The sequence below is a fragment of the Prevotella sp. P4-98 genome (assembly GCF_002251405.1).
Lineage (GTDB): Bacteria > Bacteroidota > Bacteroidia > Bacteroidales > Bacteroidaceae > Prevotella.
Genome location: NZ_NPJC01000007.1, coordinates 1 through 57,671, shown reverse-complemented (window position 1 = coordinate 57,671; position 57,671 = coordinate 1). Strand labels below are relative to the sequence as shown.

Genomic DNA, 57,671 nt, shown 5'->3' with positions numbered 1-57,671 from the left:
AGTAGCCGCTTGGATCAATGTGCCAAAGGTATGTCGGGAGGTATGGAAGGAGATTGTCTTCGTGATACCTACCTTCTTGGCTATTCGTTTGAGAGCTGCATCCACATTGGCATGGGCAGGAAGGTGGAAAACCTTGTCATCCTTCTTGGGTGGCATCCATGCTTCTGCGGTTGAGCAGATTGGGACGGCATTGAGTTCCTTGGTCTTCTTCTGGACGATTACAAGTGTGTTCGTTACCTCGTTCCTCATGATGTTTGACCATCGCAAAGCCCTTATGTCGCTGATGCGTAGTCCTGTAAGGCAAGCGAAGCCAAATGCCAACTGGGTTTCCCTGACTCCGTTAGTCTCTTCGGATGCCATGAAGAGTTTGAGTTCATCGGGTGTAAGGTACAGCTTGTGACCAGACTTTGGCTTGGAGATTGTGTCTTCCTTCTCCAACTGATAGAAGGGGTTTGCCTTCAACTTGCCAGTCTTGACTGCCTTGTTGAATACTGCGACAATGCGTTGCTGCATGTTCCGCAAACTGGCATTACTCAACGGCTTTGCCTTGACTCTCACATACTTCTGAGGTACATAGTCATTCTTCAGCCAAAGAAAGAATGCCTTGAACCATGTCTTATCGAACTTCATCAGAGTGATGTGCGGTCTGCGTTTGGCTTTCAGAAACTCCTTCATGCGTTCTTGAAGGTATTGAGTCTGCTCGACAGTCCTCTTGGAATATTCGGGATTGCCGTCCATCCACTCCATGTAAGTCTGGATCCAGTCAATGACTTCGGGTGAGTCATCGTTGGGAATGTCGGGTACAACCATCAAGTGACCTTTCTCGGGAATGGTCTCGGGATGAAGGACGCGCTCGGCACGAATCTCCTGCGCACGTTTCAAGGTAGCCTCGTTGCGTTCCTTTGTCTCTTGGTTAATCTCAGGGATTAGGTAGAGGGAAAGGAACTCAAACTTGCGCTTGCCATTCTCATAGATGTCAAGATACAGGCTCTTGTTGTCGTTTTCAAGGTCTTTTTGTCGAAGTGTGATGGTCATATCAATGATTGTTATAATTGGTTATACCACTGGGGTGAAACACCACCCTGGTTTATCAAAGGGGGTGATTTCAAGTCACCTCCCTTAACTCTTTGAAGGGGGGGTACTTTCAAAGTACATCCTTTACTTGAACATTCCATCAATGAGGTTGATGGCTTCCTCCTTCTTCTTATCTACGATTTTCGCATAGATTTCAGTGGTCTGAATGTTGGTGTGACCCATCAACTTGCTTGTGGTGAACAGGTCTGCGCCAAGTGTCAGCATCATTGTGCCGAAGGTGTGACGTGAACAGTGGAAACTGATGTGCTTCTCTACACCTGCTGCCTCTGCCCATTTGCGAAGGGCTCTGCCTATGACGGTCTGAGTAGTTGGTATATCAAAGAAGGGAGTTGTTATTCCCTTTGGTTTTGGTAACCAACGCTTTGCCTCTTCAGAGAGTGGGATGATGACAGGCTTCTCCGTCTTCTGCATTTCCATGTCAATATACTCGCCCTTGCCGTCAGGAGTCTTGAAAATGTGAATCGGTGCAAGTTTGTACATATCACTGAGTCGCAATCCAGTGAAACAAGCAAAGATGAAGGCTTGCTTGACCTCTGGGCGGTAACTGTCGGTTGCCATGAGGGCTTTAAGTTCCTCAATGGTAAGGTATTCCTTCTTGCCATCCTTTGGCTGAATGCGCTCCTTGGCATCCAGTTCCTTCATTGGATTGTTTCGGATAATACCTTGACGGACAGCATTGTTGAGAGTAGTCGAGAACATGCCGAGGTAACGGCTTGCCGTGTTCTGGCTGATAGGTCTTGGCTCAATGTACTTGCAGTGTGAGTTTGGGAAGGTGCGAAGGAACTTCACATACCCACGGCAGAAATCAGCATTGACCTCTTCAAGGGTGATGAAGGTCTGATTGGACTCTTCAAGATATTTCTCCACGGTGTGAAGCATTTCAACACGACAATGGAGGGTTGACTTCTTGGTGCTGACTCCACCTTCACAATACTTCTTGATCCATCCTGTCAAGAGTTGTGAACCCTGCTTGACGGTTTCCCAGTCTTGCATTCCGTGACCATGGAGAGCCTTGATGCGCTCTGCCTTGATACGTTCTGCGAGTGCCATCGTTTCCTTGTTCTGCTCCTTGCAGAGTGGATTGACCTCAGGAATGATATAGAGTTTCAGATACTCATACTTTCTGACTCCCTTCCAGTAGATGTCAAGATAGATACTCTTGTTGCCATCTGCGAGAGGTTTGAGACGAATCTTAATCGGCTCCTTCAGTTTGACTTGTTTCTTTGGTCTTGCCATGCTTGTTTATATTTTATTTTGGTAATTTACTCCCGAAAGAAGGGAAAATGAATTTTGCAGAGGGTCTGCGAGGGTTGGGCTTTTCGGATGCTGATATATCGTTTCTGCATCGTGATTATGCCTTTGAAAGCATGTGCAAAGATATGAAAATCAAGCCATATATGAGAAACAAATCAGAAACAAAAATCATTTTATTATATCTTTTTAAGAGTCGGTTGAGCAAGAATCGGAAAAATCAAAAAATCGCTTATTCGCTTGATACTAAGCACTTTATTTGTCACTTCCTTTCTTATCCTTTCCAACCAATTTTGGAGGACTAAGATATTCTTGACATCCTGCTCCTCGTTGTTCATGGCGATGTAAACCGAGATCGCACCGACCACAGCAACAACGCCAGCGATGGCATAACAGAGCTTCACGACGAAAGGCACGTACTTCGCAATCTCCTCCGTGACGGTTGCCAGAGCATCAGTGCCGGCAGTGTAATCACCAGCGGCGTTCTGGGCATAGGTGGCAATGGTGCCACAGAGGAGCATCAAGGCAAGCGTCTTCATTCGCTTGGCTCCAAACAGATTTTTCGCAATTGTTTTGATTTTCTTCATTTGCTTTCTTTTGATTTACTTAATTTGTTACTACACACAATTATCTCTCCTGCAGGTTGAGATGTCTTTGTTATCCTTAATCTTTTGTACCTATACTATGTTATATCCGAAGAAGGCAGGGAACAGGATGGTGGCACCTATCATGAAAAGGCATGCGCCGATAAGCATCATGATGGACTTGGTTACATCTCCTTCGCCTGTATTCATCTTTATATATATCTGTAGTGCGCCAATGATGGCAACTATGGCTGATATGGCATAAAGGAGATAAACCACGTAGAGCATCATGGTCACTGTGAAATCGTGGGCATTGCTAAGAGCATCAGCTCCCCAGCTGTAATCAACACCACCACATTTGGCAGATGCCGACATGGGCAAGAGGAGCATGATGCCTGCAATGGCAAACAATTGATTGTATTTACATCTTATCCCTGGCATTCTTCTTCTCTATTTTTCGTTTGTTATGCTTCTCGTTGAGATTCTGCATAAACTCATCAGCAAAGAAACTGCACTGAGCCTTGGGGTCGATATGCTCCAAGTGCGCATCATTCTCTTCATTGAGTTCCTGGCTTGTTACGGGCTGCTCCGTCTGGGACGGTTGTGGAGTTTCCTCAGCAACAGGAGGATTGACTACTACTGATTTGCCTGTTGGGTTCAAAACCCTAAGTCCATCCTCCGTAACCTGTTCTGTATAGGTGGGGACGCTTAAATCAGGGTCATCGCCGTGCTCTTCCACCGCAACAGGCTGCTCCTCGTTGGTCATGTCACTGACATCATAGGTCTCTTCTTCTGTACTTTTTTCACCTTTCTTTCCGTGGAGGTCTAAAGTGATCTGCACTGCGAAGTACACCACATAAGCAAAGGTTAGGACGAGTGCAAATATTACAAATCCTGACATTGTTCAATTTGATTTTTATGTTATCCAATATAATTATTATCATACTCGGAAGATAGACGCTTATCCTGTGTTATCCCGAAAATCAGTGCAAAGGAACATATAATTCAACGAACAAAGAAAAATTGCAGGGTTAAGCGTATCATACTTAACACACATTACAAAATAAGTATGATTTTCTTTGAATAATCATACTATAAGGAGCGGCTTTAATAAAAAAAGAGGCTCCGTTGAAGGAACCTCTCGAATAGTAGCATTGACAGTGGGGGAATATATGTTATACTGATTTCATAATACCGTTTATAACATCGTTGACATCCTTATAATTGGAATATCTGTGTGATTCATCAACGGTTTGACAACTATAGGCGTTTGTTATCCTTTGGGTGGCTTTAACACCTGCATCATCGTTGTCAAGGAAACAATGAATACATGTATAATCTGCAAGAAAAGGAGGCAGTAATTTTACGTTGCTGACAGAGTTGAGAACGATGTAGTCGCAGTCTTCTTCAACACATAAGTCAATATCCAACTGCCATTTCTTGACGCTGGCATAAGTCAACATGTCGAAAAGACCTTCAAAGACACAACAATGTGGGCATTGAGTGCCAAGTGGACGGACTATGGATATTGATTTTTTACCAATGCTCCTCTTGCTGTACTTGTTACGTGCTTCCATACCGCCTTCTATGTTCTCAAATGCAATGGCATAATAATGCTTATCATAGATGCTATAGTGAACTTCTTTACAGAACTCCTTTGCTACATCAAAGTCAACACGGCGTTGCAGGATATAATCTCGAAGATAAGGATGCGATAACTCAGCAATTAAATCGATTACAGTATGTGCATCCTTGTCTTCATCCCGACTCATTCTTTGGCCTTGCTTCCAGATCTCCTTTTCTTCTTGCTCTTTCATTCTTGCCAAAAAATCAGCTGCAAAATCAAGGTTGTGCTGTCGAATTTCGTTCTCCAGGAATGAAAGAACTTCATGGCTATTCCAGGTTGGGTTCATCTTCTGCACAAGGTTAATGATATTACCTCCTTGACCTTCGCCATAGTCATACCATAAGTTTTTGACAGGATTGACATTGAAAGAAGGAGATTGCTCTGACCTAAACGGGGACAGATACCAATAGTTTCCTTTGAAGACATGAGACCTATGGTAGCCTTGTGTTTCAAGGAACTGGATGATGCTTACAGATTTGATTTCGTCTATTGTCATTACTCTATGTATTTACGGGCAATCGTAGTTTATTATATATATACCCTTTAAACTTAAACTCATAAACTTATTTTTGAGGTCGAGGAATGGGGTGGTAGTGATAGCCGTCTTTACTCTTGGTTATCAGCTTACGCTCGTAGAATATCTTTAGCATTTCTTTTATTGCGTTATCCCCACGCTTGTAGCCTTCTTCCGCATAGGATGCACCAAGAGCCTTCACTAACTCAAGATACTTCTGTGGTGGCTCGTTGCCAAATACTTTCTGCAATACTCTTGTGTGAACATCGTCAGAAAGGGATGTGAGAGGTTTGTCTTTTGGCTTCACAACTGTAACATGATACCCCACATCAAGTACAGGTAGAGAATTGTCATCGATGTAAAACGCCCAGGAGGAGAACTCCTTGTCACGCATATGCATAGGCTTCACCTCACTGATATTGGCATCTTGCTTGTCTTTGCTAATAATCAGTACTGTCTCAGCCTTGTTCTCCAACTCTGTTCCTATATGGCCACGAGTGTTATTGTCATTCTTGTTCAGATGCAATACACAGTGTATATGCAGATTGTATTTGCTCGTCCATGCCATTAGCATTGTCATCACATCGGTGGATTCCTTAGCGTTGTTGATGTCATACATGAGGTCACGAAGACCATCTATAATGACAAGACCAACACCTTCAAAAGTTCTGAGAGCATAGTCAATGAGAGCAATACGTAGTGAGGGGGTGAACTCCCTGAGCCCATAGAATCTTATGCGTTTATCTTCCTTGTTCAAACTAAGACCTGCCAAGCGATAAATACGCTCAATCACATTATGACAGTGGAACTTACTTTGCTCGGTGTCAAAATATAGGATCATACGCTTCCCCTCTGGCAGACTTGCACGGTAGTTAAGTACAGTTGTATTAGTGACGGCAGCTGCTACCATTGCGGTGATATTGAAAGTCTTTTTGCTTTTTGCCTTTCCTGTTGATGCACTGAAATTGCCAAAGGTGGCAATGGTGCAATCTCCAACCCAGAGTATCTGAGGAGGGACGGGTGGCTTCTCAGAGGCTTTTATTTCTCCTTGCCTGAGATAACTGTCAAGTTCATTGTCGTTGAAACTGCTTTTACATAGCATTCCAACTTCAAGTGAACCTGTTTCTGGTTCATCTTTGTCCCCTTTACTGTTTCTTCCTCTTGCCATTATTTTGTCTGTTTTGTTGCTTACACTTTGATGGGTCTATAACAACCTCGGATTTTTCCAGAAGGGCAGTCAGCTGGACATCAGAATAAATCCTGGTCATGTTCTTCTTTCGGCCTTTCATCTAATTAGTCTTTTGCTGGTTCTTTCCTTTCAAACGAACAGTGGTTAGAGCGCATCCATCTCACTATCTCTTTCCGGTCAAAATAGATTGTCTTGCCCTTGGGCTTATAATGCGGAATCTCCATGTTCATCGTGAGCTTATATATCTGCGACTGTGAAACGCCAAGATATTCTGCGAGTTCAGTGGTTGTGAGCATTTCCTTAGTGATATACAAACTGTTTTCAATCTTTTTCAAACGCTCTTCAAGCACTTCAGGCTCGACAGCTTTGAGCTCACGGACTGTGATTTCTAACAACTCCACGCGTTTTGCGAGAATCTCTATGTCAATTTTCTTGTTTGCCATAATTACATGTATTAAATATTAGACAATGAGGGAGCTACCCCCGAAACGGAATCGATTCGGCGGCAAAGTTACCCTTTATATGTCGGCGGCAACTGACTATCCTCCTGACAGTTCTTTTTGTCAGGAGGATTGAAAGGGGAATTTGCTTTCAGTTGCTTACTTTAGTTTATTTCATTGCATTTCTTTCAGTTGATTTACAAGATTTGAATAAGCTTCATTTGGAAACGGTTGTGTTGATGCCCTAAGTTCTGTCAGGCGTGAACTAATTGCACCACGAGATGATGGCTTCATGGTTTTCTGAGGTGAAAGCAACTTGTTGTCTGCTATGAGTGATACCCAATTATGGGGAATCATCTTTTGCATTGAGAGAGCAAACATGAATTGAAGTACATGACGCATGTTCTGGACAACAAGGGGACGCTTCAACTTGCATCTGAAAAACAAATCCACAGTTCTTTCATCAACTGTATCAACAAAGAAATTCGACTCATTGGCGAATTGCGTGATGAGTCGAATCTGATTTTCATTGAAAGTTGCTAAGGAATGTGGAGTTTCTACCACATATTCAATGTGGTTGAATGAATGAACCATTTCTAAGAAATCTTTCTTTCCAAACTCTGGCAACTTGAAGAATTTTTCTACCAAATCCTTTCTTGTTGTAAGCAGCTCATAAATGCTGAAAAGATTCCTGAAATGGTTGCGGATTGATTCTTCTTCCTGAGAGAAAACGGGAAGATGATAACTGATAAAGTCGTTAACATAGCGGTCATACAACTTGCTGTCATTAACGATTCCCGACTGGTACTGCTCGTATGCAGCACGAAAGAGTGTCCAAAGTTCTTCTTTGGAAGGCTCATTCTCTTGTTCTGGGCAATGATTAGAACACTGCAAACACAAAGAGAGAGAGCACAGAGGAGTTTTTCTTCTGACTCATATTACTTTTTGTTATTGAAAAAATATATAATAAAAGTCCGCATGAAAGGGCGGACGAATACATGTTATCTCTGCTTGTAAACGATATATATAGTGTCATATTAGTGCAAAATTACAATATTACGGTGCAGTCTATTTGCACAGCTTGATAAATATTATATGTTACAATCATTTTGGGATATAAAATGAAAAATCTACATCAGAAAGTCCAATGTAGATTTCAATTGTAAGATGATATGGAAGATTATTTTCTTCTATTCGGTCGTTGGCGCAAGAGTTGATTTATCTCATCAGGAGTCATAGGAGTCTCGGTCTTGCATCCAGATTCCAGCCATTTAATAAGGTCGTCTTTGAAGAAAGTGTATTTCTTGCCTTTCTTGTTGACAGGAATCTGGCCATTTTGGATGTACAGGTACATGGTGGATTTCTTGATTTTGAGAAAATCACATGCCTCCTTCACATCCATAGGTATATGTTGTGAGGTTGATGGTTTATTGGTCTGCCGGATCTCTTCACGCAAGACATCAATAGATTGTTCAAGCAAATCACATTTCCTGAGAATATTGGCCATTGCTCTTGGAATGTCATTAAAAGTTATCTCTTCGTACTCCATATAGTATTCTTCCATTAGTTATGATAGTGAAATTTGTAATCGTTGTTGTCGGGCACATCAATGCCAATAACACACTTACCTCTTTGTCTAAGTGTTCTTCTCATGCTTTCAATCTCAACGTCCTGAAGTTCTTGGGGGAAGCATTGCTTGATAAAAGTCGCTCTCTTTTGCCCACTCCAACCAAGTCTCTCACCGATGTTCCATGCATAGTGTCTAATATCGAGAGTGTTGAGTTTACCATTTGTATAAACAGGAATAATACAAGAATCTGGTACCTCATATAGTTTGATATTCTGGTTTAGTATTTCCAAGTTATCGTCAGTCATGTAGGGTGAGAAAACTGCATAAGTGTATTCTGAGACAGCATCAAAGATAGCACTTTTCCTGCTTTGCTGTTTAGCAATATAACGTTCACGCATTATCGTGACCTTATCTGTTTCATGAGAGTTGATCCCAGGATTGATGCTATTGTTGATGACAATATCCCTAATGGCCTGAGATTTGAAGATACTGAAAACTGTGCATACACAGATAACACATATACAATAATAGAATATCATCGGCAAAGAAAAGAATACCTTCTCTGTCTGAGAGGTATGGCTCAGGTTTGTAATCGCTCCAAGAATTGTTGGAGCGATTACAACCAAAGCAGCGGTTACGAGGTTTGAAATGAGAAGAATCAAAAAGTTCTCTTTTAGCTTTTTTATCATTGCAACTGTACTTTTTTCGAGTTTTATGAATGCAAAGTTAGAGAGAAATCTTCTATTTACTACTATTTAGCACCAACAAAATGACCGCCTTAAACACTATTTATATTTCTCTGTTTCAGCGTTTTACATAGTGGTTTTGCTTTCACTTTTTTGATTTGTTTATATCTTCTTTTCGGTTAGTTTCTGTTTGATTATTTTCACTTTCTGTTGTTTGTAATCCGTCTTTCACATTCGTTAACGTAATTCTGTTGGCTGCTTCGCGTGTTTTGGGGTCTGCATGTGATGCGTATATCTGTGTTGTGCTCACATTCTTATGATTGAGCAGATGCTGTACTGTATAGATGTCTGTACCCATTTCGAGCTGCAATGAAGCATAAGTATGGCGGAAGCAATGAAAGGTGATGTGCTTGGTGATTCCAGATGCTTTAAGCCATTGCTGCATTACTCCGTAGGTCATAGACCTGCTGAAACCTTCAAATACGTATTCATCAGTAGTTTTGGGCATGATAAGTGCATAAGCATCTTCTCCAATAGGAACCTTTGTTTGTCTCTTTGTTTTCACACATTCAAAATCCAGATAGTGCCCACCATCTGCATAGCTACAAACATTATTCCATTTGAGGTTGAGTATATCACTGATACGCAGTCCGCTCAGACAGGAGAACAGAGCAGCTTTCCGAACAACAGGCTCAGAGCATTCTGTGTTATAAAGTCTCCTGACCTCTTCCAATGAGAGACTTTGCTTTACAGGCGGCGTACAAGGTATGTTATCTAACAGACTTGCAATATCGTCGGTAAAACGTCTTTCACGATAAGCCTTTGTCAAGACTTGCTTGAATATATTCCAATAGGCGGAAGCCGTGTTTCTTGATAAAGGCTTATTGACAATGTTTCTACCTCTTGACGATACTTTGGTATCAAGAAGATATTCCTTATACTTGTTACAGTACACCACATCAAGCATCTCAAAAGTACATTTGCCCTTGCAAAACTTCTCGAATTGTTTATACGCAGCATCACATTTTGCAAAGTTCCTGTTCACCATTTCTTTGAAATAGATCAGAAAATCTTCTTTAAGCCTGTCTTGATTAAAGAAGTCGTACTTCTCGTTAATTACATCAATGAACACTCTACAACGGATGGCTTCTGCCTTTGAGAGGATGATTTCATTGTACTGCTTCTGCTGGGCATTGATTGGATTGGCATAGATATACAAGCCAAGTGAGCGACGACGAATTAACTCCATCGTCTCAGGGTCTCTGTACCCGGGCCAGAAGTCCAGGAACAGGGATTTGGTTCCGTTGCGCCTATCTCGCATTCGGAGTTTGACAGATTTACATACTTGCATATTGTTTTATTATTATTTGTTTTTGATGCAAAATTCCTAAATGATACAATGTTGACCTCAGTAAAGAGAAAGTAAATCGTACTAATCAAGAGTAATTGATAGTAAATCGTCTTTTGATAGACGTTTTTCCATCAATCTGTCGAACTCTTCTTTTCTGAAATATATGCATTTCTTCTTCTTTACTTTAGTGATTTTATAGCGTTTTACATAATAATGAACTATATCTTTTGATAAATGATACTTCTTCATTGCCTCCTCGACAGTGTAATATCGTTCGCGACCATCAAAATCTCCATTTTTCACTTGTTCGATATGCTGTTTAGAATAGTAGGTAGTACCATACTCCACCTTTGCGGGAATTTGATGGCGGTAGATAAAGGAGCGTACAGCTTCTGCTGTCATCTTATATGTTGAACGCATCTCTTCCGGTGTAATCCAGTCTGTAATTTCTGAATAGTTGTTCTTCAAATTATACAGCACATCTATGGCTTTCTTCTCATAGAAGTTGAATCCTTTGAGTGCAATCTTTGGCGTTTTATGCTCCCTGGTCATTACACCTACATGTTTAACTCCCACCTTGAACATCTCTGCAACCTCTTCAGTTGAATAATAGCCATCTGGGGTTGGTGGGCATTTCTTCTCCTGGTGTTGAGCTTGGAAAACAAGTTTTTCGTCTCCGTCTGACTTTTCTGCTACTTTTGCATTTGCCATTCGTTCACGCATGACTTTATCAAAGTCTGTACGGAATATCATCGTAAACTTTCCACGTTTTTCCGTTCTGACATCAAAATGCTTCAAGGTGTAACTTACTTGGTCTTTTGATATGCCATATTTTTCCATAGCCTCTTCATAGGTACTCCAGTCCGGATCAATACTATCATCCTTGCGTTTGATACAGTCAATATGCACCTTGGAGTAGAAAGCTTTCCCGTTACGGTTTACTCTTGGAACTTTGTGACGCATCACAAAAGTGATAACAGCTGTCCTTGTCATATTATACATATCCATGATTTGGTCAGCAGTGTAATAATTATCAATGTCTATCTCTTCAAGGAGATCCGCAAAATGTGCGTCAATAGCTTTCTTGCTAAAGAAGGTGTTGCGTCCTTCGTATATCTTGGGGATGCCCAGACGGTCACAACGCCCCCATATAGCCTTACGACCGATATTGTACTTCTCCATGATTTCCCGGAGAGTATAGTATTCCTGTTCCTCCTTTCTCTGATAACGTCTTTTCCGATAGGGAGTGGCATCATCAAACACACGTTCAATGTCTGAGTATCTCACAAAGGTCTTATTTCTTATCTTTACAGCTTTGATTAAGCCTGTCTGGAAATAACGATACACTGTGGGAAGACTGACATTGAATAGAACGCTCACGTCCTCGGGGGATAAAAATGCCTTATCACGCAGAGAGTTATTTCTCTCAGCGTTTCGAAGAGATTCGGCATTTTCCTTCTCCCTTTTTTTCTTTTCTGCCTCGCGTCTCCGAAATGCGACACGTTCACACCCTCGACAGCAGTACTTGACCGACATTTTGGAAGCAACGAACTCTTTTCCGCATACTCCACATTCTTTAATTATCTCCATTTTTCGTTTGCAATTCTGATGTTTTTTGATGGAAAAGACCCCCGATTTTGTCTCAGTCTTTATCACATATTTTCAGTATTTCTCACGAGTGCCCTACATAGCGGTTGTGACGGATAATGGAGGATTCTCAGTATTTCTCACGAGGTGTCCTACATAGCGTTTTGCTATTCCATTTGTTCGCACGATTGAAACGCAGGAACGAAATTTGAGCCAAAGTTACCTCGAAAAACTGGTATCAACAAATTACAAATGGAAAGTGTTAAAACGAAAAAAGCCACCAAAATGGTGGCTTATAAGCAGTTACAAAAACGTTTTGCAAGTATTGTCAGGCGGTCTATTTACCGATGCAGAAGTGCTGGAAGATATTGCCGAGTACTTCGTTGGGAGTGATTTGGCCTTGTCCGGTGATTTCTGCCAAGTCGGAAAGGACGAGGCGGAGGTCTTCAGCAATGAGGTCACCAGACAGTTGGTTGTTAAGTCCTGCGATGACGCGGCTCAGATTGTTTTGGGCATGGAGTAATGCCTCATAGTGTCGTGCATTGGTGATGATGATATCCGACTCTTTTATTTCGGGAATCTGGGCTGCTTCATAGATGAGGCTTTCCAGCGCTTCTATGTTAATGCCGAACTTGGCGCTAACGGCTATATGCGGGAAGCGTGAGGCATCTTCTGACAAGGTAATGGCTTGTTGGTCGGACTTATTGCAGACGAGAATCAAGGCCTTGTTGTTGATGTGGTTCATCATGTCTTCGAACTCTTCTTGGGAGGGTATGGCGTCGATGAGCCAGAGTACAATACGAGCTTTGTCTATGGTTTGATAGGTGCGCTCGATACCTATCTGTTCAACAGCATCGTTGGTTTGGCGGATGCCAGCAGTATCAATAAAACGAAACTGTACTCCATTGATGGTCATCACGTCTTCAATGGTATCGCGTGTTGTTCCGTGGATATCGGAAACGATAGCACGTTCTTCTTTCAACAGTTTATTGAGTAATGTGGATTTTCCTACATTGGTTTTTCCGACAATGGCCACCGGTATGCCTTGTTTGATAGCCTGTCCCATTTGAAACGATGTTGCCAACTTTTGAATATGACTCTCAATATGTTGGGCGAGTTGCAGTAATTCGGTACGGTCGGCAAATTCCAAGTCTTCGTGGTCAGAGAAATCGAGTTCGAGTTCCAGTAGTGAAGTCAGTCGTAGCAGTTGTTCGCGCAGCTTTGACAATTCATTGGAGATACCTCCCCGCAGTTGGCTCATGGCCAAGTGGTGTGTTGCTTTGTTGTTTGCCGCGATAAGGTCAGCTACAGCTTCTGCTTGTGAGAGGTCGAGTTTTCCGTTAAGGTAGGCTCGTTGTGTATATTCGCCCGGTTGTGCTATGCGGCATCCTTGCGCAACAAGCAGTTCTATGACTTTGTTGATGATATACTGGCTTCCGTGGCATGATATTTCTGCACTTTCCTCTCCTGTGTAAGAGTGAGGTGCTCGGAATACGGAAACGAGGACTTCATCTATGACTTCATCATGGTTGACGATATGTCCATAGACGATAGAGTTAGCCTGCGCCTTTGTAAGGTCATGGGTGAAAATATGGGAAAGAATCTCAAGAGTTTCTGCTCCTGAGATTCTGATTATTCCTAAAGCGCCTCCCGTCTTAGTGGCGAGCGCGCAGATTGTGTCGTTTTGCATTTATATTCTGTCGAGTACTTTTTCGATAAGTGTGTCGATGGAGTTTTTGTATTCAGTATTCATCTTTTGTGCATAGCGGTTGGCGATGACCATGCAGCAGGTCATGGCTTTATGTCCGAGCAACGACGATAGTCCTGCTAATGCACTCGACTCCATCTCGAAGTTACATATTTTTCTGCCATCGTATTCGAAGGCTTCAACTTTTTCGTTTTGTGTGGGATCTGCCAAGGGGATGCGTAGTTGTCTGCCTTGTGGTCCGTAGAATCCTCCACAGGCGATAGTATATCCGCGTACCATGTCATCTTGTGCGATACGGTCGATAAGTTCTTCATCGGCTTGTGCCACGTATGGTGCGCCCAATAGTGGATTCCAGTTCATGTGTTGTTTGAACGCTTCTTCCATTTTAAGGTCACACACATTGTTTCGTCCGCCATAGAAGTTGAGCAGTCCATCGAAACCGATGCTCTTTACCGATGCAACAAATGTGCCTGTAGGTGTGAAGGGTTGGAGACCTCCACAGGTTCCGATGCGTACGAGTGTCAGGGTGCGATGCTCTTCTCTCTCTTCTCGTGTTTTGTAGTCGATATTAGCCAACGAGTCGAGTTCGTTAACCACGATGTCTATGTTATCGCATCCAATACCTGTTGATTGTACTGTGATGCGTTTTCCTTTATAGTTGCCTGTGATGGTATGAAACTCTCTGCTGCTCACTTCACATTCTTTAGTATCGAAGTGGTTAGCCACAGTATTTACTCTTCCGGGGTCACCCACAAGGATGACCTTATCTGCCAGTTGTTCGGGGCGTAGATGTAGATGGAAGCATGATCCATCGTTGTTGATAATCAGTTCTGATTCTGGGAATTTTCTTTTCATAGGTTTTCTCCTTTCTTCTTATTTTTGAGTATTTCTAAGAGTAATGTTTTCTTCGTTTCTGATTATTTTTTCGAGGTTGTGGATCTCTATATGTATTTGATGCTGTTGTTGTTCTGTAGCAATGATTTCGGGCGCCATTTCCCGTTTCTCATCAGCCGTTGCACCACTATAATACTCTCTAACCCGTTCGATGGCTTGCTGGAGTGCAGTCTGTTGAGACCGCAATTTTACCAGTTGCAGGTAGCGTTGTGCATTACCTTTCGCTTTGAAATCAGACAGTTTGTGATAATCCACATCATCGTTGATGACGAAGGTGAATTCTTCATTATCTGTATTTTTCTTTTGTCTTGCCTTGGCTTTTTCAAGTCGTTCGAGCGCTTGGTCTATATCAGGCGACACCCATGTTTCTGTGATGTCGGTAATTCGTGCGAAGTTTGTGATCTGTTCTTTGGAATAGGTTTCTGGGTCGTAGGTCTGTCTGACGTCTGATGGTACGAAAGTATAGATACACACTTTGCCATCTTCCTGTCCTCGGTCTGTGGCAAACCAACCGATACGATCATATTCGTCGATAACCATCATATAGTCGTTTGCTTCAGAATTGAAAGGCATTCCGATATTCTCTGGTGTCAGAAATCTGTCTTCTTCCGTATCGTATGTTGTCACGAAGATATCGTAACCTCCTAAGCTTTCGTCACCTTCTGCTGCGAAGTATAGGGTAACGCCGTCAGGCATCATAAAGGGATAATTGACGTGGAAGAATTGTTTTGCATCGTTGACGCCTTGCAGCAATCTTGGTTTAGTCCATTTATTGCCTTCTTTGTCGCTTTCATAGAGATTGATAATTCCATCTTCGTCTTCTTGTGACAGGATGCATTGGTTACCAATGGCATTAAGATAGACATAGGCATTAGGTTGTTGCTGGGTGTTGAAGAAATGACTGTAGGAGTCGATGTGTCCTTCTTCTGGATTGAGATAATAGTGTTGTAGGAAGTCGTTTTTATCGACCACAATACTATCGATGACCATGATGCGTTGTGTCGCCATGGTCATTCTGTCAAGCCGTTCTTGCCATGCTGCCACCTCAGGAGACACCTGTGTCTTGTGGTGGGGTGTCTGCTTACGTTTCTGTGCTGCTCCAATGATTGTTATCATGAGCATCAGGATGATAGTCAGGCTGCGTAGTTTCATATGTGGCTTTTTCTAATTAATTTCTAAATAATAATGAATAACAAAATTACGAAATTCCTTGATGAAAGGCGAATGTCGTCACGGATATTAATATATTTTAACCGAAATCAGAGTTTTGTCATTCTGCGGTATTCTTCTTCGGTATCAATCTTTTGATTCGGATTCAATACTCTATGAGTTTTTCTTCGGCTTCAAGGGCGTTCCAGATGGAGTAGCGTGCTTCTGGGTTGATGCTTTCCATTTGTTTGTAGAGGTCTGCTATTTCAGCCCGTTTGGTGTCTTTCTCGTATGGGCACAACTTCCGTTGTTTCTGATAGTTGTGTTGTTCTGCATAGGTTTTGATGTCAGCTTCCCGACAGAGACATAGCGGTCTGATCAGGGCGAGTGGCATTTTTTTCATGCGTAGCAAGGCTGGCATAGTAGAGAAATGTCCTTGAAACGATAGGTTCATGAGTGCAGTATGAATAATATCATCCTGATGGTGTCCTAATGCTATTTTGTTACATCCTATTTGTTGTGCGAGATTGAAAATCTGCTTACGTCTGTTCCATGAGCACAGGAAGCAAGCTGGTTTGCGAGGATTGACTGTAGGATCGAATGCTGTTGTCACGACATGGAGTGGAACTCCTACCGATTGTGCGAAGTCTTCCAGATATTTGGTATCGCTCTCGTAGGCAATATTTTCCATTCTCACGTGTATCGCCTCCACTTCGAAGTGTGGACGTTGTATTTTTGCTCGTTTTCCCAACATTTCCAATAGGAACAAAGAATCTTTTCCTCCTGACAGGGCTACGAGAATTTTATCGCCATCTTCGATGAGGTGATATTGTGTCATGGCTTTCTGAAACTGACTTTTCAGTCTGCGTTCCAGCCGCTGTTCATCCGTAGGTATGGGCATTGGCTTTATTTGATGCCGTTTTCGTTGAGTGCTTTTGAATAGCGTGCTGCATTCTTGAGATGTTCAGCATAGGTCTTCGCAAAGTTGTGGGTACCTGAGAAGTCCTCTTTTGCGCACATATAGAGATAGTCATGGTTGACCGCATTAAGTACGGCATCTATACCTTTAATCGATGCTATCTTGATGGGACCAGGGGGCAGACCTTCGTTGATGTAAGTATTGTAGGGACTTTGGAAGCGAGTCAGTTTGTTGTATATTCGTTTCAACTCAAACTGCTTGAGTGCAAATTTCACAGTAGGGTCAGCCTGCAAGGGCATGTGGCTCTTGAGTCGGTTCAGATACATACCTGCTATCATAGGCTTTTCTGCTGTGTTAGCTGTTTCCTCGTCGATGATGCTTGCCAAGGTAGCTACTTGTACTGGCGTGAGGTTTCTGGCTTCAGCCTTAACGGTTCGTTCGCCTTTCCAGAAATGGTCGTGTTCGCGTTGCATACGTTGGAGCAGGGCATCGATACTGATGTCCCAATACACTTCGTAGGTGTCGGGTACAAACATGGCGCTGATGGTGCATGTATCATAGCCGTATTTGTTGCAGGTCTTTTCAGACAGAAGAGCTTGTGCAATAGTGGTAGAGTCAAGCATCAGTTTCTTGGAGAGCTGTGCTGCCAGTCTGTCCATTGTTCTTGCTTCAGGAATGGTCAGTCGCAGGCTGGCTTGCTGTCCGTTTCTCAGTTTGCGGAACAATTTCAGCGCGCCTTCTCCTGGCGTGATAGCATATCGTCCTGTCCGTACATGCTTGCTGTAGCTGGTGTGGCGCAGCAGAGTCTTGAGTCCTGCCATCGCCATAGGCGAAGCCTGAGGTTGTATCTTGGCAAAAACAGAATCTTGCGTATCGTCTTTGTCGATGTATATATAATATGTATCCTTTTGTGCCGATACGGAGGCAAAAAAGAAGTAGGCTACAAGGGCCACGATAATCACCATACCTGCAAAAGCGGGGTAGAGAAATTTCTTATTGTTTTGAATCTTCATCATAATAAGCTGTTTTTTTCAACTGCAAAGGTACAAATAAAAATATAATCGTGAGAAGTAATCCGAATTTATTTTGTAACTTTGCCCAGAAAACCGATAGTAAAGATGAAACTCAAGTTCAGAATCAAATATGCGACATCATGGGGTGAACGTCTCTGTGTAGTTTTAAACTGTTGCAGCAAAGACGGAACTGTGCGGCAGCATCACCTTGAAATGAAGACAGATGATGGTGAATGGTGGTTGTTGGAGACTTCAGTCTTGGAGTCGCGCCAACATCCTCTTTCTCATATCGTATATGCCTATCATGTGGAAGACTCCAAAGGTTGTGTACAACGTCGGGAATGGAATCTTGTAGCCCGTTGCTACCATTTCGATACTGCCAAAGACTATGAGTTCTGCGACCAATGGCGTGACCGTCCGTTGCTTTATCATCTTTATACTGATGCTTGTGCGGTAACGCGGCACGAACCCTTGTGTCAAGAGGTTGAGGCTCGTGTGTTCCCTTTGTATCGTAAGACCTTGATGTTTCGTGTCTCTGCTCCCCAGTTGCGTTTAGGACAGTCGGTAGCACTTTGTGGCAGCCACCCTTCCATGGGAAGCTGGAATCCCAGTCGTTTCCTGCGTATGGAATATGTGGGTCAGCATGAATGGATGTTGACCATCAATGCTGTCGGCATGTTTCTGCCTTTGGAATACAAATATATCGTGGTAGATGATGCCACCAATAGTATCGTTAGTTGGGAAGAAGGAGATAACCGCCAGGTAGAGCAGACGGAGTTGGTGGATGGTCAAGTCTATGTGATGTATGGTGAACAGTTGCGGTTGCCCGAAAAACTATGGCGTGCCGCAGGAGTTGCCATACCTGTTGCCGCCTTGCGTAGCGAACACTCTTATGGCGTGGGTGATTTTGGCGATTTGAAACATTTTATGGATTGGGTGGCACGTACCGGAATGAATGTTGTACAACTGTTGCCAATATTTGATACTACAACCAATCATCATGCTCCAGACGCCTGCCCGTATAAACCGATTAGCGGTTTTGCCCTTCATCCACATTATATAGATCTTGATGCTGCAGGAACGCTCCGTTCAAAAACCGCCATGACGCAGTTTATGCGCCGCCGCCAGGAACTTAATGCGCAAGCCACAGTTGATTACGAAGCCGTGGATTGTGTAAAGACAGACTATCTCCGTCAACTCTTTGCAGAGCAAGGCAAGCGAACGCTTTCTACAGCCTCTTGTCAGGCATTTGTGGCAAGTGCGAGTGAGTGGCTCAAACCCTATGCCGACTATCGTGGTGAACCTTACGATTATGTTTGCTATGTGCAGTATCTGTTGCATAGCCAATTGAAAGCAGCAGCCGATTATGGCCGTGCCAAAGGTGTTGTCTTGAAAGGAGACCTTCCTCTCGGTATGCATCGTGAGAGTGTAGATGTCAGACAATATCCAGAGCTGTTTCGTTTGGACGGACAAATGGGAGTGTCGCCAGACCATTCTACTACGAAGGGGCAGAACTGGCAGTCGCCTACTTATCAATGGGCCACAGACGGAGATTCGCGTCAACATCATATTGAAGAATGGTTGCAGAAGCGCCTCCGTCACCTGACGCAATATTTCGGAGCCATCAAGTTAGACCATATCGTAGGCTATTTCTGCCAATGGGAATTGCCAGATGATGCCGTTGATGCCCGATTAGGACATTATATTCCCTCGTTGCCTCTGACTGTTGATGAGATAGAATATTTTGGACTTCATTTCCGTCACGATCTTTTTACCCGTCCTTTCATCAACGATCATATTATCGGTCAAACGTTTGGTATTCATGCAGACTATGTTCGCGAACATTACTTGAACGCTTTGGCCTATCAACTCTATGAACTCAAGCCAGAGTTTAATACCCAACGTAAAGTTGTGCAGGCATTCTGTGGCAGAAACGATGAGAACAGCCTATGGATTCGTGACGGGCTGTTGCGCTTGATCGCCAATGTGCTTTTTGTCGAGGACCATGATCAGAAAGAAATGTATCATCCTCGGATGCAGGCCGTAGAAGAACCCGTTTTCGATGCCCTTAATGCCGATGAGAAAGAAGCCTATCTGCGACTCTATTACAATTATTTTCGTCAACGCCATTCCTTCTATTGGGGACAATTGGCAACTCGCCGACTTGCTGAACTGTCTGACCATTGTCGGATGTTGGTATGTGGTGATGATCTTGGTCAACAGCCCGAAAGCGTGTCGTCAGTACTCGACACCTTGCGCTTTCTCTCGCTTGAAGTGCAACAGATGCCCAAACAGCATGGGCTGGAGTTTGCCCATCTCGAAGCCAATCCCTATCGTTCGGTAGCCACCATTTCTACTCCCGATATGGCTCCGTTACGACTATGGTGGCAGGACAATCCCGAACGTCGCCAACGCTACTATATCACCATGTTGCAGAAAGAGGGTAGGGCTCCCGAACAGTTGCCAGCCTTCTTGGCAGAAGAGATTATAGCCCGCCACCTTTATTGTCCTTCGATGCTTTGCATCTTGCAACTACAGGATTGGCTTGCTATGGATGGCGAACTCCGTCGTTCGCGTCCGCAGGATGAGCGCATCAATACACCATCAGATCCGTCTCATTGTTGGAACTATCGTATGCACATCACCATCGATCAGTTGCTTCAAGCCGATAGGCTGAATGATAAAATCCTGACCATGGTGAAACGTAGCCATCGTTACAATCCTGAATAATATCGTTATATCCCTGAATAATCAAAGAATATGAAACAGTATAAAACATATATTTTCGACCTTGACGGCACTTTGCTCAACACGTTGAATGATCTTGCCGCCTCTACCAATTATGCACTCCGACAATTCGCTATGCCCGAACACGACATAGATTCCATTCGCCGCTTCGTAGGTAATGGTGTCCGTTTGTTGATGGAGCGTGCCATACCAGATGGAGCCCGCAATCCACAGTTTGAGGAATGTTTTGCCACATTCCGCAAGCATTATATGGAACATTCACTCGACACCACAGTACCTTACGAGGGAATATCCGCTCTTATCCATGCGCTTAGCCAACGAGGCAATAACATGGCTGTGGTGAGCAATAAGTTCTATGCTGCTACCCGTGAGTTGGTGGCTCATTTCTTTCCAGAGATTCCTGTGGCTGTAGGAGAACATGAGGCAGAAGGCATTCGTAAGAAACCAGCTCCTGATACGGTAGAAGAAGCACTCCGCCTGCTGGGTGTCGGCAAAGACGATGCTGTGTATGTAGGTGATAGTGATGTGGATCTTGCAACCGCTCGCAATAGCGGTTTGCCTTGTATTAGTGTGCTGTGGGGATTCCGCGATCGTGATTTCCTCATAGAACATGGTGCTACTACGTTTGTCAATCATCCAATGGAAATAATAGCAGAAGACTAATCCCACATTCCCATGCAAGTAGTTTACGAAGACAACCATATTATTGTCGTTTATAAGGAAAGCGGCGAGATCGTTCAAGGTGACAAAACGGGTGATACTCCATTGTCAGAAACCGTAAAAGCCTATATCAAGGAGAAATACCAGAAGCCAGGAGCCGTATTTCTTGGCGTGGTCCATCGTCTTGACCGTCCTGTTAGCGGATTGGTGGTGTTTGCCCGTACTTCTAAAGCGCTATCACGACTTAACGAAATGTTTCGCAAGGGTGAGGTTCATAAAACCTATTGGGCCTTGGTTCAACCTTCCGGCAATCCTGTGACTTCCAACACTTTTGTTACCGCCACCCATTGGCTGACTCGCAATGAGAAGCAAAACAAATCGTATGCCTACGATCGTGAGGTACCCGGTTCGAAGAAGGCTGTCTTACGCTACCGTACCATCGGTCAGACCGAACGTTATCAGCTGGTAGAAGTGGAGTTGCTGACAGGACGTCATCATCAGATACGCTGCCAGTTGTCCACCTTGGGGATGCCCATTCGTGGAGACTTGAAATATGGTGCAAAGCGTAGTAATCCAGATGGAAGCATCTCGTTGTTGTCTCATCATGTGGAATTTATCCATCCTGTGTCAAAACAGAAAATAGTCCTCGACTCTCCATTACCAGACGATAAAATCTGGCATAATATTGCATTTTTCGACAAATAGCCTTGTAGTTCAGAATATTTCGCTTATTTTTGCACTACATTTTGTAAAGAACCATATATGAAGAAAGCACTTTGGTGGATCATGGGCATTCTATTGAGCCCCATCCTGTTGTTTCTTATCTTGACCGTATTGATTTATCTGCCGCCTGTTCAAAATTGGGTGGTGGACAAGGTTGCGCAGGTTGCTTCGGAAAAGACGGGCCTCACCATTACTATTGACCACGTGAACCTTTCCTTCCCCCTTGATCTCGGAGTTGATGGCATGCAGGTGGTTCAAATAGATTCTGTTACCGGACGTCCAGACACGTTGATGCGTGTTGATCGCACGGTGGTGGATGTGCAACTTTTGCCGTTGATAGACAACCGTGTGGTGATCAGTCAATTGGAAATCAATCGTGCGCAAGTCAATACCTTGGGAATGATAGCCGCAGCCCGTGTGAAGGGCGAGATCGGGCGATTCTCCGTCACCAGTCGTGGTATAGACCTTGATGATGAGACTATGGAACTGAATGGCGCCAGACTGGAAGACGGCCGGTTGGATATCGCTCTTAACGATAGTGTTCCAGAGGACACGACGACCTCTGAAAACCGTTGGAAAATCATGGCAGACAGTATTGTTGTCCACCAAACCTCGGTAGCCTTTCATATGCCCGGAGATACTATGAGTGTGGATGCCCACCTTGGACATCTTTGTGTGCGTCAGGCAGATATCGATCTGGGCACACAAACCTATATGGTGCAATCGGTTGACTGGACGAAGGGAAATCTGCATTACGACCAGAATTTCGAACCTGTTGTCGATGGACTTGATTACAACCATTTGGCCCTCGACCAGATACATATTGGGATAGACAGCATTTACTATCATGATCCAACGTTGCGAATGACCTTCCGCGAGTTGAAAGTCAAGGAAAAATGTGGCCTCGCCATTACAGAGATGAATGGCAGGATGATGATGGCCAATGGCATGTTGCGGTTGCCATCATTCCGTTTGAAGACTCCCGATTCAGATCTTGATGTAGCCCTCGACCTTCCGTTCTCAATCATGGATGTCGGTTCGACGGAGAAACTTCGCTTGCGTCTGAATGCTCAGTTGGGAAAACAAGACCTGATGCGCTTCATGGGCATGATGCCTCAGAGTTTCCAGCGACAATGGCCCAACAGTCCGCTTACTGTAAAAGGAGTGCTTTCGGGTAATATGATGTACATGGATTTTTCCGGTATTGACGTATCGCTTCCGACCGCCTTCCATGCCAAGGCAACAGGTTTTGTAGCCAATCTCAACACTCCCGCTCAGCTACGCTCCAAAATCCGTTTCCAGGCAGAGACGGGAAATATAGGCTTTATTACCGGTTTGTTGCCTAAGGCAATCCAACGCAATTACCGCATCCCCAATGGTATTAGAGCCAACGGCTTGTTAGAGGCAGATGCAGCCCGTTATACAGCCGATGTCACCCTCCGTGAGGGTCGGGGAACTGTCAAGGCGAAAGGTGCGTTGAATGCCAATAATATGTCCTATTCGGCAAATCTGCAGGTGCGCCAACTCAACCTTCACCACTTCATGCCTCATGACTCCATTTATACGTTGTCAGCCGATGTCCAGGTGAAAGGTCATGGTACCGATTTCTTCTCACCACGCACTATGGCGCAGGCAGAGGTGCAGTTGCATAGCCTGGGATATGGTTCTTGGACTCTCGATAAGGCACAGGCCACGCTTGACTTGCGCCATGGCGTAGCCCATGTTGAGGTGGACAGCCGAAACCAGTTGGCTACGGGTATTGTCACGCTCGATGCGTTGATGAATAAAAAACGTCTTCAAGCCACTCTGACAACCGACCTGCAGCGTCTGGACCTTTTCCGTTTGCGCATGGTCGATAATCCTCTTGTGGTAGGACTCTGTGGACATATTGATGCCAGCAGTAATCTGCAAACCACGCATTATGTGAATGGTATTTTCAACGACCTTACCATCCGCGACTCCTCTCGTGTCTATCGTCCTCGCGACATCACCCTTTTTGCCAATCTCAATCCCGATACTACAGAAGCCCGTTTGGAATGTGGCGACCTCAACTTAAAACTTAACGCTTCAGGTAGTTATGAGCACTTGATAGCCTCGCTGACACAGGTTTCCGGTTCGATTATATCGCAGATGGAGCATAAGGTTATCGATCAGTCTGCCATATGCAGTCTGTTGCCTGTTATGCGTCTTCATGTGGAGAGTCAGAGCGACAACCCCATAGCCAATCTGTTGCGTACAGGTCAACATATCGACTACAAGAATTTGCATTTAGATTTGGAGACTTCGCCTCAAAAAGGCATCAACGGCGATGGTTATATCCATTCGTTAGTCTATGATGGTACGCGTCTGGATACCATCAATTTGAAACTCCTACAGTATAAAGACCAGTTGGCATTCCATGGACAGGTTCGCAATAATAAGCGCAACCCGCAGTTTGTATTCAATACCTTGTTTAATGGTGTTGTTCAGGAGCGTGGTGCCTCGGTAGGTCTGCGTTTCTATGACGACAAAAACCAGTTGGGCTTGCGTCTTGGAGCCAAGGCAGAGATGGTGGATAGCGGCATTAGTATCCATCTCTTGCCCGATCGTCCTACTTTGGGATATAAGGAGTTTTCGCTGAATAAAGACAACTATATATTCCTTGGAGCCAACAATAAGGTGAAGGCCGATATCAATCTTGTTGCCGATGATGGCACGGGTGTGAAGGTCTATTCTACAGAGAGTGATCCTGATGCGTTGCAAGACATTACGGTCAGCATGAACCGCTTCAACCTTGCCAGCATCACAGCCGTTCTTCCCTATGTTCCTCGTTTGGGCGGTTTGATGGAAGGCGACTATCATGTGGTGCAACACTCTTCCGGTCGTTTCTCTGTCGTGGGAAGTGTGGCTGTTAGCGACATGGCTTATGAGGGTTGTAAATGGGGCGATATAAGTTCCGAAATCATATATCTGCAGAAAGAAGACGATGCCCATGCCGTTGAGGCGCGTCTGATGAAAGACGACGAGGAGATCGGCGTATTGTCAGGAACCTATTATAATGCCGGTGAAGGTTCGCTCGATGCTGTATTGCAGTTGCAACGTCTGCCACTCGAACTGGTTAATGGTTTCGTACCCAATCAGATTGCCGGTCTTGAGGGTTTCGCAGAAGGGGAACTGACGATAAAGGGTCCTCTCAACAAACCCCAGGTGAATGGAGAGTTGATGCTTGAGAACTCCTATCTTGTCAGCGTGCCCTACGGCATGAAATTGCGCTTCGACGACGACCCTGTGCGTATCGTAGGCTCCAACCTGTTGCTTGAGAATTTTAACGTCTATGCCCATAACGACAATCCGTTGACCATCATGGGAAACGTCAATTTCTCAGACCTTGACCATATCACGGTTGATATGCGTATGAGAGCCGCCAACTATCAGATTATTGATGCCAAGGAGAATAGTAGGAGTGAGGCGTATGGTAAAGCCTTTGTCAATTTCATGGGTCGCATGAATGGCGAACTCTCCAATCTCACGATGCGTGGAAAACTTGACGTACTTGGTTCTACAGATATGCGTTACATTCTGCGTGACTCGCCACTCTCTACCGACAACCAACTTGACGAACTGGTGAAGTTTACAGACTTTAGCGATACAACGCAGACCGTGGTGAATCGCCCAGACCTGGCAGGCTTCAATATGAATCTGACGATGGAAGTATCGAAAGGCGCACACGTGATAGCCTATCTTAATGCCGACCATTCCAACTATGTTGACTTGATGGGTGGCGGCACGTTGCGCATGACCTATAATCCAGCCGACAATCTGCAACTGACGGGTAAATACACCTTGAGTAATGGTGAGATGAAATACTCGTTGCCCGTTATTCCGCTCAAGACTTTTGTTATCCAGGATGGATCGTATATTGAGTTTACGGGCGACATGATGAATCCCACTCTTCATATCACGGCAACAGAAGCAACCAAGGCTACCGTGACGGGAAGTAATGGAGTGGGGAGGAGCGTGGACTTCACTTGTGGTGTTATCATCACCCGTACGCTCAACGATATGGGTCTTGAGTTTACCCTTGATGCGCCTGAAGACATGCAGCTTCATAGTGAGTTGCAGGCCATGAGTGTGGAACGTCGTGGCAAACTTGCCGTTTCCATGCTCACCACGGGTATGTATCTCTCTGAAGGTAATACAAATGCTTTCTCGATGAACTCAGCCCTCAGCTCGTTCCTCAATTCCGAAATCAACCAGATTACGGGTAATGCCTTGCGCACCCTTGATCTCTCCTTCGGTCTTGACAATTCTACAGATGCCGCAGGAAATATGCATACAGACTACTCGTTTAAGTTTGCCAAGCGCTTCTGGAACAACCGCCTCAAAGTGGTAGTGGGCGGCAAGGTGTCGTCGGGTAGTGAGTATCAGAATGGTACAGAGTCAGTATTTGACAATGTGACGTTGGAATATCGGTTGGACGACAGCGCCAATAAATACGTGACCTTCTTCTATGATAATAATGCCTATGACTGGCTTGACGGTTACACCCAGAAGTATGGCGCAGGATTCGTATGGAGGCGCACCTTGCAGACCTTCAGCGATATCATCCGGTTCCGTAGTGGCAATACGCCCCTATATGTTCCACCAACGCCTATGCGTACCGATAGCCTGAAGCGTGATAGCGTGAGGGTGGTGAAGCTTAACAAATAATTCTCGATTATGATGCATTCAACAATCAAACGATACATTTATCTGCTGACAGGTGCTGTGGTGATTAGTGCCTGTAGTATGACCAAGGGTGTGCCTGACGACGACCAGCTCTTCATCGGATTAACGAAAATCAACTATACCGACTATGAAGAGAACGATAATTATTCTGCTACAAGAGAAGAGATAGACGCAGCCCTGGCAACAGCTCCTAATGGCGCGATATTGGGTAGCAGCTATCATCGCCTTCCTTTCTCCTTCGGTCTTTCGGTATGGAATGCTTTTTCTGCCGACAGTTCTGGTCTTGGTCATTGGATGAATAAGACGTTTGGCAAACAGCCTGTCCTCATGTCGTGGGTCAATCCTCAGTTGCGTGCACAGGTTGCCAAAAGTGTGTTGCGCAATCATGGTTATTTCCATGGAAATGTTGACGCAGAAGTGGTTCTGCAAAACAACATGAAAACAGCCAAGATCGGCTATGATGTGTCGTTCGGTCATCTCTTCACCTTAGATAGTGTGCGTTATGTGGGATTTAACCGTGAGGCAGACAGTCTGATCCATGCCACATCAGCCTCTGCTATCGTGCGCAAGGGTGATCCCTTCGTGGTGGCTAATCTCGATGGGGAGCGTAGCCGAATCAGCAATCTGCTCCGCAATAATGGCTACTATTATTACCAGCCCAGCTACGCCTCTTATCTGGCAGATACCTTTGCTGTGGACGGTAAGGTGCAGTTGCGCTTCCAGTTGGCAGAGGAGACACCAGCTCAGGCCCGTCACAAGTGGTATATCGGTCGTGTGAATATCAATATGCGCAAAACGTATAATGAGGCATTTACCGATTCTATGGTTTACCGCTATTTGACCATCCGTTATGCCGGTCGGCGCCCACCGGTTCGTCCGCGTGTCATTGTAGCCGATATGAAAATTCGTCCGCGCCAGCTCTATAGCTATGACGATTACTTGCAGAGTGCCCAGAAAATCAATGCGATGGGATTGTTTTCCTCTACCGAGTTTCAGTTTACGCCGCGTGACAATTCGCCCTCTTGCGATACGCTGGACTTGACACTCAATTGCACCTTCGACAAACCGTGGGATTCGTATATCGAAACCAATTTCAATGGTAGTGCGATAGGTCGCGTGGGACCAGAGGTCAAACTTGGACTGGTGCGTCGCAATGCCTTCCATGGTGGCGAGAAGATAGATCTGTCGGTTCATGGATCCTATGAGTGGGCTACCAACAGCAGTTCCAGCATGAGCAACTACGAGTATGGCTTTGATGCGAGCATAGAGTTTCCACGCCTTATTGCACCATATTTTGGCGGTAATAGCACGCAACGCTATACGCTGCCCGACGGTCGCACGGTGCGCCTTCCTCGCCGGTTCTACGCAACACCCTCTACCGTTGCCAAGGTGTCGAGCAATACCATCCGTCGGCCTGGCTATTACAAGATGCATATTGTGAGTGGTAAGTGGGCATACAACTGGCAGACCTCTGCCACCAGCAAACATGAGTTCTCGCCGCTTACGGTGAAATACCAGTTTATGAATAGCCATACCGCCGAGTTTGACAAGGTGATGGAAGAGAATCCCTATCTCCGTGCCACCATGCAAGACTATTTCGTGCCAGAGATGCGCTATAGCTATACCTATACCAGTCCTTCTACGTTGCGTCATCCTGTGAGATGGACCGCCACGGTGTCTGAGTCGGGCAACTTCACTTCGTTGGCGCTTCTTGCCTTTGGTAAGAAATGGAACGAGAGAGAGAAGAAACTTTTCAAGAACCCTTATTCGCAGTTTGTCAAGATCGAAACGGATTTTACCAAAATCTGGACGCTTGATGCTTCTTCGCAGTTGTTGGGACATGTCAACGCGGGTGTGCTCTATTGTTTCGGAAATACCGACTGGGCGCCCAATACCGAACTGTTTTATGTGGGTGGTGCCAATAGCATCCGTGCCTTTTCTGTGCGTGGTATAGGTCCTGGCAGCTTCCCTGGCATCGAGGATAAAGCCATGTCCTATCTGATGCAGAATGGTGATATCAAATTGGTGTGCAATCTTGAGTATCGCCGTAATCTTTTCGGTAGCCTCTATGGTGCTGTATTCCTTGACGCTGGTAATGTTTGGAATGTCCGCGACAACTATGGCACTTCAGTTCCTTATGCCACCACCAAGTTCAAGATTCAGAATGTGCTTCGTGAGATGGCTGTCGGCACGGGTCTTGGTTTGCGCTACGACCTCGACTTTATTGTGTTGCGTCTCGACTGGGGTATCGGTATTCATGTGCCTTACGATACGGGCAAGGGTGGCATCTACAATGTTGATGGTTTCAAAAAGAACCAGACCCTCCATTTTGCTATCGGATATCCATTCTGATTTCTCTCTAAGAGGTATTGTTCGGGGCATCTGGCTTAATTTTCATATCATACTATTGCTTCCCTGTGTGTTCGGGTCGTCAACGGGATTTGTTCGGGTTTTGCTGTTTCATGATGTGATATTTTCTCGCTCTCCACATTCCCACATCGTGGTATTCTCCTGTTCTGTTCCTTGTTTCTCCCAACTTTGTCCCATCATTGTCCGCTAAATATTGGGACTTAGTGTGGAGTCACTTGTGACTTACTGAGGAGTTGGCCATGTCTGTGTGCGGACGGAATGTTTTGTGCGATGAGTGATTCTCTCTTGAACCACGGTGCAAAGATACAACATCCCCCCAAACCAATCATACGTTTCTATACGTTTCTTGCGATTCGAGGACATTTTTATTATGAAATGTTTGCATGCCCATGAATAACCTTGTTTCACAAGGCGGAAACCTGTTTATACGGCTTTGACACCAAGGAGATGGAAATCCGCAGATTACACATTCTCTCCAAAATCCTAATGAGCGATTGGGCGTAATAGGCGTTTGAAAGTCGTAGTAGATGGTTTCAGTTATAGTTGAAAAAACACCATTTTTTGCAGTCTGACTGGGTTATAAAATGTGTCCAGTACATCCCAAAATCCATTTCAATGGTATCCAGAACGCATGAATGAGTGCGTTTTCTGTGTTTTGCATGGAAGGTGGAAATCATCGGAACAAGGGGGGGCGAACTCGATTTTTGAGGATTTCATGAATAAAATAGCCCAAAAATGGGGTTTTTACCAGGATTTTGCGGCTTTGGAATGCTGATTTTGCTGGTAGCGCTGGGATATTCCTGCATTCTCTTATTACGTAAATTATTGATAATATGGATCTTAGATGGATTCTTGATTGCGTAAATCTTCCAATTCCAGTTCTTCCAATTAATTTTTCGAGGGTGCTTTTTTCTCTTATTATATATATAACTATTTAATTATTAATAAGTTATAAGACTCTAAAATGAGGGTTTGCGTTTTCATACCCTTTATTGGAATTTGGAAGAACTGGAATATTGGAAGATTTGCCTTTTCTGATATGTCCAATTTCTGGTCCATAACTTCTTCCTCTCCAAAGCCATTCATGGTGTATGCAAAGGGTGGGATAAAACAAAAAGAAGCCCCTTCCTGCGTATGATAGAAGGGTCTTCTTAGTATGGAGTAAATGCTTGTTGCGCTATTTTTGGTCGAGAGCTTCGTAGCGTGAATGTTTGCTGATGTATTCCGGTACGATTTCCTTCATCTTCCTTACGGTGTTCATGTCGTCGTAAGCAGCGGAAATCTGGTATAGTTCGGTAATGCTCTGCTGTGCCTCTTCGTATTCGTAGCTACGAACCTCGGCAATACGTATTTTTTCGTGGAACGAAGGCTTGGTGTTTTCTTTCTCGTTGAGCACTTCCTCATAGAGTTTCTCGCCTTCGCGGAGTCCCGTGTATTTGATTTCTACGTTTTTGGCTCCGCTCAACTGTATCATGCGCTTTGCCAAGTCGGCAATAAGTACAGGTTCTCCCATGTCGAACACGAATATCTCGCCACCCTTACCATGTGTTCCAGCTTCGAGCACCAGTTTGCAAGCCTCTGGTATAAGCATGAAATAGCGGATGATCTTTGGGTGTGTGACGGTCAATGGACCGCCAGCCTCCAGTTGTTTACGGAATAGCGGAATGACAGATCCGTTGGAACCGAGCACGTTTCCGAAGCGTGTGGTGACAAACTGCGTGATGCCTTTGATTTTACCGTCTTTGATGGCCTTGTCAAGGCTTTGCACATAGATTTCGCAGATACGCTTCGAACAACCCATTACGTTTGTGGGATTGACCGCTTTGTCGGTAGAGATCATCACAAACTTCTTGATATTGTATTTCACGCTGAGGTCTGCAATGATTTTGGTGCCCCATACGTTGTTTTGAATGCTTTCGCTGGGGTTGTCTTCCATCATCGGCACGTGTTTGTAGGCAGCAGCATGGAAAACGTAATCAGGCTGGAACGTGCTGAAAATCTCCTCCATGCGTTTCTCTTTGCAGATAGAGGTCACTACGGTATGTGCCACGATGTCAGGATATTCGTTGCTCATCATCAGTCTGATGTCGTGTTGTGGAGTCTCAGCCTGGTCGATGAGCATCATTTCTGCGGGCTTGTAGATGGCAATCTGGCGAACCATTTCCGATCCGATAGAACCGGCAGATCCTGTGATGAGCACTTTCTTGCCTCTCAACAGGGCCCCGACGCTATTCATGTCAACCTGTATCTCATCGCGTGGCAGGAGGTCTTCAACGCTAACTTCCTTCAGTTTGATGTCGGCAAGACTGCTGTCAGTCAGTTTTCCGTTTTCAACCTGCATCTCATGGGCGCTGATTGTCATATAGATTTTGACACCGGTGGAAATCAGCGTGTTCTGCATCTCACGGTCGTTTTGGAAGTCTTTAGTGCGAGTAGGGGAGATGAGTACACCTTTGATGCCGTATTTCTTGATGATATGTGCAATATTGTCTTGGGTGTTATATATTTTTTTGCCCATCAGTCGGACATGGTGAAGTCGGTTCTCGTTGCTCTTTTCATGGGCAATGAATCCCATCAACACAAACTTGGCAGGTTGCTGGGTACGAATGTACTTGGCAAGTCCCACCGCTCCTTCCATTGTACCATAGATGAGTACGCGTACAGCCTTCTTATCCGCCAATATTACGTCGTATAGCATCTTTACCAGCACGCGAATGGTCCACATGGCTAATGTGGCAATGAGGAACATGGTGCATGTCTCGGTCAATGTGAGTATGCCTATTTTGTCAACATGCAGATACTCCATGGTGAAATGGGCTATCAGCGACAATGCCAAGCCGACGGCATTACTCATCGCCACATGCCATAAATCGACAAATGATGAGTAGCGAAGAATTCCAGAATAGGTGTGAAATATTCTGAAGCCTACGCAAGTGAGAAGTACGTAGAGCAAGAGGGTATATAGCAGTTCAAACCGATGGTCTATGAATGCTCCTGTCTTGTTGAAAATCCAATAGGTAAAGAGACCGGAGAAGAAAATAGTAGCAGTATCAATCAAGAACATGCACCAGTAGGGTAGTGCTTCTTTTTTGAAGTACCAATTCAGGATAGAGTTGAGTAGATTCATAGCTTTTCTTAAAATCTATATTATTTTTAACCGCAAAGATACGTAAAAAATCTAAACTTTCTATAGTTTTTCGTTGTTTTTTTACTAAGAGGGTCGATTTTTTGAAAATATATCAAGGGGGGGGGTAAAGGCAATTTAATGTCCTTTTGTGAAGATTAGCATTTTGGGCAACTTCTGCCATTTCCCGTTTTTGGGAATTTTCAGCGTACTGCCACTTGTTTGTTTCAGCAGATAGGTGGAGTCGTTTTGCAAGGTGAGGGTAGCGGTGAGATCTTCGCTGCCAAAATCGTTGACCATCGTCATGACAATCTCTCGGCTTCCTTTTTTCTTGACCGATGTGATCGGCCAGCAGAAAGAATTGTGTTTCTTTCCGAGATAGCCAGGAAGTTCACCATAGATCTCTTGTCCGGGGATGATGACATTCTGGTTTTGAAAATCGATTCGCAGATAAACGTCGTATTCCTCATTGGTGAGATATCCACTGAAAGTGCCCTGTGACTGTTGGGCACCGACTGTTGCGAAAATGGCTGTAAATATTATTATGAATAGTTTTCTTTTCATCTACGTATTAATTTGCCGCAAAGATAGTAAATCTATATCAATAAATGTGTTTTTTGGTGAAAAATAATTGCCTAAACTCGCATGATTTTAATATTTTTAAGTAACTTTGTGGCCGTTATACATGTATATATGGGAAAAGAATTGATTAAGCCAGATTATGTCTTTGAATCGAGCTGGGAAGTTTGTAATAAAGTAGGAGGTATATATACCGTGCTTTCCAGCCGAGCTAAAACACTTCAAGATGCCATGTGCGACCGGATTATCTTCATCGGTCCAGATGTGTGGCATGATAACGAGAGTCCTTATTTTCAAGAGGAAAAGTCGCTATTGGCAGAATGGCAATGGCAGGCGAAAGAAGAGGGGCTGAAAGTAAAGGTAGGCCGTTGGGCTGTTCCTGGAAAACCTATTGCTATTTTGGTGGATTTCCAACCTTTTTTTGAGAAGAAAAATGAAATCTATGGCTGGTTATGGGAACACTATCAGGTGGATTCGCTTCATGCCTATGGCGATTATGATGAAGCATCTATGTTCTCTTATGCCGCAGCACTCGTGGTAGAAAGCATCTACCGTTGGCTGGGCAAGGAAGTTGAGGGAAAACATGTGATTTACCATGCCAACGAATGGATGTGTGGACTCGGAGCATTATATATAAATAATGTGTTGCCGCAGATCGGTACCGTTTTCACCACTCACGCCACCAGTATCGGTCGTTCAATCGCAGGCAACCAGAAGCCACTCTATGACTATCTCTTTGCCTATAATGGCGATCAGATGGCAGAAGAGCTTAATATGCAGAGCAAGCACTCCATTGAGAAGCAAACCGCTCATTATGTAGATTGTTTTACTACGGTAAGTGATATTACCGCCAATGAATGTCGTGAACTCCTTGACAAGCCCGTTGATGTGGTATTGCCAAATGGTTTCGACAACAGTTTCGTGCCTAAAGCCGCCACATTCACCAAAAAGCGCAAGGCAGCTCGCAAGCGCCTTCTTGATGTGGCTAATGCCTTATTGGGCGAATCGCTCGACGACGATACACTTATCGTTTCAACATCAGGACGTTACGAATTCCGTAATAAGGGTATTGACGTGTTTGTGGAGGCCATGAATCGTCTGCTTCGCGACAGAGAACTGAAGAAAAAGGTCTTGGCATTTATTGAAGTGCCGGGATGGGTAGGCGAGCCACGTAAGGATTTGCAGGAACGTATGGCGAAGAACGAAAAATATGAAACACCATTGGATGTTCCACAGCTGACCCATTGGCTGCATAATATGAGTCACGATAACGTGTTGGGCATGATGAAATACTACGATATGCACAACCGTAAGGACGATAAGGTGAAGGTCATCTTCCTGCCCTGCTATCTCGATGGACGTGACGGAATAGTCAATATGTCATATTATGATGTGGTATTGGGTAATGACCTGTGCATTTATCCATCGTATTACGAACCGTGGGGATATACTCCGCTGGAGGCCGTTGCCTTCAAAGTGCCTTGTATCACAACAGATCTGGCAGGCTTCGGACTTTGGGCAAACGGCGTGTTCGGTCATGCAGGTGAGATAGAGGATGGAGTGAAGGTCATTCATCGCACAGATTATAATTATTCTGAAGTAGCAGATGCCATCAAGGATACGGTGGCGAAATATTCGGCTATGCCGAAAAATGATGTTGAAAGTTGCCGACGCAAAGCCGATGCACTTTCGAAAAAAGCACTTTGGAGCGAGTTTATCGAATACTATTATGAGGCTTACGACATCGCTTTGCGTAAGGCTCAGAACCGTATGAACAAATAATAAATAGAGTATCAACGTATATATATAGAAAAGTATGAAAATCAAAGCAGATTACGCAAATGCTCCTCAGTGGAAGGAATTGACTGTAAAATCGACCCTTCCTGAGCAGTTGAAATGTTTGAATGAGATTGCCCACAACATGTGGTGGGTGTGGAACTATGAGGCACGCGACTTGTTCCGTGACCTTGACCCTGAGCTTTATCATGATGCCAAGCACAATCCCGTAATGCTTCTTGAGCGTCTGAGCTTTACCCGTAAAGAGGAAATCCTCAAGGACAAGGCTCTGATGAAGCGCATCCAGAGTGTTTATGCACTCTTCCGTGAATATATGGATGTTAAGCCCGACAAAACCCGTCCTTCTGTAGCTTATTTCTGCATGGAGTATGGTATCCATTCTGCCCTGAAAATCTACTCAGGCGGTCTCGGTATGTTGGCTGGTGACTATGTGAAAGAGGCTTCTGACTCTAATGTTGATATGTGTGCCGTGGGTTTCCTCTATCGTTTCGGCTATTTCACACAGAGTCTTTCTATGGACGGACAGCAGATTGCCAACTATGAGTCTCAGAACTTCGGTTCACTCCCCATCGAGCGCGAACTCGACGAGAACGGCAATCCTCTCGTAATAGATGTTCCTTACACCAACTATCAGGTTCATGCTTATGTTTGGCGTGTGAATGTGGGTCGTGTAAAGCTCTATCTGCTCGACACAGACAACGAACTGAACTCAGAATTCGACAGACCAATCACTCACTCACTCTATGGTGGCGACTGGGAAAACCGCCTGAAGCAGGAAATTCTGCTCGGTATCGGTGGTATGCTGCTGCTGAAGAAACTCGGCATTAAGAAGGATGTTTACCATTGCAACGAAGGCCATGCAGCACTTTGCAACCTGCAGCGCCTCTGTGACTATATCGATGGTGGAATGACCTTCAACGAAGCACTCGAACTCGTTCGCGCTTCTTCACTCTATACCGTTCACACTCCAGTACCTGCTGGTCACGACTACTTCGACGAAGGACTCTTCGGTAAGTATATGGGAGGCTATCCTGCAAAACTCGGTATCTCTTGGGATGAGTTCATCGGTATGGGACGTATCAACCCAGAAGACCATAACGAGCGCTTCTGCATGTCAACCTTCGCTTGCAACACTTGTCAGGAAGTAAACGGTGTATCTAAACTTCACGGATGGGTTAGCCAGCAGATGTTTGCTCCTATCTGGAACGGATACTATCCAGAGGAAAACCACGTGGGATATGTTACCAACGGTGTACACTTCCCAACATGGTGTGCTACAGAATGGCGTAAGGTTTATGGCAAGTATTTCAACGAGAACCACATGTACGATCAGTCGAACCAGAGCATCTGGGAGGCTATCTATAATGTGCCCGATGAAGAAATCTGGGAAACTCGTATGGCGCTGAAAAACAAATTGGTGTCATATATCCGCGAACAGTTCCGTGACACATGGTTGCGCAATCAGGGTGATCCCTCACGCGTGCTCAACCTGCTTGAGCGCATCAATCCTAATGCGTTGATTATCGGTTTCTGCCGTCGCTTCGCTACCTATAAGCGCGCTCACCTGTTGTTTACCGACCTCGACCGTCTGGCCAAGATCGTCAACGACCCAGAGCATCCCGTACAGTTCCTCTTCGCCGGTAAGGCTCACCCCGCAGATGGCGCAGGACAGGGACTCATCAAGAAGATTTATGAGATTAGCCAGCGTCCTGAGTTCCTCGGTAAGATCATCTTCCTTGAGGACTACGACTTCCTCTTGGCTCGTCGCCTTGTCAGCGGTGTTGATATTTGGATGAATACTCCAACTCGTCCGCTTGAGGCTTCTGGTACATCTGGTGAAAAGGCTGAGATGAATGGCGTTGTCAACCTCTCTGTACTTGATGGATGGTGGCTTGAAGGCTATCGTGAAGGTGCAGGATGGGCACTTACCGAAAAGCGTACCTATCAGAACCAGGGTCATCAGGACCAGCTCGATGCGGCTACAATCTACTCGCTACTCGAAAACGAGATTATTCCTCTTTACTATAAGAAGAACAAGAAGGGCTTCAGCGAGGGATGGATCAAGGTTATCAAGAACTCTATCGCTCAGATCGCTCCTCACTATACCATGAAGCGTCAGCTCGACGACTACTATGACAAGTTCTACACCAAAGAGGCTAAACGCTTCAAGGAAATCAGCAAGGACAACTGCCGTCTGGCTAAGGAAATTGCACAGTGGAAGGAAGTTGTTGCTGAGCGTTGGGATGCCATCAACGTCGTTTCTGCATCATGGGACTTCCCTGCAAGTGGTGCTGAAACCGGTGGTAAGTACAAGCTGACTTACGTCATCAACGAGCAAGGTCTTGAAGATGCAGTAGGATTGGAGAAGGTGAATCTCTATGTTAACAAGGAAGGACAGGAGCGTATCTTCAATGTAGAGCCTCTGAAGATGGTTGGTCATGAGGGTAACAACTATACCTTCGAAGTTGAGCTGACTCCTCAGCAGGCCGGTACCTATAAATCAGCTGTCCGCATGTATCCGAAGAACAAGAACCTGCCTCACCGTCAGGACTTCTGCTACGTGAAATGGCTTGAACTGCCCAACAACCAGTAATCTGTTGGACATTCAGAAGAGATAAGGAGAGTGGCTTGTCTTCCTCGTGTGGAAGAACAGCCACTCTCTTTCTTTTCTATACAACCGCCTTGATGATAAACCCCCAATCCGTCTGATGACCGATTGGGGGTTAAAGGTGGATGTTGCGATTGTTATTTCAGGTAATCAGCAACAAAGTTTCTGAGTTGTTCATCGCGGAGATCGCGACGCAGGATTTTGCCTTCTTGATCTACAATAACGGTACAAGGGATGCTTTTTACATTAAATAATGTAGCAGCAGACGATTCCCAGCCTTTCAGGTCGCTAACCTGTGTCCAACTCGTTCCCCATTGCTTGATGGCATTTGTCCAAGCGTCTTTGTTGTTGTCAAGAGAAACACCGAGAATGCCCAGACCCTTATCCTTGTAACTCTCGTAGAGGGAAATCACGGAAGGCATTTCTCTACGGCATGGGCCACACCAAGATGCCCAGAAATCTATAACGGTCAATTTGTGCTTCTTTATCTCTGCCAAAGCGCTCACAGGATTACCCTCTGCATCAGGAAGCGTGAAGTCGGGCATGACGGATCCTTCCGCTGTATTGGCTTGCTTGGCCAATTCCTGTTCCATTTGCTGGATGGCGGTACGCTGACGCAATTCCTTCGGCATCTGACTGATGAGATGCTTGGTCGTTGTGGCAGAGAATATATCCTTGGAAAAGTTGAGGATGAGAAAATAGCCGAATTCGTTGTCGATATTGCGTTCGGCGGCAACTTCTACCTTGTTGCTGAACTGTTTGTTGAGTTCTTCTATTTCCTTCATACCCTTTTCTCGTTCTGCCGGACTGACGGGATGGGCATAGATGCGTTCTGCAATAAGATTGATGGCTTTGCCTACAACCATCAACGAGTCGTTGAGACGTTGCCACTCGTTGTTGCAAGGCGTACCGCCAACCCTTGATGCGGAAGGTTCTGCGGAAAGCCGGATGTCGATATTGCCATTCTCCCTGAAGAATGTGGCGTTGATCTGGTGGGCTTTCGCACTATAAAGCATGCAGAAACATGTAGAATCTGCACTTCCCGAAAGACTGAACTTTCCGTTTTTTACTACTAAGGTGTCGCAGGGAATGCCGGTTACCATGTCGGTCGTGAGAAAGAGTGTGTCTCCGTCTTGCATGTTTTCGGCAGAACCTTTGATATGGTACGTGTTTGAATGACAAGCAGCAAGCGTAATGCCTGCTGCTGTCACTATAAATAATGTCTTGATGTTCATCTGAAGGATGGATGTTATACAAGGTATTGACTTGAGATACTCTCGTTGTTGAGCACGCGGCGGATGGTTTCTGCAAACATATCTGCCACAGAGAGCTGCTTCACCTTAGCACAGCGTTGTGTGTAGGGGATAGAGTCTGTGAAGACAATTTCCTCAAGGGCCGATTCTTGTACGCGTTCGCTTGCAGGGCCACTCATCACACAATGGGATGCACATGCGCGAACAGTCTTAGCACCTGCTTCTTTCATGATGTCGGCAGCCTTGGTGATGGTTCCAGCTGTATCGACCATGTCGTCGATAATCACCACATTCTTGTCTTTGACGTCACCGATAATCTGCATGGTGGCTACAACGTTGGCGCGAGCGCGGGTCTTGTTGCAGAGAACCAGCGGGCAACCCAGATATTTAGCATAGGTGTTGGCGCGCTTAGAACCGCCGACATCAGGTGATGCAATAACGAGGTCGTCTAGATTGAGACTCTGAAGATAGGGGAGGATGACGCCGGAAGCATAGAGGTGGTCAACGGGAACATCAAAGAAACCTTGTATCTGGTCGGCATGCAAGTCCATGGTGATGACACGATCAACACCGGCTACGGAAAGCAAGTCGGCTACCAGTTTGGCACCAATGCTGACACGGGGCTTGTCTTTGCGATCCTGACGTGCCCATCCGAAATAGGGGATAACGGCATTGATGGTGCGTGCAGAGGCGCGCTTGGCAGCATCGATCATCAGCAACAGCTCCATCAGGTTGTCACTATTGGGGAATGTGCTCTGTACGAGGAAGATATCGCGACCGCGAATAGACTCCTCGAAAGAGACAGCAAACTCGCCGTCGGAGAACTTTGTGATTTGCAGTTCACCGAGCGGACATCCTAAACTAAGGCAGATTTTCTCTGCCAGATACTTTGTGGCAGTGCCTGAAAATACCATGTAAGAGTTCGATTCTCTCATTTTGTAGTAAATATTGTTGTTAGTTGTTTCTTTTTCTATCCAATGGCCTTTCTGAGCTTTTCGAAGTGGGCAATAAGTTCTTTGTAGTCTAATCCCTGATGGATGTTGAAGCGGTTCCACAGGTCACCACAAATGACAACTCCGCCAAAGCCGAGTTCTTTGGCCATGCGAATATTGTCTATGTTCATGCCTCCTAATGCATACACGTGCCGGTCGATAAGTCCCAACTTAGAAGCCTGTTCCAGTTCGTTGGGAGTAAATGAGGCTTTCTCATTACCCGTCTGACTGTCGAAGATGTGTTTGAGAAACACGTAGTCTGCGTTGCGTTTAGTCACTTTGAGCTCGTCGAGCTTCTGACAGGTGCGACTCAGGCGTCCACGATAGCCTTGCGGGGCTGGTTGTCCTGCCTCGTCAATATGGATGCCTCTCAGATTGTATTCCTCCTTGAGGTAGAAGTGGTCATGTACTACAATCTTTGAACAGTAGTCTTCAGGCAGTAGAGTCAGCAGGCGCTCAGCATACATTGGCGAAGAACCAGGCTTGCATAAATGCAGGCAGTCGAGTCCCTCGTCGAAAAGTGTTGCCAATATTTTGTCTTCTTCCACGAAATACGTGGGCTTGGTCATTACTATGAGTTTCATTGCAATAATCTAGAATCAAATGCAAAAGTAATCATTTTATATGGAATAATGCAATTTAATGACAATAAAAAGCTAACTTTGCAGTCGAAATCAAGATTTATATCAAAAAAATGGAAAATAGTACACCTATATATATTATAGAGGAGGCGAAATTGCGACGTAATCTCGCTTTGATAAAAGACGTGGCTGAACGAACCGGTTCGGAGTTTATTCTTGCCTTCAAGGCATTCGCATTATGGAAAACATTTCCTATTTTTCGGGAGTATATTCAATCTACTACCGCTAGTTCGCTGTCTGAGGCTATGCTCGCTTATCATGAGTTTGGAAAGAAAGCCCATACCTTTTCGCCAGCTTATACAGATGGAGAGTTTGATGATATTGTAGCTTGCTCATCGCATATCACGTTTAATTCGTTGTCGCAATACGAGCGCTTTCACCATCGTGCATCATCATGTTCGATAGGATTGCGTGTCAATCCTGAATATTCGGAAGTGGGTACCATGCTCTATAATCCCTGCGCTCCAGGTACACGCTTTGGTATTACGGCAGATAAGTTGCCGAAAGAACTGCCGTCGGATATTGACGGATTCCATTGCCATTGCCATTGTGAGAGTGGGGCAGATGTGTTTGAACGGACACTACGGCATATAGAAGAAAAATTCTCTCCTTGGTTCTCGCAGATAAAATGGATCAATTTCGGAGGAGGCCATTTGGTGACTCGCAAAGGTTACGATATAGAGTTGTTGGAACGTATAATGAAAGGTTTCCACCAGCGTTATCCCCATCTGAAGGTGATATTTGAACCAGGAAGCGCCTTTGCCTGGCAGACTGGACCGCTTGTGGCCCATGTTGTGGATATTGTGAATGATCGAGGAATCAAGACTGCCATCCTTGATGTCAGCTTCACATGCCACATGCCCGATTGTCTTGAAATGCCATATCATCCAGAGGTGCGTGGGGCAGAATTGGTCGATTTGGAGGAGGCAACGAAAGAAAATACCTATAGATTGGGTGGTAATAGTTGCCTGTCTGGAGATTTTATGGGGTCTTGGCGCTTTAAAAATCCATTGGTGATCGGTCAGGAGATTATTTTTGAGGATATGATTCATTATACAACGGTCAAGACAAACATGTTTAATGGTATTTCTCACCCGTCCATTGGAATGCTCCATATGGACGGGAAATTGGAAATATTGCGCCATTTTGGCTATGAAGACTATCGAAATCGCATGGATTGATACTTTTTTTAGAAAAAAATGCGAGAAAATTTTGGTAATTCAGAAAAATAGCGTACCTTTGCATCCGCAATCGAGAGAGATGCTCCTTGAGAGAGGAAATAAGCGGAAATAGCTCAGTTGGTAGAGCACAACCTTGCCAAGGTTGGGGTCGCGGGTCCGAGTCCCGTTTTCCGCTCATTTATTGAACAGAAAAGAGCGTTAGGATAGGTCTTAGCGATTTAAAGCCCAGGTGGCGGAATTGGTAGACGCGCACGTTTCAGGTGCGTGTGCCGCGAGGCGTGCAGGTTCGAGTCCTGTTCTGGGCACTCTTTTTTATTCACTAAATATTTTATGTTGGAGAGGTGGCGGAATTGGTAGACGCGCTACTTTGAGGGGGTAGTGTCAATTGCGACGTGGGAGTTCGAGTCTCCTCCTCTTCACCATAAAGATTTTTATTTTTTTTGTTGCGGAAATAGCTCAGTTGGTAGAGCACAACCTTGCCAAGGTTGGGGTCGCGGGTCCGAGTCCCGTTTTCCGCTCTTTTTTTATTTATCCTAAGGAAAACCGAAATCTATTTTTTTATTTTAAAAAGATAAATATTTACCGATGAATTTATATATACGCTATTTTGATAAAGAGGTTCTTGTTGATAACGTTGATGATGCTATTCAGTTTCTTGCAGATATCGACGAGATTGGAATGAATCCTATTCTTGAGAAAGACATTCGCAACTACTATAACAGCGATATGTATTATCCTAAGCGTTATAAAGTTCGCCCACGAATCTATTTTATCATCATCAAGACTGAAGCCAAGACGATGCTTGACTTTAAGGAGAAGCGTGCGTTGCATCCTGTGCAAGAGGTTCATGAGAAAAAAAATGTATCGGCATTGGCAAGACTGAACGAAGAAAAGTTTGGCTGGTATGAAGGCTCGCTTGATTTTAAGCGTGTGCAAATAGTTCCTGGTACGGGTAAATTCCAATACCGAGATACCCATTTTGTAGCACAATGTAAGGCGGTATCAGGAATGGATTGTTATAATCGTATTATTGAGCACTTGCGTGAACGGGTTGACGAAAGAAGTCAGTTCCCATCTGCAAAAGGAAAGAATTTCCATTTCCAGTTCTTGGGACTGTGTAAATAACATGTTGCCAAACATGGCGGTTTGAATTTTATCATTATAGAGATATTATGAACAAAGTGATGCTGATAGGAAATGTTGGTGCCGACCCAGAGGTTAGATATGTTGACCAAGGTGTGGCAGTTGCACGGGTACGGCTTGCAACAACCGAACGTGGATATACCTTACAGAACGGTACGCAGGTTCCTGATCATACCGATTGGCACAACGTAATTCTGTGGAGACGTTTGGCAGAAATTGTGGAACAATATGTGCATAAAGGTGATAAACTGTATGTAGAAGGACGCATTCGCTATTCTTCGTATGATGATCGTCAGGGTCAGCGTCGTTTCAAAACAGAGATATGGGCTGATAACATAGAGTTGCTTTCTCCTAAGATGCAAAACAATCCTGCAACAGAAACTTCTCAGTATGCATCAAGTTCTTCTTCTGTTTCAGAGAACCCGACCATGGTAAATTCCAATGATAATACTCAAAGTTCTGTCAATGGGCAGAATGCATCAATGACTTCTGTGGATAATAATGATGCAGAAGCTCTTCCTTTCTAAGCGACAATGGATATCCAACATATTTTATCGGAAGTGCAGTTGATGACTCCAGATTATGGGGCCGTTGTTGCATTGGTTTTGGCATTTGCCTTACTCTTTGTCTCTGGTTTCGCTTCTGGAAGCGAGATTGCTTTTTTCTCTTTGACACCAAATGACGAGAATGAATTGGAAGAGGAAAAGTCGGTATCAGACGGCAAGATCATAGCGCTTCGTAACGATTCTGAACGTACGTTGGCAACCATTCTGATTACCAACAATTTGGTGAATGTAACCATTATCATGCTGCTGAACTATTTCTTTGCACGTGTAGTTGATTTTGGTAATGCGGTATGGTTGCAGTTCTTGTGTATTACGGTTTTTTTGACATTTTTGTTGTTGCTCTTTGGAGAAATTATTCCGAAGATTTACACCCGTCAACAACCACTTCGCTTTTGTCGTCGTGTGGTGTCTGGCATTATGTTTTGCCGTAAACTGTTCTATCCTTTTGCAACCATTCTCATCAAGTCTGGTGTGTTGGCAGGAAAGGTGGTACAGAAGGATAATCATGTGTTGAGCGTTGATGACTTGGAACAGGCTCTTGAACTGACAGATAAGAATGATATCAAGGAAGAACAGCATATGCTTGAAGGTATCGTTCGGTTTGGTGATGAGACAGCTAAAGAGATTATGACGAGTCGTCAGGATGTTGTAGATTTGGATTTTCGTTCTTCATTTAGTGAGGTGCTGAAATGTATAGTTGATAATAACTATTCTCGCATACCTGTCTATCAAGATAATAGTGATAACATACGAGGCATTCTCTATATCAAGGATTTGTTGCCACATCTGGGTAAACCTGCCACATTCCGTTGGCAATCTCTTATCCGTCCTCCATATTTCGTTCCAGAGACTAAGAAAATAGACGATTTGCTGCGTGAGTTCCAGTCGAATCGCGTTCATATCGCCATTGTTGTTGATGAATTTGGTGGTACGAGCGGTATTGTCACATTGGAAGATGTATTGGAGGAAATTGTGGGTGAGATTAATGACGAATACGATGAGGATGAACATAATTATGTGCGTATCAACAGCAATACCTTTGTCTTTGAAGGAAAGACGCTGTTGAGTGACTTTTACCGTATTCTCAAGATTGATGATGATTTCTTCGTTGATGTTGAGGGAGATGCAGATACTGTTGCAGGTTTGCTGCTTGAAATCAAAGGAGATTTCCCACAGTTACATGAGCGGATAGACTATCGTCATTTTACCTTTGAGATATTGGAACTTGAAGAGCGCCGTATTTCAAAAGTAAAGGTTGTGGTTCATCAGTCAACAGTAGAACCGTCTGTGGACAAGCAATAACGGTAATGCAACAAGGATGGTCACCATCCTATAGATGACCATCCTGCTGCATTATACCATTCCATTTGTTTGATAAGTTCGTTATAGTTTTTCTGTGTGCTGTTGTAACGGTTCAATGGTACGAACATACTCATTCCGCCGAAGTTGTCATCTGTTACGGTGAAGTCATCGAAGTCAACCAATCCGTTGGTATCCCATTTGCTGCTTTTCTTTTTGTAAACAACGGCGGCATCATAGGTTTGTCTCCATTTCAGGTAAGCTTCGTTGCCCGTGTTTTGGCGCAGGAAATCCATCATGTCGTACATGATGCGCTCTGCCCGGTAAACATAGTTGACGTTGTTGTAATAATACACCAGTCCATCCATATTGAAGGTCTTACCGTTGAGTTCGTTGCTGATGATATCGTGTGTGGCGCTGGCAAGATCTGATAATTTTGCGGTATTTACCGTTGATATGGGAACCCTGTTTCCTGTTCCTCCAGCTTCATTGTAGCGATCGCATATTTGTTGATACATAGTGGCGTCTGTCTTGTTGAACATCGCCGGTATTATGTTGGCATATGGGGCTCCTGCTCCTGGTATTTCTGCTGGTGATGCGATGATGTAATCTGTAGTGTTACGGAGCTCGTAAGCCACTTCTACGTTCTGGAAAGCACAACAGTCTGCGAAGATGAATTTGAAGGTGTGTGGCAAGGCTTCAAGCGCGTCACGCATTTCTGTTATCTCCATCCATTTCGATTCTTCTTTGTTGAGGTCTTTACCTGAATCTTGTCCAAAGGCTTTTTTGATACTTGGCGTTGAGGCTTGGGGTGTTGTTGTGTTGTGAAACAGCCATCCGTCTGCATGTCCCCATAGAACGAGGCTATACGAATCGTTGGGGTATTCTTTCATGCACCATCCCAATATTTGTTTCATTTCTTCTGAATCAGAACTGTAGAAATCGTTGTTGAATTGATAAACGGTATCAACAGGTTGTTTGGCGTTGCCGGTCAGTCTGATGATAAAAGGTTTCTCCTGTGGGTTCTGTCTGTCAACAAACACGAGAAGTCTGTCTTTGCTTCCCAGCTTTTTTGCCCCGATGATCATATCGTTGATATTGACTTGTGCGATGGATGAGAGATTATTCTCTGCAGCCATATAAACGATGACCGTTCGTCCCTGTCCATTTGATTCTGATGAGTTATCATGTGAGCATGCTGTGAACGCTAATACAGCAAGAATTGTCGTTAATAGATATTTCATAAGTTTAAATTTGTGCTATTTCGAATGCAAAGATAAGTATATTTGTGAATAAATTAGTAACTTTGCATCTAAAATTTTGAAAGATAATGGGAAAAACGTTTATATCTACACTTATATTCCTTGTTGTCACCACTTTAGACGTCATGGCACAAGACCCTTTTTTGCAATGTGAGGACACCTGTAGTCATATTCATGGAATAGATTTGAGTCATTATCAGGGTAATGTCTTTTGGGAGACTATTGGCGACAATACCAAGATGGCTTATGTCTATCTCAAGGCGACGGAAGGGGGAACCCGTATCGATGAGATGTTTGAGCGCAATATAGAAATGGCCCAGCGTTATGGATTGAAAGTGGGTAGCTATCATTTCTATCGCCCAAAGGTGGAGCAAAAGTTGCAGTTGCAGAATTTCCGTTCTCAATGTCTGCCTGACCAGCAGGATCTTATCCCTATGATTGATGTGGAGACCACAAGTGGGTTGCCGACCGATGAGTTTTGCGACTCTCTGTTCCGGTTTCTCGACTTGGTGGAAGAAGAATATGGGCAGAAGCCTTTGGTTTATACTTACCGCAACTTCTACAATAAGCATCTTTTAGGAAAACTCGACGGGTATAAACTCATGATAGCCATGTACACCGATGAAGAACCTGTTTTAGCTGACGAGCGAGACATTCATTTATGGCAATATACCGGTAAGGGGCGTATCGTGGGTATTAGCGGTTATGTTGATAAAAGCAGATTTATGGGACATCATAAGTTGCGTGAGATACGCTTTCATCATCGGAAATAGTCTTTTTGTAGAAAAACCAAGTAATAAAGAAATAAGAATCAGATATGCCAATTATCAAATGTCCTGAGTGTGGCCGTCAGGTTAGCAGTTTGGCCGCCACTTGTCCCAGTTGTGGGGTAGCTATTGCTGGTAATATTGTAAAGTGTCCCCATTGTGGAGAAATAGTATTAGCGAATCAGAATGTATGTCCGAACTGTCATACGAATATTGCGCTCAAAAGTCAGCAAGATCCTATTGCTGCAAAGAATCCTTCGGGCAGTCATCGGGTTTCGGTCGGGCAACCTTCCGTACAATCAACAGTAGGCAAGCAAGGAAATCAGACTGGAGCTCCTGCATCAGATAATGCCGCAGAAGAGCAGCCCAATCATTCTAAATCCTGGAAGTTGTTTTTGGCCTCTTTCCTTATTGCCCTTTCAATAATCTTTGTTGGTTGGTATTTTTATAATAAGACGCAACAGGATAACGAGACAGCCGCTTATGAAAATGCCATGGAGAGTAATGAACTGGCTGTGCTTCAGAATTATCTTGATATGTATCCCGAAGCACCACAGGAACGTCGCGACTCCATCATGGCCCACATAGATATTCTGAAACAGATAGACAACGATTGGTATAATGCTCTTGCCAGTCAGTCTGCCTATGCCCTTGAACGATACATTCAAGAACATCCAGAGAGCGTTCATGCAACAGAGGCACGTATTAAGATCGATTCACTTGATTGGGTTTCTGCTGTTACTCAGAATACTTTGGAATCGTATAAGAAATATATTGAAAAGCATGCCGATGGCGAATATATTGATGATGCGAAGACGAATTTTGAAAAATGCTCCAGCATGCAAGTGTCTTCTGCCGACATCGAAATGGTTAGCGGGCTTGTACGAGCCTATTGTGCCAATAGCGCCAACCGCGAACTGCTTGCCTCTCGTGGTGTTGACCTGACGAATGCAGATATTACTTTTGCGGACGACTGGGAAGTGAAAAAGGTAGAAAATGAGACTACGGGCGAAATGGATTATCACGTAAGCGTAACCATGCAGGCTGTGCAACGTGATGCGTCCCATAGTCAGACTTTACGTTTTACAGCCACTATTGCTGCGGGTCGCCTTACAGATGTTCATGTTCAATAAAATTCGTTTAAAAATGGCATCAAAGCGTGCTTATATTCAGGCCAACAAGGATTGGTTGAACAATAAAGCGAAGGAGAAAGATGTTTTGCCTCTATCCAATGGCATATATTATAAAGTTTTGGAAACGGGGAGTTCATCTGGTCTTATGCCTACTGTGAGAAGTATTGTTACGGCCCATTATACAGGACGGACCATAGACAATCGGGTCTTTGACACTAGTCGTGGTGGTGTGCCGTTGGCTTGTCGGCTATGCGATCTTATCCAGGGATGGATTGTTGCTATGCAACAGATGCATGTTGGGGACAAATGGGAAGTGTATATCCCTGCAGAAATGGGATATGGGAAATTTTCCCAACCAGGGATTCCTGCCGGTTCTACTCTGATATTTGAGATAGAACTGTTGGCTTGTGATTGAAAGTTGCTGACGTTGATGGCAGAGAAGTGATTTCAAACTAACAAATGGGCTGATCATGGGCAAACAAGGGCTAAACATGATAAAAGTGAAGGTGAATCATGTCGCGAAAGGAGTGCAAACAGAAAAATAAGATGTACTTTTGTTGGCAATTTTGATAACATACTAATGAAAGAAACAACTCAGAATATTATAAATATACAACACGTCACCAAAAGGTTTGGCGAGAAGGTGGCACTTGCCGACATCAATCTCTACGTCCGTAAAGGTGAGTTTATGACCATTTTGGGACCATCAGGATGTGGTAAAACCACCTTGCTTCGCCTGTTGGCAGGATTCGAAACAGCTACAGAGGGAGTTATCTCTTTTGACGGTACTGACATTACCAACACACCACCTTATAAACGCAATGTCAATACGGTATTTCAGAAATATGCATTATTTCCACATCTTAACGTCTATGATAATATAGCTTTCGGATTGAAGTTGAAAAATACGCCTAAAGCCGAAATCATGCCGAAAATAAAAGCTGCGTTGAAGATGGTAAACATGAGCGATTATGAATATCGTGATGTCAACTCCTTGTCGGGAGGACAGCAACAACGTATTGCTATCGCCAGAGCTATTGTCAACGAACCAGAGGTGCTTCTGTTGGATGAACCGTTGGCGGCTCTTGATCTGAAAATGCGGAAGGATATGCAACTCGAACTGAAAGAGATGCATGAACGGTTAGGGATTACTTTCGTTTACGTTACCCACGACCAAGAAGAAGCCCTTACGCTGAGCGACCGTATCGTGGTGATGAGTGAAGGAGAGGTTCAGCAGATAGGAACTCCTACAGATATTTATAACGAACCGGCCAATGCCTTCGTGGCAGATTTTATAGGAGAGAGTAATATTCTTGACGGAACGATGCGCCATGATTGTCTTGTTACTGTGGCAGAAAAAGACATCGCTTGTGTGGATAAGGGATTCTTGATTGATGAACAAGTGGATGTGGTGATACGACCTGAAGATGTTGAGATGACAACCAATACGGCTGAAGCCCAGTTCGTTGGACAGGTTACCTCGTCCATATTCAAAGGCGTACATTATGAGATGTTGGTGGTAACCGACAACGGATACGAACTGCTGGTTCAGAATTACAAACACTTCGAAGTGGGGCAGACTGTGGGTATGAATATCACTCCAGACAATATTCATATTATGCGGAAGGATTGTACCGCCAATATTTATCGGGCGAAGGTGAATGCTCCGGACGTGGTGGAATTTCTCGGACAGGAATTCCGGTTGTCACTTCCAGAACGGCTGCAGAACGCATACGCAATTGATGTGAAAGTTGCGTTTGATGCCGTTGAATTGTTTGATAACGAGCAAGACGGAACATTTACGGGCGATATTTGTTTTATACTCTATAAAGGAAATCACTACCATCTTACCATAGATACCGATTGGGGCGAAAAACTCTATGTTGACACACAAGACGTGTGGGATTTGGGCGATCATGTTGGCATTACCATACAGAAAGTGGAATGTGGCGAGATGAAGTATGAAGCAGTTCCCTGACAACAATACCAGAAAGACAATGGAGAAAAGAAGGATAAAGCTAATGGTTTCCAGGCAGAGTTGGACGATGCCCTATGCTATTTTTGCAGCCATTTTTGTCGTACTGCCTTTGCTGCTTATTGTAGCCTTTGCTTTTACCGATGAAGAAGGGTGTTTCACACTTTATAATTTTCAGAAGTTCTTGGCCCATCCGGAAGCCATTAATACCTTTGTCTATTCTATCGGAATAGCCTTTGTCAATACGCTGATCTGTATAGCGCTTGGATATCCGGCAGCCTATATTTTGGCGCAGACCAAGATGAAATATTCTTCTACGATAGTGATGCTCTTTATTCTTCCCATGTGGGTGAATGTGCTGGTACGTACGTTGGCAACGGTTGCTTTATTTGACTTTGTTGATATTCCCCTGGGTGAAACAGCATTACTTTTTGGTATGGTCTATAATTTCATACCGTTCATGATTTATCCCATTTATAATACGTTGCAAAAGATGGACCGTAGCTATCTTGAGGCTGCGGAAGATTTGGGCGCCTCGCCCTTCCAACGTTTCTACAAAGTGGTTTTGCCACTTTCCATGCCTGGTGTGGCAAGCGGAATACTGATGGTTTTCATGCCAACGATCTCCACCTTTGCCATCTCCGAACTGTTGACCATGAACAATATAAAATTGTTTGGAACAACAATTCAAGAGAATATCAACAACTCTATGTGGAATTATGGTGCCGCGCTTTCGCTTATCATGCTCTTCCTCATAGGAGCATCTACATTTATTGCTGGTGACGATGCCAGCCAGGAAGGAGGCATCAGATGATTAAACGCATACTTTGCCAGGGCTACCTGTGGCTGTTGCTCTTGCTCCTCTATGCCCCAATTATCATCATAGTAGTATTCTCGTTTACCGAGGCTAAGGTTATGGGAAACTGGACGGGATTTTCCACTCAGCTGTACCGGAATCTTTTTTCGGATAATGTACATCACTCCTTAACGGCTGCATTTATTAACACGGTAAGCATCGCACTCATCACCGCAACCGTATCAACAGTTTTCGGTACCATCACAGCCATAGGTATCCATAATCTGCGCAATAGGCGCATTCGGCGAGCTATTTCTTTTGTCAACACCATCCCCATCCTTAATGGTGATGTGATTATTGGTATTTCGCTCTTTTTACTCTTTATTACGTTGGGCATCCCGCAAGGCTATACTACTGTTGTTCTGTCGCATATCACCTTTTGTCTGCCTTATGTCATCCTGTGTGTCTTGCCACGTTTGAAGCAGATGAATCCGAATCTTTATGAGGCAGCACTCGATTTGGGAGCATCGCCCATGCAGGCACTCCGCAAAATCATTATCCCTGAAGTCTTACCAGGAATGGTGTCGGGCTTCATGCTTGCCGTTACGATGAGTATTGATGATTTTGCCGTTACTATCTTTACCATTGGTAATGAAGGTCTTGAAACTCTTTCCACCTACATTTATGCCGATGCAAGAAAAGGAGGCCTGACTCCAGAGTTGCGTCCGCTTAGTACTATTATCTTTGTTGTTGTGCTGCTCATGCTTGTAGCGCTTAATCGAAGAAAAGTGAAGAGTGAATCAAATACCTGAATATAAGAGACTGTACTGTTGACAATGAAGAAAATAAACTCGATAATATGTTCGTTGATGCTCTCGTTGCTGTTGCTGACATCTTGCTATAATAGCGAAAACAGAGAGGAAATACTCAAGGTCTATAATTGGGCAGATTATATCGATGAGAACGTTTTGACTGATTTCCCAAAATGGTATGAAGAGCAAACGGGAAGAAAGGTGCGAATCATCTTTCAGACATTTGATATCAACGAGGTCATGCTTACCAAAATCGAGCGGGGGCATGAAGACTATGATGTGGTGTGCCCGTCAGAATATATTATTGAACGTATGTTGCGCAAGAATCTGCTCTTGCCGATAGATACTTGTTTTGGAAAAACTCCCAATTATATACGGAATATTTCCCCCTATATCATTCGGCAGATTGATGCAACAAGTAATAACGGGCGTGTGGCTCACCATTATGCCGTGCCTTATATGTGGGGAACTTGTGGCATCTTGTATAATAAAGCGTATGTAGATAGAAAAGACGCCCAAACGTGGGGGACGTTGTGGAATAGCAATTATCGCAACCGTTTACTTATGAAAGACTCCTATCGTGATTCCTACGGAACAGCACTCATTTGGGCACATCACAAGGAAATTGCTTCAGGAAAATTGAGCGTAACCCAACTGATGAATGATTATTCTCCAGAAGCCATCAAAACTGTGGAACTGGAATTGAAGGCTATAAAACCTAATATTGAAGGATGGGAGTCTGATTTTGGCAAGGAAACGATGACCAAAGGAAAGTCATGGCTGAATATGACGTGGAGCGGAGATGCTGTCTGGGCTATTGAAGAGGCGGGTAAAGTGGGAGTCGCTCTGGGGTACGAAGTTCCTCGCGAAGGAAGTAATGTTTGGTTTGACGGATGGGTTATTCCCAAATATGCACGTAATCCGAAAGCCGCAGCTTATTTTATCAACTACCTATGTCAACCCAAGGTGGCTCTTGCAAATATGGAGACAACGGGGTATGTCAGTAGTGTGGCAACTCCAGAAATTCTGGCGCAAATGAGTGATAGTGTGGAATATTCGGAAACAGTCAATTTAGGTTATTTCTTTGGAAAAGACGCACATAAGGCGCACCTCAATCCTATTATGTATCCAGACAGTCAGGTGGTATCCCGATGCGCTATGATTCATGATGCAGGCGAACATACGGCAGAGGTGCTCGACATGTGGTCAAAAGTAAAAGGAGATAATCTTGGAGGAGGACTTGCGGTATTCCTTCTGACTGCTGTTGCCATACTTACAGTTGTTGTGGTCATACGCAAATATGAACACAACAAGCACCGTAGACTTTCACTCAAACACCGTCGACGTCATGTAATCCGCTTGTAAATGGCATCGTGAACTGCGAATTAGCCAAAAAGAACAGTATTTTGTTCCCAATAATCATTAAAATATTTTGTGTTCTGCTCACTTTTTTATACCTTTGTACATTGAAATTGAAGTGGCGAAATGCGTCAGAGGCCACGAAAACGGCCTTAAACGCGATTTTGCACAAAAATGACGAAAACAAAAAACAATTAAATAATGGATCAAACTATCGACAACGACAGAATCCTTAAAATTAACATCGAAGAAGAGATGAAGTCGTCATATATTGACTACTCCATGTCGGTTATTGTAGCACGAGCCCTTCCAGATGTTAGAGACGGATTCAAACCTGTTCATCGCCGTATCCTTTATGGTATGATGAATGTAAACAACGTATCAACTCAACCTTATAAGAAATGTGCACGTATCGTTGGTGAGGTGCTTGGTAAATACCACCCCCACGGAGACTCTTCTATCTATGGCGCACTTGTGCGCATGGCGCAAGATTGGAACCTTCGTTATACGTTGGTTGACGGTCAGGGTAACTTTGGTTCGGTGGATGGAGACTCACCTGCTGCCATGCGTTACACAGAGTGCCGACTTTCGAAAATGGGTGAGCACATCATGGATGACCTTGATAAGGACACCGTAGATATGACCAACAACTTCGACGACTCCCTCCAAGAGCCTACCGTAATGCCTACCAAGATTCCTAATCTGTTGGTTAATGGCGGTAACGGTATTGCCGTGGGTATGGCCACCAATATGCCTACCCATAACCTGAATGAGGTGATTGACGGATGCTGTGCATATATTGATAATCCAGACATTGATGTGGATGGACTTATGGAATACATCCCTGGACCCGATTTCCCAACAGGAGCATACATCTATGGTCTGCAGGGCGTGAAAGATGCATATGCAACTGGTCGCGGACGTATTGTAATGCGTGCAAAGGCTGAAATTGAGACCGGTGAAACCCATGATAAAATTGTGGTAACAGAAATTCCTTATGGTGTCAATAAGGCTGACCTTGTTAAATATATTGCCGACTTGGCCAATGAACACAAGATAGAAGGTGTTGCCAATGTTAACGACGAGTCTGGCCGACAGGGTATGCGTATCGTGGTAGATTGCAAGCGTGACGCTAATGCCAATGTACTGCTCAACAAACTGTTCAAGATGACTGCTCTGCAGAGCAGTTTCTCTGTCAATACCATCGCGCTTGTCAATGGTCGTCCTCGCCTGCTGACACTCAAGGATTGTGTGAAGTACTTCGTAGAACATCGTCACGATGTGACCATACGTCGCACCAAATACGATTTGAAGAAAGCACAGGAGCGCGCACATATTCTTGAAGGATTGATTATTGCTGTCAACAATATCGATGAGGTCATTCATCTGATTCGTCAGAGCAAAACGCCAAGCGATGCGCAACGCGCTTTGGAACAGCGTTTTGAACTTGATGAAATGCAGTCGAAAGCAATCGTTGACATGCGTTTGGCACAACTCACAGGATTGCGCGTGGATCAGCTCCATCAGGAGTATGATGATATTATGAAACTCATTGCCGACTTGGAGGAAATCCTGAACAATCCTGAGCGTTGTAAGGAAGTGATGAAAGAGGAACTCCAGGAAGTGAAGGAAAAATATGGAGACGAGCGTCGTACCGTAATCATTCCATTTGATCATGAGTTTAATGCAGAAGACTTCTATCCAGACGATCCTGTGGTGATTACCATTTCGCACATGGGGTACATCAAGCGCACGAAACTTGACGAATTCCACGAGCAAGGACGTGGTGGAGTGGGAGCCAAGGCTGCCCGACATCGTGACAACGATTTCACAGAGTATATTTATCCTGCCACTATGCACAACACGCTTCTCTTCTTTACTCGTAAGGGACGTTGCTATTGGCAGAAATGCTATGAAGTGCCCGAGGGCGACAAGAACTCGAAGGGACGTGCCATCCAGAACATGCTCAACATCGAGTCTGACGACGCTATTAATGCTGTACTCCGCGTGAAAAACTTCAACGATGAGGAATTCCTCAAAACACACTTTGTGGTGTTTGCTACCAAGAAGGGTATCATCAAGAAGACTTGTCTTGAAGCATATCGCCATCAGCGTGCTATCGGTGTGAAGGCTATCAATATCAACGATGATGATGAAGTGGTTGCAGTACGTCTGACCAATGGTCATAACGAGTTGCTGCTGGCTAACCGAAACGGACGTGCTGTACGTTTCAATGAAGATCAGGTACGCACAATGGGACGTGTCTCTACCGGTGTTATCGGTATGCGACTTGACGAAGGAGATGACGAACTCGTAGGAATGGTATGCGTCAACGATCCACAGACAGAGTCTATCATGGTTGTCTCAGAAAACGGTTATGGAAAACGTTCCGATGTAGAAGACTATAGAAAGACTTCACGTGGAGCTAAGGGTGTGAAGACTCTTGCCGTGACCGAAAAAACTGGTCGCCTTGTAGCCATCAAGGTGGTAACCGACGAGAATGATCTGATGATTATCAATAAAAGCGGTATTCTTATTCGTCTTAAAGTTGCCGATGTACGAATCATGGGACGTGCTACCCAAGGTGTACGTCTTATCAACCTTACCAAGAAAAACGATACAATCGCTTCCGTATGTAAGGTTGATAGCAATGCCGATGAAGATATCGAAACCGAAGAGGTGGATGTGAATGACGATGAGGCATAATAGCTTGAAAAAAGGAAAAAGTATAAAATAACAGTTTAATTAATAATTAAAGCTTATGAAAAAATTATTTGTAATGGCAATGATGTGCATCGCAAGCGGTGCTGCATTTGCTGGGGACAGCCCCGAATTGAAGGCTATCCTGAAGGCTAAGACTTACGATGAGGCTGCAAGTCTTGTCAAAGCTGCTAATCTGCCTAATGCAGAAGAGAAAGCTAAGGCTTACAACAAATTGGTAGATTTGGCCATGTCGAAGGTTACCAAGGAAACTGGTACTATTGCAGAGAACCAGTTGGCAGAGCAGATGAAGACCGGTAAAGTGGAGCAATACGATACACTCGGACTTGCTGATGCTATCTGCAATGCAATCAACGACGCTATCGAGTGTAACAAATACGATCAAGAGCCCAACGCCAAAGGCAAAGTAGCTCCTAAGTTTGCAGAGAAGAATGCTCAGCGTATATGGTCTGTACGTACTCATCTTGTAAATATCGGTCAGGATGTTTCACGTTCAGGAAACGATGCTGCTGTGCTGAAATATTGGGGCGCATTCCTCGATTCATCAGCTGATCCACTTTTCGCTTCACAGGAACATGAGTCACAGAAGGCTTATTTCGGACAGGTTGCATTCTTCGCCGGTCGCTATGCTGCCCAGGCAAAGGATATGACTCGTGCAAATAAATACCTCGATATGGCTATGGAAGATCCCGAACAGAAGACTGAAGCTCTGAATCTGAAACTGTATCTTGGTCGTAGCGAACTGAAGACCAAGCAGGACTCTCTTCAGTATATTGAAACCTTGAAGGATCTTTATGTGAAGAACCCAGAAAATGCTGTCGTACTTGATGGTCTTTATATCATGTATGGTGAGATGAAAGACAGAAAAGCTCAGGATGCTTTGCTCGACAATCACTTGGCTAAATATCCTAACGATTTCACAGCTCTTGCAGACAAAGGTATGCTTCTCGCTATTGACGACAACGATCCTAAAGCTGGTGCAGAATGGCTGCGTAAGGCAATTGCTGTAAACGACAAAAATGCTGTGGTACAGTACTATCTTGGAACTTGTTTGATTGTTCAAGCTGGAAATACTGAAGATACGAATGCTCGCAAGGCACTCTTCCAGGAGGCTGTAAAGGCACTTGATGCTGCCAAGGAAATTGATCCAGACAAGGCGCAGGTACGTTGGGGCTACAACCGTTACCAGGCATATTACGGCCTTTATGGTGCAGACGATCCCAAAACAAAGGCTGCAGAAGCAGAAGCAAAATAATTAGACAATACTATAGCAGATGAAGAAGCAACGCTTGCTTGCCTTGTTTCTCTTGCTGCTCTCCTTTATACCGTGCCTGCAGGCTCAGAAGAAAGAGCTTGGTCAGGCACGGTCTTATATCAAGAGTGGCAAAGATTATGACAAGGCGGAAAAACTCATGACAGACCTGCTTCAGAAAGACTCTACGTGTCATACGAATGAAAAAGTCTATCTGATGTGGTTTACTTCTGTCTTGAAACAATACGAAGCGGCCAACGAAAAATTGTATCTTAAACAGAAATACGATACAGCGGCCTTCTTCGGATTGACTCACCGTCTATATGCCATTGCTGAGTCGCTCGATTCAATAGATGTGGCAGAACATGGTGGAAAGAAACCGCGATTGAAGTATCGGGAGGGTCATGCGCGTTTGCTCAACCAGCTTCGTCCCAACCTCTATTTCGGCGGAACCTATCATGTAGGTAAGGGTAATTATAAAGAGGCAATACGCTTCTTTGAAACCTATTTGGAAGCCGACAACCAACCACTTTTCCAAGGATATAATTATTCTTCAAAAGATTCCAGAATGCCACAGGCGGCCTATTGGGCTGTCTATTCGGCTTACAAATTGAATGATGCCGACAAGGTGTTGCGCTATGCTCCTATGGCGATGGCTGACACTGCAAAGACCGCCTATACGCTGTTGCATGTGGCTGAGGCTTACGAATGGCAACGGAATGATTCGGCTTATCTCGCAACTCTTGACGAGGGGTTCATGCGTTTCCCAGAACATCCTTATTTTTTTCCACATTTGGAAGACTATTATACGGGGAATGGTAATTTTGAGATGGCGCTGAAATATGCAGAACGTGCTCTTGAGGTAAATCCACAGAACACTATCTTCCAATTGGCCAAAGCCACGTCTCTGCTTAATCTTGAACGTTATGATGAGAGTGTGCGGATCAGCGAGCGGCTTATTGCCGATTGTGATACGATGCCGGAACCATACTATACGATAGGGTCTGCTTATCTAAATCAGGCTTTGACAATGGAAACGGGAGTGAAGGCACGCGACAACAAAACGAAGATTCGTGAATTTTATATCAAAGCGCGGCCTTATATGGAGGCCTATCGCAAACTTGCACCTAATGAGAAAAAGAAATGGGCTCCTGCACTTTACCGTATTTATCTCAACCTCAATATGGGGAAGCAGTTTGAGGAAATTGACCACTTGATGCATGATTGATAACCCTTAATTCCGCAACACTATAATTTAACTTTATTTATAAGTTCCTGAGCAACAAAAAGTTGCCCAGGATTTTGCCATGTCAGAATTTTCACTTATCTTAGTGTTGCAAAAAGAAAACAAGCAAAACTCTAATATGACATGGCAAAAATACAAATTAAATCTGAGAAACTCACACCTTTTGGAGGAATTTTTTCAATCATGGAGAAATTTGACTCCATGCTTTCACCCGTTATCGACTCAACACTGGGTCAGAGATGCAGCAGTATCTTCGGATATCAGTTCAGCGAGATAGTCCGTTCGCTGATGAGCGTTTATTTCTGTGGCGGCTCATGCGTGGAAGATGTAACGTCACAACTGATGCGCCATCTCTCGTATCATCCTACCCTTCGTACATG

The 57,671-nt window shown here is 44.4% G+C and carries 45 protein-coding genes, 4 tRNA genes and 1 pseudogene (1 of these 50 running past the window's edge); 26 read left to right on the top strand and 24 right to left on the bottom strand.

Going from position 1 to position 57,671, the window contains the following annotated elements:
* From CIK96_RS01855 to mltG, 18 genes are all read right to left on the bottom strand, one after another.
* Positions 1–1,035: the 5' portion of a site-specific integrase gene (locus CIK96_RS01855; RefSeq protein WP_006743471.1), read on the bottom strand. It extends 228 nt beyond the left edge of the window; only the first 1,035 of its 1,263 coding nucleotides appear in the window; it begins with the start codon at positions 1,033–1,035; its stop codon lies beyond the left edge, outside the window.
* Positions 1,036–1,158: 123 nt separating this feature from the next.
* Complete coding sequence (locus CIK96_RS01850; RefSeq protein ID WP_094439307.1) at positions 1,159–2,331, bottom strand: site-specific integrase; 1,173 nt, start codon at positions 2,329–2,331, stop codon at positions 1,159–1,161.
* Between the two features lie 194 nt (positions 2,332–2,525).
* A complete protein-coding gene (locus CIK96_RS01840) occupies positions 2,526–2,933 on the bottom strand; it encodes a DUF4134 family protein (RefSeq protein ID WP_094439305.1) in 408 nt (135 codons plus the stop codon).
* A 90-nt stretch (positions 2,934–3,023) separates the two neighbouring features.
* Positions 3,024–3,371, bottom strand: a complete 348-nt coding sequence (locus tag CIK96_RS01835) for a DUF4134 domain-containing protein (RefSeq protein ID WP_034536820.1) — start codon at positions 3,369–3,371, stop codon at positions 3,024–3,026.
* Positions 3,352–3,831, bottom strand: a complete 480-nt coding sequence (locus CIK96_RS01830) for a hypothetical protein (protein WP_094439303.1) — start codon at positions 3,829–3,831, stop codon at positions 3,352–3,354. Before CIK96_RS01830 ends, CIK96_RS01835 begins: the two co-directional genes overlap by 20 nt.
* Before the next feature lie 274 nt (positions 3,832–4,105).
* On the bottom strand, positions 4,106–5,053 hold the full coding sequence (locus CIK96_RS01825) for a toprim domain-containing protein (RefSeq protein ID WP_094439301.1): 948 nt from the start codon (positions 5,051–5,053) through the stop codon (positions 4,106–4,108).
* A gap of 67 nt (positions 5,054–5,120) precedes the next feature.
* Positions 5,121–6,239 carry an AAA family ATPase gene (locus tag CIK96_RS01820; protein ID WP_094381232.1) on the bottom strand — a complete coding sequence of 373 codons (1,119 nt, stop codon included), beginning with the start codon at positions 6,237–6,239 and terminating at the stop codon, positions 5,121–5,123.
* 125 nt (positions 6,240–6,364) lie between these two features.
* Complete coding sequence (locus CIK96_RS01815) at positions 6,365–6,703, bottom strand: helix-turn-helix domain-containing protein (protein ID WP_094436074.1); 339 nt, start codon at positions 6,701–6,703, stop codon at positions 6,365–6,367.
* Positions 6,704–6,874: 171 nt separating this feature from the next.
* Positions 6,875–7,477: a hypothetical protein gene (locus CIK96_RS01810; RefSeq protein WP_254047050.1), complete on the bottom strand. Its 603-nt coding sequence runs from the start codon at positions 7,475–7,477 to the stop codon at positions 6,875–6,877.
* Positions 7,478–7,880: 403 nt separating this feature from the next.
* A complete protein-coding gene (locus CIK96_RS01805) occupies positions 7,881–8,264 on the bottom strand; it encodes a helix-turn-helix domain-containing protein (protein WP_094439297.1) in 384 nt (127 codons plus the stop codon).
* Positions 8,264–8,959, bottom strand: a complete 696-nt coding sequence (locus CIK96_RS01800; protein ID WP_094439295.1) for a hypothetical protein — start codon at positions 8,957–8,959, stop codon at positions 8,264–8,266. Before CIK96_RS01800 ends, CIK96_RS01805 begins: the two co-directional genes overlap by 1 nt.
* A 142-nt stretch (positions 8,960–9,101) precedes the next feature.
* Entirely contained in the window at positions 9,102–10,205 is a 1,104-nt protein-coding gene (locus CIK96_RS01795) for a tyrosine-type recombinase/integrase (RefSeq protein ID WP_371592309.1), read from the bottom strand.
* Between the two features lie 183 nt (positions 10,206–10,388).
* Positions 10,389–11,843 (bottom strand): helix-turn-helix domain-containing protein, encoded by a 1,455-nt coding sequence (locus CIK96_RS01790; protein WP_256387589.1) that lies wholly within the window; start codon positions 11,841–11,843, stop codon positions 10,389–10,391.
* Positions 11,844–12,231: 388 nt separating this feature from the next.
* The gene (mnmE, locus tag CIK96_RS01785; protein WP_094439289.1) at positions 12,232–13,584 is read right to left on the bottom strand and encodes a tRNA uridine-5-carboxymethylaminomethyl(34) synthesis GTPase MnmE; all 1,353 of its coding nucleotides are present in this window, start codon (positions 13,582–13,584) and stop codon (positions 12,232–12,234) included.
* The gene (locus tag CIK96_RS01780) at positions 13,585–14,457 is read right to left on the bottom strand and encodes a nucleoside phosphorylase (RefSeq protein WP_094439286.1); all 873 of its coding nucleotides are present in this window, start codon (positions 14,455–14,457) and stop codon (positions 13,585–13,587) included.
* Positions 14,458–14,475: 18 nt separating this feature from the next.
* Entirely contained in the window at positions 14,476–15,648 is a 1,173-nt protein-coding gene (locus CIK96_RS01775) for a hypothetical protein (protein WP_094439284.1), read from the bottom strand.
* A gap of 163 nt (positions 15,649–15,811) precedes the next feature.
* The gene (locus tag CIK96_RS01770) at positions 15,812–16,546 is read right to left on the bottom strand and encodes an ATP-binding protein (RefSeq protein ID WP_094439282.1); all 735 of its coding nucleotides are present in this window, start codon (positions 16,544–16,546) and stop codon (positions 15,812–15,814) included.
* 5 nt (positions 16,547–16,551) lie between these two features.
* Positions 16,552–17,577: an endolytic transglycosylase MltG gene (mltG, locus tag CIK96_RS01765; protein WP_094390066.1), complete on the bottom strand. Its 1,026-nt coding sequence runs from the start codon at positions 17,575–17,577 to the stop codon at positions 16,552–16,554.
* Between the two features lie 105 nt (positions 17,578–17,682).
* Here mltG and CIK96_RS01760 point away from each other — a divergent pair, with 105 nt between their 5' ends.
* From CIK96_RS01760 to CIK96_RS01740, 5 genes are read left to right on the top strand one after another with little or no spacing between them, the layout of a single operon-like run.
* Positions 17,683–20,307 carry a 4-alpha-glucanotransferase gene (locus tag CIK96_RS01760; protein ID WP_094439280.1) on the top strand — a complete coding sequence of 875 codons (2,625 nt, stop codon included), beginning with the start codon at positions 17,683–17,685 and terminating at the stop codon, positions 20,305–20,307.
* Between the two features lie 30 nt (positions 20,308–20,337).
* Positions 20,338–20,988, top strand: a complete 651-nt coding sequence (locus CIK96_RS01755; RefSeq protein ID WP_094436088.1) for an HAD family hydrolase — start codon at positions 20,338–20,340, stop codon at positions 20,986–20,988.
* Positions 20,989–21,000: 12 nt separating this feature from the next.
* A complete protein-coding gene (locus CIK96_RS01750) occupies positions 21,001–21,690 on the top strand; it encodes an RluA family pseudouridine synthase (RefSeq protein WP_094439278.1) in 690 nt (229 codons plus the stop codon).
* 57 nt (positions 21,691–21,747) lie between these two features.
* The gene (locus CIK96_RS01745; RefSeq protein ID WP_094439276.1) at positions 21,748–26,397 is read left to right on the top strand and encodes a translocation/assembly module TamB domain-containing protein; all 4,650 of its coding nucleotides are present in this window, start codon (positions 21,748–21,750) and stop codon (positions 26,395–26,397) included.
* Positions 26,398–26,406: 9 nt separating this feature from the next.
* A complete protein-coding gene (locus tag CIK96_RS01740; protein ID WP_371592305.1) occupies positions 26,407–28,767 on the top strand; it encodes a BamA/TamA family outer membrane protein in 2,361 nt (786 codons plus the stop codon).
* Positions 28,768–29,962: 1,195 nt separating this feature from the next.
* Here the strand turns inward: CIK96_RS01740 and CIK96_RS01735 are convergent.
* Together CIK96_RS01735 and CIK96_RS01730 are read right to left on the bottom strand one after the other, a co-directional pair.
* Positions 29,963–31,912 (bottom strand): nucleoside-diphosphate sugar epimerase/dehydratase, encoded by a 1,950-nt coding sequence (locus CIK96_RS01735; RefSeq protein ID WP_094439274.1) that lies wholly within the window; start codon positions 31,910–31,912, stop codon positions 29,963–29,965.
* 135 nt (positions 31,913–32,047) lie between these two features.
* A complete protein-coding gene (locus CIK96_RS01730; protein WP_094439272.1) occupies positions 32,048–32,473 on the bottom strand; it encodes a hypothetical protein in 426 nt (141 codons plus the stop codon).
* Positions 32,474–32,602: 129 nt separating this feature from the next.
* On the opposite strand from CIK96_RS01730, the gene CIK96_RS01725 reads away from it, so the two are divergent.
* A complete protein-coding gene (locus tag CIK96_RS01725; protein WP_094439270.1) occupies positions 32,603–34,270 on the top strand; it encodes a glycogen/starch synthase in 1,668 nt (555 codons plus the stop codon).
* Positions 34,271–34,304: 34 nt separating this feature from the next.
* On the top strand, positions 34,305–36,878 hold the full coding sequence (glgP, locus tag CIK96_RS01720) for an alpha-glucan family phosphorylase (RefSeq protein ID WP_094439268.1): 2,574 nt from the start codon (positions 34,305–34,307) through the stop codon (positions 36,876–36,878).
* A gap of 152 nt (positions 36,879–37,030) precedes the next feature.
* Here glgP and CIK96_RS01715 read toward each other — a convergent pair whose 3' ends face one another.
* The 3 genes from CIK96_RS01715 to CIK96_RS01705 are packed head-to-tail and all read right to left on the bottom strand — an operon-like array spanning position 37,031 to position 39,722.
* Entirely contained in the window at positions 37,031–38,128 is a 1,098-nt protein-coding gene (locus CIK96_RS01715; protein WP_094390021.1) for a TlpA disulfide reductase family protein, read from the bottom strand.
* Between the two features lie 14 nt (positions 38,129–38,142).
* On the bottom strand, positions 38,143–39,081 hold the full coding sequence (locus CIK96_RS01710; RefSeq protein WP_094390022.1) for a ribose-phosphate pyrophosphokinase: 939 nt from the start codon (positions 39,079–39,081) through the stop codon (positions 38,143–38,145).
* A gap of 35 nt (positions 39,082–39,116) precedes the next feature.
* Positions 39,117–39,722, bottom strand: a complete 606-nt coding sequence (locus tag CIK96_RS01705) for a thiamine phosphate synthase (protein WP_094390023.1) — start codon at positions 39,720–39,722, stop codon at positions 39,117–39,119.
* A 110-nt stretch (positions 39,723–39,832) separates the two neighbouring features.
* Here CIK96_RS01705 and nspC point away from each other — a divergent pair, with 110 nt between their 5' ends.
* From nspC to gldE, 8 genes are all read left to right on the top strand, one after another.
* Positions 39,833–40,960, top strand: a complete 1,128-nt coding sequence (gene nspC, locus CIK96_RS01700) for a carboxynorspermidine decarboxylase (protein ID WP_094436102.1) — start codon at positions 39,833–39,835, stop codon at positions 40,958–40,960.
* Positions 40,961–41,062: 102 nt separating this feature from the next.
* Positions 41,063–41,135: transfer RNA gene (locus CIK96_RS01695), tRNA-Gly, on the top strand.
* A gap of 48 nt (positions 41,136–41,183) precedes the next feature.
* Positions 41,184–41,265: transfer RNA gene (locus CIK96_RS01690), tRNA-Leu, on the top strand.
* Positions 41,266–41,295: 30 nt separating this feature from the next.
* A tRNA-Leu gene (locus tag CIK96_RS01685) sits at positions 41,296–41,382 on the top strand.
* Positions 41,383–41,405: 23 nt separating this feature from the next.
* A tRNA-Gly gene (locus tag CIK96_RS01680) sits at positions 41,406–41,478 on the top strand.
* Positions 41,479–41,545: 67 nt separating this feature from the next.
* Positions 41,546–42,085 carry a hypothetical protein gene (locus CIK96_RS01675; RefSeq protein ID WP_094390025.1) on the top strand — a complete coding sequence of 180 codons (540 nt, stop codon included), beginning with the start codon at positions 41,546–41,548 and terminating at the stop codon, positions 42,083–42,085.
* 47 nt (positions 42,086–42,132) lie between these two features.
* On the top strand, positions 42,133–42,630 hold the full coding sequence (locus tag CIK96_RS01670; protein WP_094390026.1) for a single-stranded DNA-binding protein: 498 nt from the start codon (positions 42,133–42,135) through the stop codon (positions 42,628–42,630).
* A gap of 6 nt (positions 42,631–42,636) precedes the next feature.
* Entirely contained in the window at positions 42,637–43,971 is a 1,335-nt protein-coding gene (gene gldE / locus CIK96_RS01665; protein WP_094439266.1) for a gliding motility-associated protein GldE, read from the top strand.
* Between the two features lie 20 nt (positions 43,972–43,991).
* On the opposite strand, the gene CIK96_RS01660 is transcribed toward gldE, so the two are convergent.
* Positions 43,992–45,212 (bottom strand): clostripain-related cysteine peptidase, encoded by a 1,221-nt coding sequence (locus CIK96_RS01660; RefSeq protein WP_094439264.1) that lies wholly within the window; start codon positions 45,210–45,212, stop codon positions 43,992–43,994.
* A gap of 86 nt (positions 45,213–45,298) precedes the next feature.
* Between CIK96_RS01660 and CIK96_RS01655 the strand changes: the two genes are divergently transcribed.
* The 11 genes and pseudogenes from CIK96_RS01655 to CIK96_RS01605 all read left to right on the top strand — a co-directional run.
* Positions 45,299–46,003 (top strand): glycoside hydrolase family 25 protein, encoded by a 705-nt coding sequence (locus CIK96_RS01655; protein ID WP_094436110.1) that lies wholly within the window; start codon positions 45,299–45,301, stop codon positions 46,001–46,003.
* Positions 46,004–46,047: 44 nt separating this feature from the next.
* On the top strand, positions 46,048–47,130 hold the full coding sequence (locus CIK96_RS01650) for a zinc ribbon domain-containing protein (protein WP_094439262.1): 1,083 nt from the start codon (positions 46,048–46,050) through the stop codon (positions 47,128–47,130).
* A complete protein-coding gene (locus CIK96_RS01645) occupies positions 47,120–47,545 on the top strand; it encodes an FKBP-type peptidyl-prolyl cis-trans isomerase (RefSeq protein WP_254047049.1) in 426 nt (141 codons plus the stop codon). The genes CIK96_RS01650 and CIK96_RS01645 overlap by 11 nt, the downstream gene beginning before the upstream one ends.
* 165 nt (positions 47,546–47,710) lie before the next feature.
* Positions 47,711–49,108 carry an ABC transporter ATP-binding protein gene (locus CIK96_RS01640; protein WP_094390031.1) on the top strand — a complete coding sequence of 466 codons (1,398 nt, stop codon included), beginning with the start codon at positions 47,711–47,713 and terminating at the stop codon, positions 49,106–49,108.
* A 19-nt stretch (positions 49,109–49,127) separates the two neighbouring features.
* Positions 49,128–49,919 carry an ABC transporter permease gene (locus CIK96_RS01635; RefSeq protein ID WP_173815110.1) on the top strand — a complete coding sequence of 264 codons (792 nt, stop codon included), beginning with the start codon at positions 49,128–49,130 and terminating at the stop codon, positions 49,917–49,919.
* On the top strand, positions 49,916–50,713 hold the full coding sequence (locus tag CIK96_RS01630) for an ABC transporter permease (protein ID WP_094390032.1): 798 nt from the start codon (positions 49,916–49,918) through the stop codon (positions 50,711–50,713). The genes CIK96_RS01635 and CIK96_RS01630 overlap by 4 nt, the downstream gene beginning before the upstream one ends.
* Before the next feature lie 24 nt (positions 50,714–50,737).
* Positions 50,738–52,078 carry an ABC transporter substrate-binding protein gene (locus CIK96_RS01625; protein ID WP_094439260.1) on the top strand — a complete coding sequence of 447 codons (1,341 nt, stop codon included), beginning with the start codon at positions 50,738–50,740 and terminating at the stop codon, positions 52,076–52,078.
* A gap of 195 nt (positions 52,079–52,273) precedes the next feature.
* Positions 52,274–54,778 (top strand): DNA gyrase subunit A, encoded by a 2,505-nt coding sequence (gyrA, locus tag CIK96_RS01620; RefSeq protein ID WP_094390034.1) that lies wholly within the window; start codon positions 52,274–52,276, stop codon positions 54,776–54,778.
* A 55-nt stretch (positions 54,779–54,833) separates the two neighbouring features.
* Positions 54,834–56,048 (top strand): hypothetical protein, encoded by a 1,215-nt coding sequence (locus CIK96_RS01615; RefSeq protein ID WP_094390035.1) that lies wholly within the window; start codon positions 54,834–54,836, stop codon positions 56,046–56,048.
* Between the two features lie 19 nt (positions 56,049–56,067).
* On the top strand, positions 56,068–57,273 hold the full coding sequence (locus CIK96_RS01610; protein WP_094439258.1) for a tetratricopeptide repeat protein: 1,206 nt from the start codon (positions 56,068–56,070) through the stop codon (positions 57,271–57,273).
* A gap of 141 nt (positions 57,274–57,414) precedes the next feature.
* Positions 57,415–57,671 (top strand): annotated as a pseudogene (locus CIK96_RS01605) (IS1380 family transposase); the annotation flags it as partial.

Coding starts and splice junctions, on each gene's coding strand:
- CIK96_RS01805 (WP_094439297.1), bottom strand. CDS start 8,264: ATGGAAGAATACTATATGGAGTACGAAGAGATAACTTTTAATGACATT.
- CIK96_RS01790 (WP_256387589.1), bottom strand. CDS start 11,843: ATGTCGGTCAAGTACTGCTGTCGAGGGTGTGAACGTGTCGCATTTCGG.
- CIK96_RS01630 (WP_094390032.1), top strand. CDS start 49,916: ATGATTAAACGCATACTTTGCCAGGGCTACCTGTGGCTGTTGCTCTTG.
- CIK96_RS01615 (WP_094390035.1), top strand. CDS start 54,834: ATGAAAAAATTATTTGTAATGGCAATGATGTGCATCGCAAGCGGTGCT.
- CIK96_RS01800 (WP_094439295.1), bottom strand. CDS start 8,959: ATGATAAAAAAGCTAAAAGAGAACTTTTTGATTCTTCTCATTTCAAAC.
- CIK96_RS01660 (WP_094439264.1), bottom strand. CDS start 45,212: ATGAAATATCTATTAACGACAATTCTTGCTGTATTAGCGTTCACAGCA.
- CIK96_RS01755 (WP_094436088.1), top strand. CDS start 20,338: ATGAAACAGTATAAAACATATATTTTCGACCTTGACGGCACTTTGCTC.
- glgP (WP_094439268.1), top strand. CDS start 34,305: ATGAAAATCAAAGCAGATTACGCAAATGCTCCTCAGTGGAAGGAATTG.
- CIK96_RS01710 (WP_094390022.1), bottom strand. CDS start 39,081: ATGAGAGAATCGAACTCTTACATGGTATTTTCAGGCACTGCCACAAAG.
- CIK96_RS01745 (WP_094439276.1), top strand. CDS start 21,748: ATGAAGAAAGCACTTTGGTGGATCATGGGCATTCTATTGAGCCCCATC.
- CIK96_RS01640 (WP_094390031.1), top strand. CDS start 47,711: ATGAAAGAAACAACTCAGAATATTATAAATATACAACACGTCACCAAA.
- CIK96_RS01830 (WP_094439303.1), bottom strand. CDS start 3,831: ATGTCAGGATTTGTAATATTTGCACTCGTCCTAACCTTTGCTTATGTG.
- CIK96_RS01725 (WP_094439270.1), top strand. CDS start 32,603: ATGGGAAAAGAATTGATTAAGCCAGATTATGTCTTTGAATCGAGCTGG.
- CIK96_RS01705 (WP_094390023.1), bottom strand. CDS start 39,722: ATGAAACTCATAGTAATGACCAAGCCCACGTATTTCGTGGAAGAAGAC.
- CIK96_RS01815 (WP_094436074.1), bottom strand. CDS start 6,703: ATGGCAAACAAGAAAATTGACATAGAGATTCTCGCAAAACGCGTGGAG.
- CIK96_RS01655 (WP_094436110.1), top strand. CDS start 45,299: ATGGGAAAAACGTTTATATCTACACTTATATTCCTTGTTGTCACCACT.
- CIK96_RS01610 (WP_094439258.1), top strand. CDS start 56,068: ATGAAGAAGCAACGCTTGCTTGCCTTGTTTCTCTTGCTGCTCTCCTTT.
- CIK96_RS01750 (WP_094439278.1), top strand. CDS start 21,001: ATGCAAGTAGTTTACGAAGACAACCATATTATTGTCGTTTATAAGGAA.
- CIK96_RS01635 (WP_173815110.1), top strand. CDS start 49,128: ATGGAGAAAAGAAGGATAAAGCTAATGGTTTCCAGGCAGAGTTGGACG.
- CIK96_RS01770 (WP_094439282.1), bottom strand. CDS start 16,546: ATGCCCATACCTACGGATGAACAGCGGCTGGAACGCAGACTGAAAAGT.
- CIK96_RS01850 (WP_094439307.1), bottom strand. CDS start 2,331: ATGGCAAGACCAAAGAAACAAGTCAAACTGAAGGAGCCGATTAAGATT.
- mnmE (WP_094439289.1), bottom strand. CDS start 13,584: ATGCAAAACGACACAATCTGCGCGCTCGCCACTAAGACGGGAGGCGCT.
- CIK96_RS01775 (WP_094439284.1), bottom strand. CDS start 15,648: ATGAAACTACGCAGCCTGACTATCATCCTGATGCTCATGATAACAATC.
- CIK96_RS01735 (WP_094439274.1), bottom strand. CDS start 31,912: ATGAATCTACTCAACTCTATCCTGAATTGGTACTTCAAAAAAGAAGCA.
- CIK96_RS01715 (WP_094390021.1), bottom strand. CDS start 38,128: ATGAACATCAAGACATTATTTATAGTGACAGCAGCAGGCATTACGCTT.
- CIK96_RS01760 (WP_094439280.1), top strand. CDS start 17,683: ATGAAACTCAAGTTCAGAATCAAATATGCGACATCATGGGGTGAACGT.
- gyrA (WP_094390034.1), top strand. CDS start 52,274: ATGGATCAAACTATCGACAACGACAGAATCCTTAAAATTAACATCGAA.
- CIK96_RS01670 (WP_094390026.1), top strand. CDS start 42,133: ATGAACAAAGTGATGCTGATAGGAAATGTTGGTGCCGACCCAGAGGTT.
- CIK96_RS01650 (WP_094439262.1), top strand. CDS start 46,048: ATGCCAATTATCAAATGTCCTGAGTGTGGCCGTCAGGTTAGCAGTTTG.
- gldE (WP_094439266.1), top strand. CDS start 42,637: ATGGATATCCAACATATTTTATCGGAAGTGCAGTTGATGACTCCAGAT.
- CIK96_RS01795 (WP_371592309.1), bottom strand. CDS start 10,205: ATGGAGTTAATTCGTCGTCGCTCACTTGGCTTGTATATCTATGCCAAT.
- CIK96_RS01840 (WP_094439305.1), bottom strand. CDS start 2,933: ATGAAGAAAATCAAAACAATTGCGAAAAATCTGTTTGGAGCCAAGCGA.
- CIK96_RS01625 (WP_094439260.1), top strand. CDS start 50,738: ATGAAGAAAATAAACTCGATAATATGTTCGTTGATGCTCTCGTTGCTG.
- CIK96_RS01675 (WP_094390025.1), top strand. CDS start 41,546: ATGAATTTATATATACGCTATTTTGATAAAGAGGTTCTTGTTGATAAC.
- CIK96_RS01645 (WP_254047049.1), top strand. CDS start 47,120: ATGTTCAATAAAATTCGTTTAAAAATGGCATCAAAGCGTGCTTATATT.
- nspC (WP_094436102.1), top strand. CDS start 39,833: ATGGAAAATAGTACACCTATATATATTATAGAGGAGGCGAAATTGCGA.
- mltG (WP_094390066.1), bottom strand. CDS start 17,577: ATGAAGATTCAAAACAATAAGAAATTTCTCTACCCCGCTTTTGCAGGT.
- CIK96_RS01835 (WP_034536820.1), bottom strand. CDS start 3,371: ATGCCAGGGATAAGATGTAAATACAATCAATTGTTTGCCATTGCAGGC.
- CIK96_RS01730 (WP_094439272.1), bottom strand. CDS start 32,473: ATGAAAAGAAAACTATTCATAATAATATTTACAGCCATTTTCGCAACA.
- CIK96_RS01780 (WP_094439286.1), bottom strand. CDS start 14,457: ATGAAAAGAAAATTCCCAGAATCAGAACTGATTATCAACAACGATGGA.
- CIK96_RS01740 (WP_371592305.1), top strand. CDS start 26,407: ATGATGCATTCAACAATCAAACGATACATTTATCTGCTGACAGGTGCT.
- CIK96_RS01825 (WP_094439301.1), bottom strand. CDS start 5,053: ATGACAATAGACGAAATCAAATCTGTAAGCATCATCCAGTTCCTTGAA.
- CIK96_RS01820 (WP_094381232.1), bottom strand. CDS start 6,239: ATGGCAAGAGGAAGAAACAGTAAAGGGGACAAAGATGAACCAGAAACA.